Source organism: Pseudomonas sp. TE3552 (assembly GCF_056278945.1).
This window is the reverse complement of record NZ_JBWBQJ010000001.1, coordinates 804,620-862,290: the sequence shown is the minus strand read 5'-3', so window position 1 is coordinate 862,290 and position 57,671 is coordinate 804,620. Positions and strand designations below refer to the sequence as shown.

General features: G+C 54.5%; 43 protein-coding genes and 5 pseudogenes (2 of these 48 running past the window's edge). 26 read left to right on the top strand and 22 right to left on the bottom strand.

Annotated elements, in window-relative coordinates:
• On the bottom strand, positions 1-16 hold the 5' portion of the coding sequence (locus ACZ9BB_RS03750) for a GNAT family N-acetyltransferase (protein ID WP_030132333.1). It extends 266 nt beyond the left edge of the window; only the first 16 of its 282 coding nucleotides appear in the window; it begins with the start codon at positions 14-16; its stop codon lies off the left edge, out of view.
• A gap of 641 nt (positions 17-657) precedes the next feature.
• Here ACZ9BB_RS03750 and oprI point away from each other — a divergent pair.
• The gene (oprI, locus tag ACZ9BB_RS03745) at positions 658-909 is read left to right on the top strand and encodes an outer membrane lipoprotei OprI (protein ID WP_003172710.1); all 252 of its coding nucleotides are present in this window, start codon (positions 658-660) and stop codon (positions 907-909) included.
• 122 nt (positions 910-1,031) lie between these two features.
• Here the strand turns inward: oprI and ACZ9BB_RS03740 are convergent, their stop codons facing one another.
• The 3 genes from ACZ9BB_RS03740 to ACZ9BB_RS03730 form a co-directional block, all read right to left on the bottom strand.
• Complete coding sequence (locus ACZ9BB_RS03740) at positions 1,032-2,003, bottom strand: L,D-transpeptidase family protein (protein ID WP_476212595.1); 972 nt, start codon at positions 2,001-2,003, stop codon at positions 1,032-1,034.
• A 275-nt stretch (positions 2,004-2,278) separates the two neighbouring features.
• Positions 2,279-2,572, bottom strand: a complete 294-nt coding sequence (locus tag ACZ9BB_RS03735) for a hypothetical protein (RefSeq protein WP_007899882.1) — start codon at positions 2,570-2,572, stop codon at positions 2,279-2,281.
• Between the two features lie 56 nt (positions 2,573-2,628).
• Positions 2,629-3,234 (bottom strand): arylesterase, encoded by a 606-nt coding sequence (locus ACZ9BB_RS03730; RefSeq protein WP_476212594.1) that lies wholly within the window; start codon positions 3,232-3,234, stop codon positions 2,629-2,631.
• Between the two features lie 10 nt (positions 3,235-3,244).
• Here ACZ9BB_RS03730 and ACZ9BB_RS03725 point away from each other — a divergent pair, with 10 nt between their 5' ends.
• The 3 genes and pseudogenes from ACZ9BB_RS03725 to ACZ9BB_RS03715 all read left to right on the top strand — a co-directional run.
• A complete protein-coding gene (locus ACZ9BB_RS03725; RefSeq protein WP_223483782.1) occupies positions 3,245-3,928 on the top strand; it encodes an ABC transporter ATP-binding protein in 684 nt (227 codons plus the stop codon).
• Positions 3,928-6,432: an ABC transporter permease gene (locus ACZ9BB_RS03720; RefSeq protein ID WP_476212593.1), complete on the top strand. Its 2,505-nt coding sequence runs from the start codon at positions 3,928-3,930 to the stop codon at positions 6,430-6,432. Before ACZ9BB_RS03725 ends, ACZ9BB_RS03720 begins: the two co-directional genes overlap by 1 nt.
• 45 nt (positions 6,433-6,477) lie before the next feature.
• Positions 6,478-6,648, top strand: a pseudogene (locus ACZ9BB_RS03715) (transcription elongation factor GreB); the annotation flags it as partial.
• 88 nt (positions 6,649-6,736) lie between these two features.
• On the opposite strand, the gene greB (ACZ9BB_RS03710) reads toward ACZ9BB_RS03715, so the two are convergent.
• Positions 6,737-7,210: a transcription elongation factor GreB gene (gene greB / locus ACZ9BB_RS03710; protein WP_476212592.1), complete on the bottom strand. Its 474-nt coding sequence runs from the start codon at positions 7,208-7,210 to the stop codon at positions 6,737-6,739.
• Between the two features lie 73 nt (positions 7,211-7,283).
• Positions 7,284-7,643 (bottom strand): helix-turn-helix domain-containing protein, encoded by a 360-nt coding sequence (locus ACZ9BB_RS03705; RefSeq protein ID WP_476212591.1) that lies wholly within the window; start codon positions 7,641-7,643, stop codon positions 7,284-7,286.
• A gap of 228 nt (positions 7,644-7,871) precedes the next feature.
• On the opposite strand from ACZ9BB_RS03705, the gene ACZ9BB_RS03700 reads away from it, so the two are divergent.
• From ACZ9BB_RS03700 to ACZ9BB_RS03685, 4 genes are read left to right on the top strand one after another with little or no spacing between them, the layout of a single operon-like run.
• A complete protein-coding gene (locus ACZ9BB_RS03700; RefSeq protein WP_476212590.1) occupies positions 7,872-9,671 on the top strand; it encodes an Eco57I restriction-modification methylase domain-containing protein in 1,800 nt (599 codons plus the stop codon).
• On the top strand, positions 9,631-12,291 hold the full coding sequence (locus ACZ9BB_RS03695) for a hypothetical protein (RefSeq protein ID WP_476212589.1): 2,661 nt from the start codon (positions 9,631-9,633) through the stop codon (positions 12,289-12,291). The genes ACZ9BB_RS03700 and ACZ9BB_RS03695 overlap by 41 nt, the downstream gene beginning before the upstream one ends.
• Positions 12,284-16,495 (top strand): helicase-related protein, encoded by a 4,212-nt coding sequence (locus ACZ9BB_RS03690; protein WP_476212588.1) that lies wholly within the window; start codon positions 12,284-12,286, stop codon positions 16,493-16,495. Before ACZ9BB_RS03695 ends, ACZ9BB_RS03690 begins: the two co-directional genes overlap by 8 nt.
• 24 nt (positions 16,496-16,519) lie before the next feature.
• On the top strand, positions 16,520-18,781 hold the full coding sequence (locus tag ACZ9BB_RS03685) for a hypothetical protein (RefSeq protein WP_476212587.1): 2,262 nt from the start codon (positions 16,520-16,522) through the stop codon (positions 18,779-18,781).
• A 683-nt stretch (positions 18,782-19,464) separates the two neighbouring features.
• On the opposite strand, the gene ACZ9BB_RS03680 is transcribed toward ACZ9BB_RS03685, so the two are convergent.
• Positions 19,465-20,838, bottom strand: coding sequence for a transposase (locus tag ACZ9BB_RS03680; protein ID WP_476212586.1), 1,374 nt, complete (start codon positions 20,836-20,838; stop codon positions 19,465-19,467).
• Positions 20,839-21,494: 656 nt separating this feature from the next.
• Here ACZ9BB_RS03680 and ACZ9BB_RS03675 point away from each other — a divergent pair.
• The 5 genes from ACZ9BB_RS03675 to ACZ9BB_RS03655 all read left to right on the top strand — a co-directional run bounded on the left by ACZ9BB_RS03675 (position 21,495) and on the right by ACZ9BB_RS03655 (position 24,549).
• The gene (locus tag ACZ9BB_RS03675; RefSeq protein WP_476212585.1) at positions 21,495-22,283 is read left to right on the top strand and encodes a hypothetical protein; all 789 of its coding nucleotides are present in this window, start codon (positions 21,495-21,497) and stop codon (positions 22,281-22,283) included.
• 50 nt (positions 22,284-22,333) lie between these two features.
• A complete protein-coding gene (locus ACZ9BB_RS03670; protein ID WP_476212584.1) occupies positions 22,334-22,552 on the top strand; it encodes a hypothetical protein in 219 nt (72 codons plus the stop codon).
• Between the two features lie 224 nt (positions 22,553-22,776).
• Positions 22,777-23,103: a hypothetical protein gene (locus tag ACZ9BB_RS03665; protein WP_476212583.1), complete on the top strand. Its 327-nt coding sequence runs from the start codon at positions 22,777-22,779 to the stop codon at positions 23,101-23,103.
• A gap of 502 nt (positions 23,104-23,605) precedes the next feature.
• Positions 23,606-24,229, top strand: a complete 624-nt coding sequence (locus ACZ9BB_RS03660; protein WP_476212582.1) for a hypothetical protein — start codon at positions 23,606-23,608, stop codon at positions 24,227-24,229.
• The gene (locus ACZ9BB_RS03655) at positions 24,226-24,549 is read left to right on the top strand and encodes a hypothetical protein (protein ID WP_476212581.1); all 324 of its coding nucleotides are present in this window, start codon (positions 24,226-24,228) and stop codon (positions 24,547-24,549) included. The genes ACZ9BB_RS03660 and ACZ9BB_RS03655 overlap by 4 nt, the downstream gene beginning before the upstream one ends.
• A 608-nt stretch (positions 24,550-25,157) precedes the next feature.
• Here the strand turns inward: ACZ9BB_RS03655 and ACZ9BB_RS03650 are convergent.
• On the bottom strand, positions 25,158-25,676 hold the full coding sequence (locus ACZ9BB_RS03650) for a hypothetical protein (RefSeq protein WP_476212580.1): 519 nt from the start codon (positions 25,674-25,676) through the stop codon (positions 25,158-25,160).
• A gap of 600 nt (positions 25,677-26,276) precedes the next feature.
• On the opposite strand from ACZ9BB_RS03650, the pseudogene ACZ9BB_RS03645 reads away from it, so the two are divergent.
• Together ACZ9BB_RS03645 and ACZ9BB_RS03640 are read left to right on the top strand one after the other, a co-directional pair.
• A pseudogene (locus ACZ9BB_RS03645) lies at positions 26,277-26,477 on the top strand (hypothetical protein); the annotation flags it as partial.
• 81 nt (positions 26,478-26,558) lie between these two features.
• Positions 26,559-27,095, top strand: coding sequence for a glycoside hydrolase family 19 protein (locus ACZ9BB_RS03640; RefSeq protein ID WP_476218187.1), 537 nt, complete (start codon positions 26,559-26,561; stop codon positions 27,093-27,095).
• A gap of 221 nt (positions 27,096-27,316) precedes the next feature.
• Here ACZ9BB_RS03640 and ACZ9BB_RS03635 read toward each other — a convergent pair whose 3' ends face one another.
• Genes ACZ9BB_RS03635 through ACZ9BB_RS03625 form a run of 3 tightly spaced genes read right to left on the bottom strand, consistent with a single transcriptional unit; the run spans position 27,317 to position 30,701 of the window.
• On the bottom strand, positions 27,317-28,222 hold the full coding sequence (locus ACZ9BB_RS03635; RefSeq protein ID WP_476212579.1) for a plasmid partitioning protein RepB C-terminal domain-containing protein: 906 nt from the start codon (positions 28,220-28,222) through the stop codon (positions 27,317-27,319).
• A 2-nt stretch (positions 28,223-28,224) separates the two neighbouring features.
• Positions 28,225-29,139 (bottom strand): plasmid partitioning protein RepB C-terminal domain-containing protein, encoded by a 915-nt coding sequence (locus ACZ9BB_RS03630; RefSeq protein ID WP_476212578.1) that lies wholly within the window; start codon positions 29,137-29,139, stop codon positions 28,225-28,227.
• Positions 29,136-30,701, bottom strand: a complete 1,566-nt coding sequence (locus tag ACZ9BB_RS03625) for a recombinase family protein (protein ID WP_476212577.1) — start codon at positions 30,699-30,701, stop codon at positions 29,136-29,138. The genes ACZ9BB_RS03630 and ACZ9BB_RS03625 overlap by 4 nt, the downstream gene beginning before the upstream one ends.
• A gap of 115 nt (positions 30,702-30,816) precedes the next feature.
• Here ACZ9BB_RS03625 and ACZ9BB_RS03620 point away from each other — a divergent pair, with 115 nt between their 5' ends.
• From ACZ9BB_RS03620 to ACZ9BB_RS03610, 3 genes and pseudogenes are all read left to right on the top strand, one after another.
• Positions 30,817-31,176, top strand: a complete 360-nt coding sequence (locus tag ACZ9BB_RS03620; RefSeq protein WP_476212576.1) for a hypothetical protein — start codon at positions 30,817-30,819, stop codon at positions 31,174-31,176.
• 86 nt (positions 31,177-31,262) lie between these two features.
• Positions 31,263-31,470, top strand: a pseudogene (locus ACZ9BB_RS03615) (hypothetical protein).
• Positions 31,471-31,816: 346 nt separating this feature from the next.
• Positions 31,817-36,310: an AAA family ATPase gene (locus ACZ9BB_RS03610; RefSeq protein ID WP_476212575.1), complete on the top strand. Its 4,494-nt coding sequence runs from the start codon at positions 31,817-31,819 to the stop codon at positions 36,308-36,310.
• A 153-nt stretch (positions 36,311-36,463) separates the two neighbouring features.
• Here the strand turns inward: ACZ9BB_RS03610 and ACZ9BB_RS03605 are convergent, their stop codons facing one another.
• The 3 genes and pseudogenes from ACZ9BB_RS03605 to ACZ9BB_RS03595 form a co-directional block, all read right to left on the bottom strand.
• Positions 36,464-37,120: a hypothetical protein gene (locus tag ACZ9BB_RS03605; RefSeq protein WP_476212574.1), complete on the bottom strand. Its 657-nt coding sequence runs from the start codon at positions 37,118-37,120 to the stop codon at positions 36,464-36,466.
• A 217-nt stretch (positions 37,121-37,337) separates the two neighbouring features.
• Positions 37,338-37,583: pseudogene (locus ACZ9BB_RS03600) on the bottom strand (IS30 family transposase); the annotation flags it as partial.
• A gap of 1 nt (position 37,584) precedes the next feature.
• Positions 37,585-37,977, bottom strand: coding sequence for an SDR family NAD(P)-dependent oxidoreductase (locus ACZ9BB_RS03595; protein ID WP_476212573.1), 393 nt, complete (start codon positions 37,975-37,977; stop codon positions 37,585-37,587).
• Between the two features lie 461 nt (positions 37,978-38,438).
• Here ACZ9BB_RS03595 and ACZ9BB_RS03590 point away from each other — a divergent pair, with 461 nt between their 5' ends.
• From ACZ9BB_RS03590 to ACZ9BB_RS03575, 4 genes are all read left to right on the top strand, one after another.
• Positions 38,439-40,061, top strand: coding sequence for a hypothetical protein (locus ACZ9BB_RS03590; RefSeq protein ID WP_476212572.1), 1,623 nt, complete (start codon positions 38,439-38,441; stop codon positions 40,059-40,061).
• A gap of 109 nt (positions 40,062-40,170) precedes the next feature.
• Complete coding sequence (locus tag ACZ9BB_RS03585) at positions 40,171-41,217, top strand: hypothetical protein (RefSeq protein WP_476212571.1); 1,047 nt, start codon at positions 40,171-40,173, stop codon at positions 41,215-41,217.
• Positions 41,204-42,886: a hypothetical protein gene (locus ACZ9BB_RS03580; RefSeq protein ID WP_476212570.1), complete on the top strand. Its 1,683-nt coding sequence runs from the start codon at positions 41,204-41,206 to the stop codon at positions 42,884-42,886. The genes ACZ9BB_RS03585 and ACZ9BB_RS03580 overlap by 14 nt, the downstream gene beginning before the upstream one ends.
• Positions 42,887-45,225: 2,339 nt before the next feature.
• On the top strand, positions 45,226-45,495 hold the full coding sequence (locus ACZ9BB_RS03575; RefSeq protein WP_476212569.1) for a helix-turn-helix domain-containing protein: 270 nt from the start codon (positions 45,226-45,228) through the stop codon (positions 45,493-45,495).
• A 115-nt stretch (positions 45,496-45,610) separates the two neighbouring features.
• On the opposite strand, the gene gmtX is transcribed toward ACZ9BB_RS03575, so the two are convergent.
• From gmtX to gmtY, 4 genes are all read right to left on the bottom strand, one after another.
• The gene (gene gmtX / locus ACZ9BB_RS03570) at positions 45,611-46,207 is read right to left on the bottom strand and encodes a gamma-mobile-trio protein GmtX (protein ID WP_476212568.1); all 597 of its coding nucleotides are present in this window, start codon (positions 46,205-46,207) and stop codon (positions 45,611-45,613) included.
• Entirely contained in the window at positions 46,204-49,383 is a 3,180-nt protein-coding gene (gene gmtZ / locus ACZ9BB_RS03565; protein WP_476218185.1) for a gamma-mobile-trio integrase GmtZ, read from the bottom strand. The genes gmtX and gmtZ overlap by 4 nt, the downstream gene beginning before the upstream one ends.
• Before the next feature lie 6 nt (positions 49,384-49,389).
• Complete coding sequence (locus tag ACZ9BB_RS03560) at positions 49,390-49,575, bottom strand: integrase repeat-containing protein (protein ID WP_476218183.1); 186 nt, start codon at positions 49,573-49,575, stop codon at positions 49,390-49,392.
• Between the two features lie 268 nt (positions 49,576-49,843).
• Positions 49,844-51,217 (bottom strand): gamma-mobile-trio recombinase GmtY, encoded by a 1,374-nt coding sequence (gene gmtY / locus ACZ9BB_RS03555; RefSeq protein WP_476212567.1) that lies wholly within the window; start codon positions 51,215-51,217, stop codon positions 49,844-49,846.
• A gap of 133 nt (positions 51,218-51,350) precedes the next feature.
• Here gmtY and greB (ACZ9BB_RS03550) point away from each other — a divergent pair.
• A pseudogene (greB, locus tag ACZ9BB_RS03550) lies at positions 51,351-51,680 on the top strand (transcription elongation factor GreB); the annotation flags it as partial.
• A 16-nt stretch (positions 51,681-51,696) separates the two neighbouring features.
• Here greB (ACZ9BB_RS03550) and ACZ9BB_RS03545 read toward each other — a convergent pair.
• From ACZ9BB_RS03545 to ACZ9BB_RS03535, 3 genes are all read right to left on the bottom strand, one after another.
• On the bottom strand, positions 51,697-52,005 hold the full coding sequence (locus ACZ9BB_RS03545; RefSeq protein ID WP_476212566.1) for a class I SAM-dependent methyltransferase: 309 nt from the start codon (positions 52,003-52,005) through the stop codon (positions 51,697-51,699).
• Between the two features lie 260 nt (positions 52,006-52,265).
• Positions 52,266-52,700, bottom strand: a complete 435-nt coding sequence (locus ACZ9BB_RS03540) for a DoxX family protein (protein ID WP_476212565.1) — start codon at positions 52,698-52,700, stop codon at positions 52,266-52,268.
• 103 nt (positions 52,701-52,803) lie between these two features.
• Entirely contained in the window at positions 52,804-54,225 is a 1,422-nt protein-coding gene (locus ACZ9BB_RS03535; protein ID WP_476212564.1) for an MltF family protein, read from the bottom strand.
• 235 nt (positions 54,226-54,460) lie between these two features.
• On the opposite strand from ACZ9BB_RS03535, the gene ACZ9BB_RS03530 reads away from it, so the two are divergent.
• From ACZ9BB_RS03530 to ACZ9BB_RS03520, 3 genes are all read left to right on the top strand, one after another.
• Positions 54,461-55,270 carry a TatD family hydrolase gene (locus ACZ9BB_RS03530; RefSeq protein WP_476212563.1) on the top strand — a complete coding sequence of 270 codons (810 nt, stop codon included), beginning with the start codon at positions 54,461-54,463 and terminating at the stop codon, positions 55,268-55,270.
• A gap of 119 nt (positions 55,271-55,389) precedes the next feature.
• On the top strand, positions 55,390-56,871 hold the full coding sequence (locus ACZ9BB_RS03525; RefSeq protein WP_476212562.1) for a methyl-accepting chemotaxis protein: 1,482 nt from the start codon (positions 55,390-55,392) through the stop codon (positions 56,869-56,871).
• A 139-nt stretch (positions 56,872-57,010) separates the two neighbouring features.
• On the top strand, positions 57,011-57,379 hold the full coding sequence (locus ACZ9BB_RS03520; protein WP_476212561.1) for a terminase: 369 nt from the start codon (positions 57,011-57,013) through the stop codon (positions 57,377-57,379).
• On the opposite strand, the gene ACZ9BB_RS03515 is transcribed toward ACZ9BB_RS03520, so the two are convergent.
• Positions 57,380-57,671: the end of an acyl-CoA thioesterase gene (locus ACZ9BB_RS03515; RefSeq protein ID WP_476212560.1), read on the bottom strand. The gene runs 506 nt beyond the window's last position; 292 of the gene's 798 nt are visible here — the last part of the coding sequence; its start codon lies off the right edge, out of view — the gene reads right to left on this strand; its stop codon occupies positions 57,380-57,382.

Sequence of the window (57,671 nt, the reverse complement as noted above, 5' to 3'; positions counted from 1 at the left end):
ACAACGCCTCGCTCATCACTACTCCTCGCGGGTCTTTAATTCTGACCCCTACCTTACCGATGTTTTTCCGGCGAAGGAACATCTACGCCACCCCGTGCCTGAATGGACACCGAGAAGAGCCGCACCAATCTCGCGCAACCGGACACGTATCAAATAGTAGGCACCATTGGCAGAAATGCTCAAGGTACACTCGTCATCATGCATGGGGTGGCGGGGTGTTGCTCCGGGTTACGCAGAGACGGCTCGACCGAAAGATCCTCCCGGATCGAAGCCTGAACATTGCCGGACATTGAGACTTAAGACGAGCGCCCTTTGTTTAAGTCACCTCAACATGGATAAAAGATATGAGAGCGGCTGCGCAAAAATCGAACAAAAGTGTGGACGAATCCATCTAGACAGACTTTAGCCAAGACTGAAAAACAGCTGCCGCCACCGGGAACTTTTTCCGGACGGATCGCTCTGTTCGGGCCTCGCAGCTGGATATTTTTTATACAACGCAGTTAAAAGTTGCTCGAAAAAGAATCAACGCCTACAATTTTTTTTGCTTCTTGCTCTACGTCAGTTTACTTACTACAAGTAATGGGTAGTATGTACGCCGGCTATTTCCTCACTCTGAGGAGACAGCTACTTAATAGAAAGTCCTTGAAGGGGAACACGATGAACAACGTTCTGAAATTCTCTGCTCTGGCTCTGGCCGCAGTTCTGGCTACCGGTTGCAGCAGCGTATCGAAAGAAACCGAAGCACGTCTGACTGCTACTGAAGACGCAGCAGCTCGCTCCCAGGCTCGTGCAGACGAAGCTTACCGTAAAGCTGATGAAGCTCTGGCTGCTGCTCAAAAAGCACAACAGACTGCTGACGAAGCTAACGAGCGTGCTCTGCGCATGCTGGAAAAAGCTAGCCGCAAGTAATAATCCCTCGGGATTGTTATCAAGCCGACCCATTTTTTGGGTCGGCTTTTTTATTGCCTGATGTTTGTGCAGGCAATAAAAAACCCGCCGACGCGGCCTGCGTCGGCGGGTTTTTTCAAGCGTTACTGCTGCAGGTCGATCGGCGCACTCGAGACCATCGGTGCCGCCGTACCCGGCACAGCGATTTCCACCGGCAGGCCATCTTCAGCGGCGACGACGTCACGCACTACATCCCAGTTCATGCGCAAGTTATTGGTGATGTCCTCACGCTTGAGCATCGCGTTGATCACTGCGGTGTGCTTGTCGACCACCGAAGGGTTGCCCTTGTCGTCCAGCGGCGTGTGCGCTTCCAGATAAACCTTGCCGCCACTGAGGCCGAACTTGTACGGGTCGTTGAGGATGCGCACCGACGTGCCTACCGGCACCATGCTGGCCATTTCCAGCACGTTGTTGTTGAACATGCGGAAGCAACCGTGGCTGGTGCGCATGCCGATGCCGAACTTCTTGTTCGAACCGTGGATCAGGTAGCCCGGAGTGCCCAGGGTGAATTTGAACGGCCCCAACGGGTTGTCCGGGCCTGCCGGCACCACATTGGGCAGCGGGTCGCCATCGGCGGCGTGCTCGGCCTTGATCGACGCTGGAGGGGTCCAGGTAGGGTTCGGCGTCTTGGCGGTGATGCTGGTATGGGCAATCGGCGACCCCCAGCCTTCACGACCGATACCCAACGGGAAGGTGTACACCACGTTCCGGCCTTTGGGGAAATAGTAAAGGCGGTATTCAGCCAGGTTGATGACGATACCTTCACGGGGGCCCGGCGGCAGGATGAAACGCGTCGGCAAGACGATTTCGGTCCCCGCGCCCGGCAGCCATGGATCGACCCCAGGGTTGGCCGCGACCATTTCCGAGTAGCCCAGATCGTAGGTAGTACCAAGGTCGGCGAAGGTGTCTTCGTACTTGGCCTTGATCACTTGCACCTGGCCGACGATGTCTTCACCAGGTGGTGGCAGGGGCAACTCCAATGCTGCAACAGGACCCGCCACGCAGAGGGCGGCAAGAGACAGGCAGCGGGTGACGGCGGGAAAGCGCGGCAACATCCGGAAAATCCTTCGCATGATCGACAAGGGTATAAAAACCCGATTGTACACCGCCGCCCGTTATTTCGGGGAGATGCAAGACCTGCGGCGAGGGGGATTGCCTATGGTGGAAGCTTTCCTGTGGCGAGGGAGCTTGCTCCCGTTCGGCGGCGTAGCCGTCGCGAAACCGGTAAATGCGTTTTGACTGCAGAACCCGGTGATTGAAATTTGGGCCTGCTTCGCAGTCCGACGGGAGCAAGCTCCCTCGCCACAGGCAAGCCCCCTCGCCACCGGGGCTACAGCTCGAACCGCAACTCAGGCCAGATTGGCGAGGTGCCGCGTTTTTGTGATTCCAGGATGGCTCGGCACAGTGAACACAGGCGCTGGTCCTGGAACACTGTGCGGTCGACGCTCGACCAGCGCGGTTGCGCCGGCAACAGGCTGCCGCACAAGGTTCGGTCCGCCGAGCCGCCCAGCTCCAGCTGACGGGTCACCAGATGCACCCGCACTTCCTGGCAGGCGAACAGATCCAGCTGTTCGTCAGGCTCGATCAGTTGATAGGCAAAAAGGGACCAGGCAGGACGCGGCATCGGGGGCTCCAAATCGGGGGCGCCACCTTAGCCGAAACACCGCCGCTAGAAAAGCGTCAAAGCAGCGGTTTCAGTGTCGGCCAGACATTTTCCAGCAACTTGCCCTGAGCCCCCGCCGCCGGGTGCAGGCCGTCGGATTGCATCAGGTCCGGATGACCGCCCACGCCGTCGAGAAAAAACGGCACCAGCGGGATTTTTTTCTCGTCGGCCACCTTGGTGAAAGCCTCGGTAAATGCCTGGGTGTAACGCACACCGTAATTGGGTGGCAATTGCATGCCCAGCAACAGCACCTTGGCGCCACTGACGCGGGAGCTGTCGATCATCGACGCAAGATTTTGTTGCAATTGTGTTGGCGGCATTCCGCGCAAGCCGTCATTGCCTCCCAACTCGAGGATAACCAGCGCAGGTTTATGCTCTGCAAGCAGCGCCGGCAGGCGTGCCCGGCCTCCGGCACTGGTGTCGCCGCTGATGGACGCATTGACCACCTTATCGTCGAAACCTTCGCGCTTGAGCCGTTGCTCGAGCAAAGACACCCACCCCAAGCGGGTATCCAGGCCGAAACCGGCGCTGATACTATCGCCAACGATCAGGACAGTACCCGCCGCTGCGTTCTGGGCCATGCACATCAAGGCCAGGCCAGCACTCAAAAACCACACACGCATCGGATTCTCCATGGGCGCAAGCATTCTCACCGCGAAGAACCTCAGCAAAGTGGTTCCCAGCGCGGAAGGTGAACTGACTATCCTGCACGAACTCAGCCTGGAACTGAACAAGGGCGACAGCCTGGCCATCGTCGGCGCGTCCGGTTCCGGCAAATCTACCCTCCTGGGCTTGCTTGCCGGCCTTGACCTGCCGAGCAGTGGCGAAGTCACCCTCGCCGGACAAGGCCTGAGCAATCTCGACGAAGACCAGCGCGCGCGCATCCGCGCCGAGCACGTGGGTTTTGTCTTCCAGTCATTCCAACTGCTCGACAGCCTCAACGCACTGGAAAACGTCATGCTGCCGCTGGAACTCGATGGCCGCAAAGACGCCCGAGAGCGTGCCACCGAACTGCTGCAACGGGTCGGGCTGGGCCAACGCCTGACCCACTCACCGCGTCAGCTCTCCGGTGGCGAGCAGCAGCGCGTGGCGATTGCCCGGGCCTTCGCCGCCGAGCCCGACGTGCTGTTCGCCGATGAACCCACCGGCAACCTCGACAGCCACACCGGCGAGCGCATCAGCGATCTGTTGTTCGAACTCAACAAGGAAAGCGGCACGACCCTGGTGCTGGTGACCCACGACGAACGCCTGGCACATCGCTGCCGGCGCCTGATCCGCCTTGAAGCCGGCCTGCTGGTCGCCCCTCTGGAGCCTTGATGGCACGCCTGCCGCTGTTGCGCCTGTTCAGTCTCGCCATCCGCCAACTATTGCGCGATGCCCGCGCCGGTGAGTTGCGCGTGTTGTTCTTTGCCTTACTGGTGGCCGTGGCGGCGAGTACCGCCATCGGCTACTTCGGTGCCCGCCTGAACGGCGCCATGATGCTGCGTGCCACCGAGTTTCTCGGTGCCGACCTGCTGCTCGAAGGCAGTTCGCCGGCGCGGCCCGAACAGATCAGAAGTGGTACCGAGCTGGGTCTTGAGCACGCTCAGGTGGTGGAGTTTTCCAGCGTCATCGCCACCGACAACGGCATTCAGCTGTCCAGCATCAAAGCCGCCGATGACGTCTACCCGCTGCGCGGCGAACTGAAAAGCGCCCCCGCGCCCTTCGCACCGGAAGAACCCGGTGGCGGTCCGAAACCCGGCGAAGCCTGGGTCGAAGCGCGACTGCTGACTGCACTGGACTTGAAGATCGGCGACAGCATCGACGTCGGCATGAAAACCCTGACACTGGCGCGGGTGCTGACCTACGAACCGGATCGTGCCGGCAATTTCTACAGCCTGACGCCACGGGTGCTGATCAACCTCAGTGATCTCGAGGCAACCGGCGTGGTGCAACCCGGCAGCCGGGTCAGTTATCGCGAACTCTGGCGCGGTAACGCTCAGGCGCTGGAAACCTATCGTCAGTTGATCAAACCCGGGCTGGCCGCCAACCAGCGCATCCAGGATGCACGCGATGGCAACCGGCAGATCGGCGGTGCCCTGGGCAAGGCCGAACGTTACTTGAACATGGCCAGTCTGGTGGCGGTTCTGCTGTCCGGCGTGGCGGTAGCGTTGTCGGCGACACGCTTCGCCACCCGCCGATTCGATGCCAGTGCGTTGCTGCGCTGCCTGGGTCTGTCCCGCCGGGAAACCATGGTGCTGTTCAGTCTGCAACTGACGGTACTCGGACTGCTCGCCAGCATTAGCGGCGCCCTGCTCGGCTGGCTCGCGCAGCTCGGACTGTTTGCGCTGCTGCGTGACTTACTGCCGACCGACGTTCCACCGGGCGGCCTGCTGCCGGCCATCGCCGGAATCGGCACCGGGCTGGTCGCGCTGGCCGGCTTCGCCCTGCCACCACTGGCCGCTTTGGGTCGAGTGCCACCGTTACGGGTGTTGCGTCGCGACATGCTGCCAATTCCGTCCAGCACCTGGATGGTGTATGGCGCGGCGTTGGGCGCCCTCGGCCTGATCATGTGGCGCCTGAGCCTGGACCTGGTGCTGACCTTCGCCCTGCTCGGCGGTGGTGTAATTGCGGCGCTGGTGTTGGGCGGCTTGCTATTACTGCTGCTCAAAAGTCTGCGCCGGATGCTCGCGCGCGCCTCATTGCCATGGCGCCTGGGGTTGGGGCAATTGCTGCGTCATCCCCTGGCAGCCGCGGGTCAATCCCTGGCCTTCGGTTTGATTCTGCTGTCGATGGCATTGATTGCGTTGCTGCGCGGCGAATTGCTCGACACCTGGCAGAACCAGTTACCGAAAAACGCTCCGAACTATTTCGCCCTGAACATTCTGCCGGCAGACAAACAGGCCTTTACCGATCGATTGATGGAGTTGTCGGCACAATCGGCGCCGCTGTATCCGGTGGTGCCGGGACGGCTGATCAGCATTAATGGCGAACCGGTGCAGGACATCGTCAGCAAGGATTCGGCCGGTGATCGAGCCATCCAACGCGACCTCAGCCTGACCTGGGCGGCCGACCTGCCGACGGGCAACAAAATCACCGCCGGCAACTGGTGGGATCAGCAACCCGCGGATGAAGTACCCGGTGTTTCGGTGGAAGGTAAAGTCGCCGAAAGCCTCAAGCTCAAGCTCGGCGATCACATGGTATTTAGCGTTGGCGGGGTCAATCGGGAGGCGAAAGTCACCAGCCTGCGGGAGATCAACTGGGACAACTTCCAGCCGAACTTTTTCATGATCTTCCAGCCTGGCACCTTGAAGGATCTGCCGGCGACCTACCTGACCAGTTTCTATCTGGCGGCTGGCCACGACCAGCAGATCGTCGACCTGTCCCGCAGTTTTCCGGCGGTGACCATTCTGCAAGTCGAAGCCTTGTTGGCGCAGCTGCGCAGCATCCTCGCCCAGGTCACCCTGGCGGTGGAATACGTGTTGTTGTTTGTGCTGGCGGCAGGGATGGCGGTGTTGTTCTCCGGCTTGCAGGCGACACTGGATGAACGCATCCGCCAAGGCGCGTTGCTGCGAGCGCTAGGCGCCGAACGGCAGTTGCTGATCAGGGCCCGACGTATCGAGTTCGGCCTGCTTGGCGCGGTCAGCGGGTTGTTGGCCGCACTGGGTTCGGAACTGGTGAGCCTGGTGCTCTACCGTTACGCCTTCGACCTGCCCTGGCACCCGCATCCATGGCTGTTGGTAATGCCGCTGATCGGCGCCTTGCTGATCGGCGGTGCCGGCGTGTTCGGCACGCGCCGCGCCTTGAATGCCAGCCCCCTGACAGTCTTGCGCGAGGGTTGATAAACTCAAGCGCTCTGACCCAAGTCTCAACCACAAGAAGTCGCCATGAGTCGTTATCGCCCTCCCCGCACCGCCGGCACCGCGCTGATCACCCCCGAAGGTGAAGCGCGGATGCGGGCCGAGTTTCATGATCTCTGGCATGTACGGCGGCCTCAGGTAACGCAGTCGGTCAGCGAGGCGGCGGCGCAGGGCGATCGTTCGGAAAACGCCGAGTACGGCCAAGCACCGCACTTTCCATACTATTTTGTCTGAAAGCCTTTAAACCCTGGCACTCAAAAATAGTAGCCATACTCAAAAACACATACTATTTTTCGTAAAAAATATCGTTAATCCACCACAACATTTCTCCGCCCGGGGTCTGAACAACAGCCTCGTCGCCCACCTCCTTCTTCAAAAGTGCACGTGCCATCGGCGAGTCGATCGAAATGTAATCGTTACGGCCGTAGATTTCGTCATACCCCACCACTCTAAATTTCTTGATTTCACCCGCTTCGTTTTCAATTTCGACCCAAGCCCCGAAAAAAACCCTTCCCTCCTGCTCGCTCGAATACTCAACAACCCGCACATCCTCGAGCCTTTTACGAAGGTATCGGACACGGCGATCAATTTCTCGCAGCAGCTTTTTGTTGTACTGGTAGTCAGCATTTTCACTACGGTCACCCAGCGAGGCCGCCCAAGTGACTTTTCGAGTCGTGTCAGGACGTTTCTCTCGCCAAAGGAAGTCGAGCTCTTGCCTCAAAGCCTCGTGCCCTTCTTTTGTGATGATGTTGGTACTCAAGTCGGGTTTCTCACTAACGATTCTCTCCAGCAAGGCTAGATAGGCTCACGAATTGTCGGCGTCACAGCTCGGATCACCAATCTGTGGCTTTTTTCGAGTTAATAGACGCGCCAGTATTTTCATCAGCTGCCATTCGACGGCCTGATGCCCTCTGGCGTTTTTTGCCTTCCATTCGAATGATCTGCAATGGGCTGGGCCGAATGTCCTCCAACAACGAGCTCAATCGCTCTAGCTCATTAATAGCTCTGAGTACGGATATCAAATTCATCAACGTGCCTTTCCCATGATTTAGCAAAAGATGCAGCGTCTGACGACTGATGTCTGCTTCCTTAGCTAAATCTTCCAGGCTGATATTTTTTTTTAGGCGCAGTATCTGTATGTGCTTGCCAACGGATGCAGAGATCACCTGGTCAGTCTGCGCTTTGATACTCATAGCGTCTTCATTCCTAGACAGTAACTGGACAATCACAGCCTTGCGTCTGTAATTCTATACACTATCTCTCCGTTAACAATGTCCAATTCGAAGCAGATTGGCGTCATGGGGTGCCTCGATCAGCGCCACGGTGGGTATCCAACACATCAAAATGTCTTACAGTCCCAAGCTGAAGGGCTAGAGTAATCACCACTATTGGGGACGTATCGCTTCAACGGGATACAACATATGCAGCTGAACCTGACTGAACGAGTTCGCTTTCAGCGTTTTTGCCGGAGCCTGTCCACATGCGTAGCCGAAGGGCACGCGCCGGATGAACTCGCCCGAGCGCTGTTGGCACAGTGGATGAGTCAAGCCACTCCGCAGCTAGCTCCTCCAACCTGCGACCGGGTAATGCTGCAAATGAAGGCCGTCACCCAATTCGTGGAAGAGTGGCTCTTGCCGCGCGACACGCTTACGGGCGCCTTCTGGCTGAGTTCAGCCTATGCGGTGATGGTCGGCAAGGCCCAGCGTAAGCAGCAAGCGATGTACTTTACCTCCCCCCTCCTCGCACTACGCCTAATTGATGCTGCTGCGGAAAGCCTCCTCGAGGGCCCGGTCGTCGACCCAGCCTGCGGTGGGGCTGCCTTTCTTGCTCCAGCTGCTGATCGCATCGCGCGTCGGCTGCAGGAAAGGGGGCGCACCAGCGAAGAGATCCTCGCCTACATCGAAGCAAATTTGCATGGCACCGACATCGACCCTCTACTGTGCGAGCTCTCGACAGGCTTCTTGCGCATGGTGCTCGTCGAGCACATCACAGCCGCCAGACGCGAGCCAAGTTTCGTCGTGACGGTCGATGACGGACTCAGCTCGCCCTGTCTGCCGGTTGGTAGCTATCGCGTGGTGCTCTGCAACCCACCCTACCGCAAGATGACTGCCGCCGAAGCACAGCCCTACCGAGAGGAGCTTGGCCACTTGATGCTCGGCCAGCCCAACCTGTACACACTTTTTATCGGGCGCGCGATGGGACTTCTGCAGGAAGGCGGTTCAGCAGTTTTTCTGACGCCAATGAGTTTTGTCTCCGGCCGCTCGTTCTCTGCACTGCGTCAGGCCCTGAGTTCAACCGGACATGTCCGGCAGGTGGATCTCATTCACGACAAACACGGCATATTCCTCTCGGCAGAACAGGATGCGGCGATCACCGTCTGGCAAAAAGGTGCTGCGGCGGATGCGTCCACGCAGGTAAATCTGCTGGCGACTGACGGTATCTGGCAGCCAACCGGGGAGGTGCGCCTGCCCGTGGGGGATGCGCCATGGCTCCTTCCGCGCAGCGCAATCGACGTCCAGCTCCTGCCCTTGTTCACGGGTCAGACGCCTAAACACGCGCTCGCTACCTACGGCTATGTGCCGAGGACCGGACAGATCGTCATTCATCGCGATAAGCGACAGCGCTACGCGAAGCGTCTCCATATCCGTAAAGGCGCCTGCGTGGTGCCGATGATCTGGCAAAGCGACATCTCCAAAGCAGGTGTGATGACGCTTGCCGAGGGTAGCGGGACGCAGGCGCGCTATATCGAAGTCGGCGCAAAACCCACCGCGCACGTCGTGCGCCGACCCACCGTCGCCGTGCAGCGCGTGACCTCGGACGATCAGACGCACCGGCTGGTGTGCGCCCCCGTCCCTCTGGCCGTCTATGATGAATTCGGGGGGGTGGTCGGAGAAAACCACGTCTGCCTCATCGAGCAAAACTTCGAAGGCGGACGTGTCGATGCCGAAACATTGTGCGCGATTCTGCGTACGCACACCGTTGACCGCCTTTTTCGGATCATGTCGGGCGTTACCAACGTCTCAGTCTACGAACTTCAGCTTCTGCCCCTGCCTGACCCGGATGTGGTTCTGGAACACCTTACCGCGGGCAGTGACATCGAGTCTGCGGTACGCGCCGGCTTCGGCCTCGTGCCTGTCATTGTGAGTTGCAGTAAAGGGCATGATCAGAGGGAAGGAAACCATGGGGAAAACCAGCTGTCCGGAGAAGTCTGTTACGGCTGAGGTCGGCCAAGAAGAGAAGCCAGAAGAAGGGGAAGAACCACTGGCAGGCACGCAGCTACGTTACTTCGCCGACAGGGACGACGAGCACGTAAAGACGCTGGCTCCGGCCATGCGCGAACTCGTCTCGCTCTACTTGGAGACAGCAGCGCGCAAGAGTGCGAACGTCGCGCTCGCGTGGCCTGGGCGCCCGGAAGCCGCCACGTTGATCCATGCGCTCGCCTGTTTCACCCGCTGGGAAGCCGGCTACAAGCGAGGCGTGCGCGCCTTGCATTATCCCAGCAAGCACAACAGCTTCTACCCGCTCAATCACGTTTTCGTGAGCCGCTCGCGGCTCGTGAAGCTCGCAAAGCAGATCGTCGAGTACGGGGGCCACGATCATAACGAGACAGTAAAGGAAAGCTTCCCCGCGAAGGATGCCTTCCTCTTCACGGTCAATAGTGTGAAATACGGCCTGCGCGAAAACTCCATCCGCCCGACCGTGAACGAGCTACTTCCCCACTTCTACCAGGAAGTCGCCGATCAGCCCTGGTCGGACTACTCCCCGCGCTTCTACTCGCGCATCCGCTCGAAACTATCTGGGCGCAAGCACAGCAACGCACTCAAGAACGACGTATTCCCCGAGATGGGTGCGCCCGAGACGGCACCCGATGCGATCTTTTCCTTGGGCTACCAGCTCTCGGAAGACGACATTGTCGATACGCTCCGAAAGCTAAAGCGCAACGGCCCTCCACCCGAGGTGGTGCTGATTGATGCCAGTTGGAAGACAACCAAGCCTATCAGGCACTGGCGTGAGAGTGTTGTGATGCTCATCCGGCTGGTGCGCGAGATATTCCACTCATCCTGCCCCGGTTTCCTGGTGCTGACCGACGAGCCTCGTAATATGACCCGGCTATTGGCTGCACTGCGTCGCGAATTTCCGGATGATCCTCCGGAACGATGGTTCAAACCTCAAGGTTTCGTACATCCTCGTCTCGACTCAGGCCTCGCCCGTGAGGACGATCCGGTCGAGGTACACGTGCCTGAATGCGATCTTCGGGTGCACATAACAGATTTCGAAGCCGAAGAGCTCATCGAGGATTTTTATTACTGCGTCAGACGGCTCGAAGAGGGTGGTACCGACGCCACGCCGGTCAGAAACGCGCTTGCCTTCATCGCCAAGGCTTCGCGGCTACCGGGTAGCCTGCATGCGTTGATGGTAGAGCTACACCGCTCAGGTAAATCGGTTGGAGTGATCACCGCGAACGATTGGTCCCATTTCAAGGCTGACCTGATCCAATTCATCAATGACGGTCAGGCGCAGGGCGAGCAAACCAGGCTGAAGGCACTGCTCAGCAAGACCGATCGGCTGGTCGAAACTTACCGCAAGGCGACGCCACTGGGACACGCACTAGAAAGCGAACTTCTCAATGCGACCAGCAACGGACGCAAGTCAGTCGTCGCGGTAAACGGTGCACTCCACCAAGCCGCACTTGAGCGCTTCCTCGCGCGGCCGCGGTCTGAAGCGGAAAAAACCCTGGCGGATGTGCGGGTGCTTACAACCGATATTCCCCTCGAAACCCGGGAGATTGAGGCAGATCGCCTCGTGCAGACAGATGCCAGCGCGGAGGTCATCCGAAGCCTGGTCTGCGGCAAGCTGCCTTGCAAGGAGGTTGTGCTCTTGCTCACAGCCCCGGTGGCCCGTCAACTCAGGTTCACGCTTGCTCCACTGATGACCATGCCTGCATTCGAGGTGTTTCATGAACGCGTGGGTGAGATTCTCAGGGCAATTGAGGAGCAGTTTGCAGTGGCCGGTCGTTCACTACTGGAAGACATGGATCTCTGGCAGCCGCGCTTCAGAATATCTTCGTTCGAGGAGAACGATCCTGAACTCAAGGACCAACATTCGGTACTGGTGGAACTCGAAGACGGTCATTTGCTGCTGCGCGGTGCCAATGCACTTGTCTACGCCTACGACCCAGAAAGGGCCGCCGACGGGTATTCAGGCTTTCATGCCATGCCGATCTCCGAACTGACGGTCGGCCATCGAATCTTCGTGATGTCGGCCGATCTGCGCGCGCTCATCGAAGAAACACTGCAGGAAAAAGGCATAAGCCTCGGACATCTCACTGACTACGAGGCGAGCCTGCGCAACTACCACAAAACCGTCATCGAGAGGTTTAACCGTTATTTCGACCCGACGCACGGGCGCACCTCGCAGAAGCGACTGCTGCTCGAAAAGATTCAAAGCATCGACAGCGAAGTGGCCACCGAAGCCGCTAACCTGAGCTATTGGGTCAAACTGGATTACTCACCGGACACTCCGTTCGAGGATCTTGCACCTCAGGCCCCGCGCGATTACCGAGTGTTTCGTGTATTCAGCAAGGCGCTCGAATTCAGCGAGCCGGAGACCCAGATGAACTGGGACTTTCTGATAAGGCCGCTTCGCACCGCCCGACGCATGGGTGGGCGCTGGCTGAGCGACATCTACTCACGAATCCTGTTCGAGCCCGATTCCGTCATTGCCCATACCGACCTTACCCGCGACACGGTGGATGCACTAAGGCGCAGGGCGATGGAGAACGTGCTCACCGTCTGCGACGTGCACCTGCCTGCTACGACTTCCGAGGATAATCATGGCTGAACTACGCGCAAACCCGAAAGAAATCGCGACTTCCATCAAGGAAGGTGTAGCCGAGGCTATCCTGAACATTGTGCACGCCCGAATCCGCGGCGGCGAGGAGTTCGGCTGCATCATCTATGGCACTAAGCCGAGCGCGCTGCTCTCTTCGGGTTTTCTGCTGCCACGTCGGGGCATAGATGACGGCGACGAGGTCACCAGCCCGATCTGGATCTCCGGCCACGGCCTTGACCTGCTGGTAGGCAAAAAAGACAAGGGCACCGTTCGGATCAAACCCCAGGCAAGCCTCTACTTGCGCGTGCTGCCAACCGAAGAGGATTTGAAGACCAGACCGGATTGCAAGCTGCGCCTTCAAATGCGCACCGAGACGGCCAGGCGACTGCGTTCACTGCTGCGGGAAGCAGAGAAAGCAGCATGGGAGCCCTTGGCCCTGCAATACAAGAGTCGGCGAGAGTGCTCGACCTGGAAACAGATGCAGGACGAGGTACGAACAAAGGTCTACAAAGACCTCGGCCTTCCGCCTGGTTTGAGCCTTGAAACAGGCTGGGCCGAGGAACCGGCCCCAGAGGATGTGGAGCCACAGCTAGAGGCTCAGGGTGTAGGCACGCAAGGCGGCGAGGACGGCGCCCCGCTGGTGGCGGAGCCGGATGAAGTACAGATCCCCAAACTTTGCGACGAACACTTCGAGCGCATCAAGATCCCGCATAAGTGGCAGCGTCTGGATCTCGACTTGCCCGAATTTGTACTAGAACTCGACACGAGCCTGGATGCGGCAGCGCGCGGCGCAAAGCTTGCCGAGCACGAGGCCCAAATGCACGAAGCGATTCAGCTGCGCCTGGCAGCCTGGATCGAAGACGCCGATCCAGATAGTGGCGGCAAGGGCCGGGCGTTTCCGCGCGACGGAGGCATCTCGCCCAGCCAATACGAGGGATGGGCCGCTTATCTGAAGCATGTACAGGAAAGCCCGGGGCGGGCGGCGGTACCGTCCATCGAACTGCGTTGGGACATCAGCCTCGCACCCAACTGGGCCGAGCCCGGTACGTCTAGCCTACACATCGCGCTGGAGAATCACTCGAACGTCCCGGGCCAGCATCGGGACGAGACCGAGGAGTCGGTCTTCCAAGTCGCACTCGACGTGCGTCTCCCAGAAGCGCTGCTTCGCCGGATGAAACTCGAACGGGTCGAGGCAAGCTATCGCTACAACCAATACCTTACCTATCCGGCCATTGGCTACAACGGCGGTGTCATCGAAGTGCCGTCAGACGGCGGAGAAAGCGGCAGCGGCGCGGTGCGACTCACTACTACCTGGATGCCCCTTTACAGGCAGCCCCGCATCGTGCCGGTTTCATACCCGGGCGTCGAGCGCAACATGCGCGCACTGGCCAACCGTGTGGACATCGACGGACTCGAAGCTATCTACGATGCCTACAAGGATTGGCTCGCAGAGTTACCTTCCCAAGTCAAGCTGGATCGCGGCATCGAGGATGCCCCACAAGCGATCAGGCGCGAGGAGGAAGCTTTCAACGATCACCTCCGCCTGTGGGGGCTTGAAGCCGAGGCAATTCACTCGGGCGTAAAGCTGCTACGCGAATCACGCAAATATTGGAATGCACGTGGACCTCAGGCCGATACCCGTGCAATCCCCTTCGAGGCCTGGCTCGCGATGAATGAGTCGATGGCGAACCTCATGAAGAAGCGCACCGGCGACAACTCGGCGGAGTGGCGGCTCTTTCAGCTCGCCTTCATCCTCGCGAGTCTGTGCTCGAGCGCCTCGCGCATGCCCGAGTTCAAGAACTTCTACGACCCAGCGCGCGACGATGCGGTCACGCTGCTCTACTTCTCGACTGGAGGTGGTAAGTCGGAAGCCTTCTTTGGGTTCCTGCTCTTCACGCTCTTCCTCGACCGGATGCGTGGCAAAACGCTAGGCGTCACAGCCATGATCCGCTACCCGTTGCGCCTGCTCACGATCCAGCAGTCCCAGCGCGCCGCTGCGGTGCTTGCCCAAGCCGAACTCGTGCGCTGCAAGCATGGTTATGCGGGCGAGCGCTTCTCCATAGGCTTCTGGGTCGGTAGTGGCGGCTCGCCTAACCGGCACAACTCAAAAGGCGTCTCCGATATCCCCATGGTCGATAATGTCGCCAAGTGTGAGGAGGCGCTTCGCGTGGACGATGCGAACTACGATGCGGCCTGCAAGGCATGGATCAAGCTACCGCGCTGCCCGTTCTGCGAAAGCACGACCGGCCTGCGGCGTTTCAGCGCACAGGGTGGCACTCTCGCCCACGTGTGCACAAATCCAAAGTGCCACTGCAACATAGGAGGCACACAGCCACTCCCCTTCTACATCTGCGATGACGATATCTACGATATCGCGCCCTCGGTGCTGCTGGGCACGGTCGATAAGCTCGCCCTGATCGGACACTCGACCTTCACGATTCAGCGCATCATGGGCATGCTTGGCGCCGCACCGTGGTTCGACCCCGCGACGCGACGACTTCAAGTACCGCGCGATGACCATCGCGCGCAAGGCCCCGATCGATACGGATGCGAAAAGGTCTTCCCAGCCTATGAGAACGGCAAGAAGCTCTTCCACGATCCCTTCCCGTCGATACTCATCCAAGACGAGGCGCACTTGCTCGATGAGTCGCTGGGTACCTTCGCAGGATTGTTTGAGTCGACGCTCGATACGATGCTCGGAACACTCGGGCGCTGGATGCGAGAAATCGTTGCAGTCGCTCCCGACGGCAAACGGCGGCGGGCGAAAGTGGTCACCGCGACCGCGACGGTATCGGAACCCGAGCGCCAGCTTGAACACCTCTACCAGCGCCATGTGCCGGCCCTACAATTTCCCTACCCAGGGCCCGACCTTCATCGTTCCTTCTATGCCGTGCCGGACGAGCCTGATAGCAACGAAGCCGAGCGTCTTGCACTGCCCGCGGACATGGTGGAACTTCGGTCGAAGCTTGCCCGCATCTACTGCGGCTTCATGACGAACGGACGTCCGCACACGACTACTACGGTCTCAGTGCTGGCGGCCTTCCACCTCACCATTACTGAGCTCTTCGATGCACTCACCGGAGACGATGCAGCAGCGCAAACGGCCGCGCGTGGACAATTGATCGCCTATCTTGCTGATTCGCCCATTCGGGCAACACTTGAAGCCAATCTTGCCGCAGCCAACGCTTCACAACTTGCCACCTTGGTGGACCTGCATCGAATCAGCCTCACCTATGTCACCAACAAGAAGGGTGGTGATCAGGTGATGTCGGCTGAAACCGAAGAGGTGCGCAAAGCACACCTCGCGCGCGGTAAGGTGCTCGACATGCTGGTCACTCGACTCATCACTGGCTCGGTCGAACAAGGCGAGATCCAGGCAACTGTAGCTGAAGCACAAAATCGCGTCGCCCCGGACGAACCACTTCCGTCGATTGCAAAAGCATTGCGCTCAGTGATCGCCACCTCAGCGATTTCGCACGGCGTCGACGTCGAGGAGTTCAACTCGATGTTCTTCGCTGGCATGCCTTCAGACATCGCCGAGTACATCCAGGCCTCGTCGCGTGTGGGACGCACGCACGTGGGTTTCTGTGTGCTAATCCCCACGCCGCAGCGACGCCGCGACCGCTACATCATCGAAGTCTTCGACACTTTCCACCGATTCCTGGAACGCATGGTCCAGCCCGCGGCCATAGACCGCTGGGCCACCCAAGCGATCCAGCGCGTGATCCCGAGTCTTTTTCAATCCTACATCTGCGGCGTACTAGCACTGCAAGAAATGCTGCACGCCGATGACACGGGCAAGCTCACCAAGGCAAGCAATAGTCGGATTCCGCACTTCTTGCCAGAGTATCGGAACGACGAGGTGGGCTTCATCAATCGAGCCGTCGAGTTCATCTGCGCCGCTATCGGACTCAACGAGGACTTCGCACCGGCTGGCGAAGACTTCTACCGGGAGGCAATCCACAAACGCGTGCGAGAGCTTCTCGAAGACATGGCGCGCCAGGAAAACGAGAGCGCCGCGCTGCGGGACTACTTCAACCAGTTCACTAACAGCCTACAACAACCCATGACCTCGCTTCGCGACGTGGATCAGGCGGGTCAGATCCGTCTTGCAAAAAAGGGTGAACGGGGCGGCACCCTCGACCGCACTCAGGTCCGCAATATCATGGCTTTCATTCGCAGGGGATATGCCGAATCCGGGGACAACGAATAAGCGATAACCAGAGGACACTGCACCATGCCAACGAACAACGACAGAGACACTGCGCCTTCCGCGCCAACAATGTCCCGCTCCCGCGGTCAAATCGCGGGTGCTTATGCACCCGGCGCGTTCTTCACTTTCGAAGGCGGGCTAGGCGCCTGCATCTCGATTCCAGATCGCGAATCGGAACACCTGAAACCGAACATTTCTCACTCCACGCAGAATCAGATCCTGCTGCGCCTCAATGAGGCAGTCAGCACATGGTTCCAGCGCGCGTCCATCTGTCGAACAGGCGATGATGCAACGAATTACCCGATCTCGGCCGACCTGTGTGTGGATAAAACGCTGCTCAACGACCAGCACAACGGTGTACGCCCAATTGACCGCGGGCGTTTCATCTTCGTCGACCCGGTCAAGATGGGGTATGCCCCGGCACCGCTCACCTTTGTGTGCAACGCATGCGGGCGCTATTGCGGCTTCAAGAATGTCGCAGAGTTCGAGCGTAAAAAATCGCAGTTGAACTGCAACTGCCTGGCTCAACCCCACCGCAAATGCCAGTGGCGCCAGCTCGACGTGATTTTCGTGCACTGGTCCGGTAGCTGGGAGCCCGTGGCCCCCGGCAAGTACAATTGGGACAGCCAGAAAAAGGATCTCATGGAGCCCATTCGGCGCTGCGCGAACTGCCATTCGGAAGAGTTCTTACTCGATACAAACTCGCCTAGCATCGGCAACTGGTTCTTCAAGTGCGCCAACCCGAAATGTGGACATGTAGACCCGAATGACTGGTACAAAAACGATCCGGAGACTGTCCGCGCACTGGGTGATCATTTTGGTGCTCGTGTCACCGAAGGTCGTATGGAGCCGATTTCCTACCGAGCATCGGCGACACACTACACACTCTCGGAGCAGTTCGTTGACTTCGGCGCGCAATGCAGCGAGTTGCTGGAGATCATGGATCCCAGCCAGCGCACCGAATTCGAATCCTTCATTGCCGAGCGCTTTGGCTTTGGCAAGATGCGTCCGTCACTCGACGAAATGGAAAAGCAGCTTAAGGAACGTGGCTACGGCGAGAGGTGGACCAAATATCTTGAGAGCAAAACGAACTACGAAAATTTTAAGATGATGATGGACGGCATGGCCAAGATCCCGAACGGGATGCCCGACATGCTTGACGAAATTGCCAAGAATCTACGCGCGCAGGTCGACAGTTGGTTCGACGGTGACCACCCGATCCTGCACCCACAGACCGCTCTGCCACCGGAGTTGAGCGCGCTATTGGCCGTCCGCGATCGCTTCACCACCCGGTATGACCCGTTCAGGCTGGCCGTCGAGCATGAGGCGCTGCGGCGCACAAGGCTGACCGCGCCACGCAGCGATGGTAACCGGCTACCCTTCGTGCGCTTTACCGAACTCGACTACGATCTCGCCCCGAAGGAGCCAGGCAAGCAGGCTGCGCAGCAGGAAAGCACTCGGGCGCTGCTCAGCCGCATGGGCGTTGCCACGATGGGACTTATTCGGGAGTTCGACCTGTGCCGCTTCTCGTACGGCTTCACTCGCATGAAGGCTCAGCCGGTCATCGAGAAGCGAAACCGGATGATGCCGGTCAAACTCAACCTCTTTCCGACTCTTCACTCGGAAGACGGGATAAAGCATCCGATCTACGTGATCAAGCAGGCGAACGAGGCCATCTATGTCCAGCTCGATCAGACGCAGGTCTATCGCTGGCTGCAAGCGCTCAAGACGAGTGATACCTTCGATTGGCAACCGACCGATGGTCCTCTAGGAGCAAGGCTTATAGAACGCGCAATTCCCTTCGGTCCTTTCCTGAGCGGTGTGCCAAGAAGAGGGGTTTCGTTGAGCTACCTCTATGCCTACACTCTGCTGCACTCGTTTTCTCATCACATGATGAAGGTAATTGCAGAACACTCTGGTCTCGACTTGGGTTCACTCAGCGAATACCTCTTCCCTGCGGATCTCGCCTTCGTTGTCTATCGAAATGGCACGACGATGGACCTCGGAAACCTCTCGGCGCTGTGGCGAAACGAGAACACAGACTTCTTGCACCACCTGCTGCACCAGAAGACGCTCACCTGCAACTCGGGCTCGCTGTGCGATGCGAACGCGAAAAATCCCGGCGCCTGCCCGGACTGCATCCTGATGCCAGAAACCTCGTGCATCGCGATGAACCAGCTACTGAGCCGCTCGGTACTGCGCGGTGGCGCGGCGCCTCGCGAGGACGGAGACCACGAGGGACAGCGAATTCCGGGCTTCTTTGAGCTAATCAATGCCGATGACTGACCTGTGCTCGTGGCAGATTTCTAAGAAATAGATTGAAGAGCGGTAGCAGAACATCAGGCTCGCTCCCAGTGAATGGAGCGCGGGCGAATGTTTGGGCTAAAAATGGTGTCCACTTAATAGGTGGACACCATCGCCCTAAGCGATGGCGTCAGGAAGCCACGGGTGTAACCGTCTTCAAGCTGATTCCAATGGAGCGGCTAATGCGGGGACGAACAGCTCATGCAGGCGGTCTACGAACGTCAGTACTCCAAAGGCTCCAAGGGCTTGGAGCGCTTCGCCGGGTTCTTCTCGGTAACCGACAGAGCGAGGTTGTCATGCTGGCTAAGCTGACGGTGCCTGCTGGCACCTCTGGGTGGCGAGCATACCCATAGATACGGCGTGCCACCTAATGCGCAGTTGCGGTGATTAATCCACCCACTGCGCGTACCCGCCGATTTTGCACCCAAGCAGACGAAGGCATGGTTGGCCACGAACACAACCGATTTGGGTCGATTGCAGTCCGTCACGACAGACAACTATCGGCCGATTCTGTTGAAAAAGTCGGATTTTCAGATCGCCTGAACTCAGGCACGGCCACCACCGGAGAACCGACTCACCACATTGAGTGGTTTTTCGGACCTTCGTTGGCCTTTGCTGCTCTGTTAGTGGGGTAGTTTGAGGTTTTTTGCTTGGTGCAGGCGCACCTATCCCGTGACTGGTGGCCCTTGAGATGAAAATTTGGCCAGCCGTCGCAGGTTCTGCACCGCAGCGGCCAGCGTGAATTCATCCGTCGCGCCACTCAGGCCACGTAGCCGCAGGCGATCCAATTTCAGGATGCGCTTGAGGTGGGCAAACAACATTTCGACCTTTTTACGTTCGTGGCGAGAGCGCTGATATGCCGGCGTTGCTGCAATGCGCCGAGCCACATCGCGAGCGGCTTCATGGACGCTGCGAGCGATCTTGCGGAACGCAGTGTTCGGGCAGCACTTGGCTTTCATCGGACACGTAGCGCAGTCGGTCTGCCGGGATCGGAAGATAATGGTGTTGGCCTTGGTTACGTGTGAACGCTCGTTCTTGAAGGCTCGCCATTCACTGCGCAATGCCTTGCCGGCCGGGCAGCGGTATTCCTCAATCTCTTCATTCCAGTGGAAATCGTTGCTCGAAAAACTGTCGTTCTTGCGCTCGGTTTTGTCCCACACCGGCACGTGAGGTTCGATGTCTTTTTCCTCCACCATCCAGGCCAACATCGGCGCTGTACCGTACGCGGTATCGCCGATGAGGCGTTCCGGCTTGATGTCGAACTGCGCTTCAACGCGATCGATCATCGTCTTGGTGCTCTCGACTTCGGCCGTTCGATGAGCGGGTGTAGGCTCCACATCCACGATGACGCCGTGTTCGGTATCGATCAGATAATTCGTTGAGTAAGCGTAGAACGCGGGGCCGCCTGGAGCAGCGGTCCAGCGAGCCTGAGGATCAGTCAGTGATAAACGCTTCGGTAGCGTTTCGGCCAAAGCCTCTTCATCGAGGGCTTCAAGGTACTCACGCACGGCGCGGGTGCTCAGGGCCGGATCGCTCCAGTTGACCTGTTCATCACCCGGTACGCCGCGCTGCCGACTCGCATCCGCTTTGATGATGCTGGCGTCCACAGCAAATCCTTCGCCTTTGACCAGGCCAGCATCCATGCAACGACGCAGCACCTCGTTGAACAACCAGCGAAACAGATCGCTGTCCCGAAAACGGCCGTGTCGATTTTTGGAAAAGGTCGAGTGATTGGGGACTTCATCCTCAAGGCTCAACCGGCAGAACCAGCGATACGCCAGGTTCAAATGGGCCTCTTCGCACAACCGCCGTTCGGAGCGAATGCCGTAGCAATAGCCCACGATCAGCATGCGGATCATCAGTTCAGGATCAATCGACGGACGCCCGATCGGGCTATAAAAATCGGCGAGGTAATGGCGCAGGTCGTTCAGATCGAGACACTGATCAATGCTGCGCAGAAGGTGAGTGGCTGGGATGTGATCTTCAAGGTTGAACGAGTAAAACAGCCGCTCCTGCCCACTCGATAACTGTCCCATCATGCTGTGTGATCCCCCGCCGGCCAATGAAGAGATTTTGCCGGAGGCCAGCCAGGGGAGCTACTTTTTCAACAGAATCGGCCAATAGCAGTCATTGCGTATATGCTGAATGGGGTGCAGTGGGCGCCTGAAGTGATGCGGGTTCGAATCTCTCCTTCACCGCCACATTCAGTAAACGCAATCCCCTGATTTTCCTAGAGAAAGTCGGGGGTTTGTGGTTTTTGGCGTCTGAAAAAGGACCATATGGGACGAATCTGGGACAGATGCTTTATTTTGGTGCGTGAATCAAGCCCAGTGACTGAATGCGTTTTTGATCGCAACCAGCGGCCTACGACTTGATAAAGGGAGTGCGAGCGTTTTGCTCAAGCTAGCCAGAGCTTCCAATGCACCGCTGAGTTCCAATCCGCTTTTGCGGTTTTTCCTAAGAGAGCTGCATTGAACTAACTTTAACGGATATGAAAACCCTTTAGGGTGCCAATTGAAATGTTTTGCCTCTTGCACACATTAAGCCAGCAGAAATTGACTGGCAGGTGTGGTTGGGTGCAGGTCATGTAAAAATCATAAAAATCTCCGAGCATGCTATCCAATAATCGTACTAGGATATAATCTTAGCCCGAGCTACAGCTGCATCAGTAAAAAACCTCAACAAGGATATGTAGATGCTCCCTCGAATAATGATTAGGTTAACTCAGTTGCCGCTTCAGGTGACTATTTGCACTGCAATTAGCGCGTTGACTGGCGCGGCCATATATTTCAACGAGTGGTCGCACGTAGACTTGTTATCTCTGGATCGCTCCACTTTTATTACAGCACTAAGTGCAATAGCAACTTTAATCGCATTGTTTTGCTCACTTTCGATTGCATGGATACTTTTCATTTCACAACAGGTGAAAGGAGAACGTCTGGCAGCGTATGACCTTATGAAATCGAAATTATCGGAAGTTCGACAATGGCTGCTCAATCAGCCTGAGTCAGCTGGCCGCGATACCTGCTTAGCTCTTGCGTTTGAACTCGATATGTTGGAGCTTTCAGATCTTCCTTCGATTGGGCTTGAAAAAGAACAAGAGCATGTCGACTATTGTGAGGCGCTAACAGAAGGATTGGAATCAAGCGATATCGAAGAAAGAAATTTTTTCCTTATTTCAATGACTCATTTCGCCTACATTGAAAGCCTGCTGAATCGTATCGGAATTATTTCAATTCGACAGATGTTGGCGCGGCTTTTTATCGATACTCTTGCAAAGGGGGTAACGCTGGTAGGCCTCTCTGTATTAATTTTAATCGCCTCGCTATTGTGGTTCAGCCCGCTCTTAAAAAACATATTTGTTGTAGCTTCAAGTTTCATAGCGGTCGGCTCTTCACTTTTGCTGCTGGAAGTTTGGGTTGATCTTCGCAGGCACTACGATGATGAACTAGACTTCATTGCGTCACCTGAAACAGATGATTAACTTCAATTGGACATAACAAACATCGCTTTTGGCCCCCAAGGACAACTAACATGCCAGATAACTCAGAGTGCAAGATCGCCACGGCAGATGCTCTTACGTTGCTTCTGCACAACCAGCATGCCCTGAGAGCGGCGATAGAAGAGATCACCGTATGGCTTTCAGCAAATGACGTAGAGACTGTTGCAGATAACGCAGTCGTGGCCATGGAAACCCTGGATAGAAATTCTAAAGCGATCACAGATGCGATTCTGCGAATACGGCAGTCCTAGGGGCGCGCGCCCGATTCTGCAAACAGGGAATGATTGGCCACCGATTGTTGGCGTCCACGACAGATAGATAGAACGCCGCTTATGTCAAAAAGGCCCCCACACCTAAGCCAGGTGCAGGGGCCTTTTTTCTGACCCCGGAAACCAATCACCCCTAGAGTGGCCTACCGACTCCCGGTGCTCTGGTTTTACGAGTGTTGGTCATTTACTCGAACAAGGAATGCGCCGTGACTGTCGACAATATCGATCCCAACTTCGAAGCCAATTTCCTCAAGCAACGCGTGGCTGATCTGCACCGCACCCACCCAGGCGAGGCGGCACTCATTGCAGACATATTGCAGGCGCTGGACTACCAGAAAACCGCTATCCGTAACGAGTTACAGGTTCGTGGCCTGGTCATTGCACTGGGCTACACGCTGTCTCGGAAAGGGGCCACAGGTTTACCAAACGCTGAAAACGCCTGTTGCGGCCGTGTTCTGCAACCTGGTGCGTTTAACCTCTGGGACCACGCTGGGACAAACTCTACGCGCACCACGAGGCTGCAGCCCTTGTAAACCGGGAGGGGTAGGCTCCGAAAGTCACTCACGGGTAGTTTCGAATCTCTCCTTCATCGTCACATTCTGAAAACGCAAACCCCTGGTTTTCCCAGAGAAAGTTGGGGTTCGTGGCTTTTGGCGTCTGGAAAGTGGCCATATGGGACAGATGGGGCTTTTCCCCCCAGCGAAAAGAGCGCCACGGCGTCGGCCGCTGTGCCTACAATCGACATGCAGGAGTCGGTTAAGAAAGGCGGGATCGGCCAGAAGTGCACGTCCACATGCGCTACTCCATGTCAAAGCAGTCGCTTTATCTTCAGCGGCGTCCGTTTACTGACCAACCCGCTGGGTCTAGAGAATCAGGAGCAATGCACCTAAGCCGCAAAGGTCAACTCAATTGAAAATAAGGCCTCAGGCGTTTTGGTGAGATTTCGAAGGCGGTATCTATACTGGTGCCAAGAGCCTTGCGGAGCTATAATCAATGATGCCCAGTCAGGAAAATAGCAACTAACGGAAGTCATCAATGAAAGGAAAGCTGTCAAGTCGTTGGATGTACTTACTTATTTTATCACTCCTGGTGGTAGGAGCTTTTTTGTCTGGTAACGGTTATCCAACTCTTCTAGAAAATGCCGTCAATACTTTCGGGTTTTTAGGGTTCTGGATAACGCTGTATGGCCTTATTGTAGCAATTTTTGAAATCGCCCGTACCGGGTCGGTCGCAAATCAAATGGCTCTTGCCGCTGAGGCCTCGCATAATAGTCTTAAGCGTCAAATTGAATATCATGATATTCATGGCTGCGTTGAAATGATAAATTTGGCATTAAGCGATTTAGACAAAAAGAAAGCTGTTTCGGTGGTTTCTATAACTCGCATTAAGCAAGGCTATATCTCGACTTTTTCGAAGATCGGGAAGTCTGGAAGCTATGATACCAACTTAAAAGTTCTTAATAGTTATGAGCATGTAACTCAGTCCCGAGCTAATAAGGCGAAGGCCAATCCAAACTATGCTACAAGTCAGTATCCAGCCGCAAAGGTGGGCAGTGCTGATCACCCCTACAAATTGACTATCGACACACTCAAAAAAATTCAAGATGAAATCTTGACGCATTTAGCTTCAAGACACGAATATATAGGTGACGCAAAATGATTCCTGTTCAGTTCGAAAGCTTTATGGGTTTTGTATTAAACCAAACCAGAAGCGGTAAGTTGAAATGGCTCGCTGGGGAGGGTGGATCCTATATTGCAACTCATAAGGATGTAAGTTTATATATTTCTTCTGATTATGATCCTGATCGGGACATAAGCACATTTTGGTTTCGATTAAATGGAATTAATGGCTCTACCCCGTTTTCTGTATCTGATAACGAGTCCGACTATAGGGATATGAAAGTTATCTTTGAGGAAGTTATCGCCAATGCAAATGATGTTGGGAGTGATATGGCGAGCTTTATGGCCGGATTTGACTAAGTTTTTTTTCGAAAAAATGTTGACGTTAACGAAGGTGCTGCGTCAACTATGTAGTCTTGTGTTTAAAGTGGTGCGGGGGATTACTTTAACTTCTTTGCATTGAGGAAAAGCTACACAGCATAAACCCCGTAGCCTGCGAGCGTCGCCTCCAAGTTTAGACACTCCTTGGATTTTGGACAGCAACGCAAGACGTTTGCCACTGGAGCTAAGCTTTTTATGAAAAATGATTTAGCATTACAGCCGTTGCCTGCCAAGAGCCACGACATTGCCCGTTAGATCTCCCTTACCCATCTACAACTGCGGTGAACGTCTGTTAATTGCATACCTCTACAGGCCCAAGCGCCCGCTTTTGGCCGATTTTGTTGAAAAAGTCGGCCATGGTTTCCACGGTAGAAAAGTACGCGCTTGAGATTGAAATCTTTACATTGAACGGAGGATTCCGGTCCCAGGTTTCGCGTAGCGGCGCGCAAAAAAGGCGTTTTCAGCGGTCAGTATGCGGGCAGTCTGGAAGAACCGACTTTTTCAATAGAATCGGTCGACTGCAGCCCTTCGCGACAGCCAAAAGTGGTCATTCGTTGACTACGAAACCAGGCCCTTGATTTCGGTTGCTATTGGAGTCGTCCGTAGCGTTCTAGAACTTTCATAAGAACATTGTTTGCCTGAGTAAAATTATCCAGTTGACCACGGAGTTGGTATACCCACTTTTCCCCGTGAAAGAGGTTATTTCGCAACCTCCAAACGATCATCAATAGGCAAAGAACCCTGTCACGTGGGCAATCGTTCGCTCCCTCAATCACGCTCTGAACGATACTAAGGTGGTCGGCTGGACGAAGATTAAGGGAAGGGAAATGATCGGTCAGGGCACCGTTGGCGAAGTAGCGGTTCCGAAAATAGGCAAGTTCCTCTTCGTAAAGACTACCGTCAAGCGTGCCTTCTGCTGCCCAAACATCGACTTTCTCTCGAATGCGGTCCGCACGCGCGGACTTCCCCATGATTTGTGCTTCGAAGAGGCTCCAAAGAAAAGCGAAGTCAAAAATGGCATGGCGGTCGCGATCAGGTAGATCGCGAAACCCTGGCGCGCGCGCATTCAGCCATAACTCGCTCGCACTTTGTCCTCTATCGTCCATGGTTCAATCCTCCGTCAGGATCTATCGATGTTTCGAATGACCTTCTGAAGCTTATCATCGAAGCGCACTAGTCCTTCACCATCACGAGGCTGTAAGAGGGCTAATCTACCCCGTACGGCATTGAGTCGCCCTTGGTTTTCCAGACGTCGTGACAGGCTGCTATGGGTCGATGGCTGTCCTTGGTGACAGGCAGAAAACGGCCGAGGCTGTGTAAAAACGCATTTCAGCGCGACAGGTACTCAAAACCAGACTGAAAATAACGCGTCTACGCAAAATCCACATCTGCAGACGTGCCAATAAATTTCAAATTTAACGTAGGCGCGCACACTTCAATTTCGGCGAAGCGTTTTTACACACTCTGGGCCAAAAGCAGTCATTCGCTGACGTTGCTATGCGCCGTGCATAGGTCATTCGCAGCCTTGAGCACCAGCGCCAGTCCTCATTCACAAACGGAATATGCGCCGCTGCTCCTTAGCGTTCCTGATCCCGTTTCCCCCTCCCAAGTAGTCTGAAACTCCCACCCCGCTTGGGAGAATCGGCCGATGCGCAATACCCGACGGATGCCCATAGTTGCGGACAATCGTCAACGGTCAGGCGTCGATGACCGCAATTGTTCGGGAGAAAATCGTGGCTATTGGAATCACCGGCGAGGACGTTGTGCTGGACGAAACACCCGGCTTGCAGAACGCCACAGCCACTCCAACCCCAACGGGAGACGCTGACGACAACGACATTCTGGTGGCCTCCCTGCCTTCGACCTTCTCTACCCGCTTAACCGCACTGGGGGCAGACACCGCAACGCGTATCAACAGAGATTTTTTCTTCGACCATATCCTTGAATCCCTATTCAAGGGTTCACTCCGTCAGAGCCAACTCGATGGGATGACCGCGATCCTTGACAAATGGGAAGCGGAATCATCGAAAGACGATGATAGATGGCTGGCCTATATGCTTGGTACTGCGCACCACGAGACAGGCCGAACCATGCAGTCGGTGCGTGAGACATTCGCTGCAACGGACGACGACGCAATCAAGCGACTTGAAAAGGCTTGGGCTGCCGGCAAACTGCCATGGGTCAAAACGCCCTACTGGCGCCGCGATGCCGACGGCAAGTCATGGCTTGGTCGAGGGTTCGTTCAGCTGACGCACAAGACCAACTACAAAAAACTTGGCACGGCCATTAATGTCGATCTCATCACCGACCCAGACCGAGCGATGGATCTTGATACGGCGGTGAAAGTGCTGTTCGTTGGGATGCGAAGCGGACTCTTCACTTCCGCCAAACTATCTGACTTCTTTAACGTGTCCAAGGAGAACTGGGTGCAGGCACGCAAAATCATCAACGGCCTGGAAAGTGCCGATCTCGTGGCCAGTTACGCCAAAACCTACTACGCCGCAATTTGCTATACGGTCGGCTGATCCGGTCGGTGCAGCCAGTCGGCACAGTTTGCAAACGGCAGGATTGGAGTTTTGAGTAGTAAAATTAATCTGTGCCCTTTTCACTTCAATCGGTGTGGAAGCCGGGATTACGGGTGAAATCACTGACTTGATTTCACCCGTATCTCGGGTGTGTTCCGCGGACGCTTACGCTCCAGATCCATTTGGAGTCTCTGGAAATATCTAAAACCTCACTAGATTGGTTACTCTCGTTCAGGTTTTCTAGCGTCGGAGCTGACCGCTTCCATGATCGCCGTTAATTCATTCAGAAGCTCGCCATGGCAACGGTTTAAGTAGCCCGATATGGTTTCATTGCGCAGCAGACGGGCGAGATAACCCTTGGCAACAACCAAAAACAGCATCGTCTCCCCCAGCGTGTCCTCCACGACTTTGTAATCGTGAAACAGCTTTTCCATCTCGCGTTCCATCCTCGCCAGTTCTTCGATGCTGACCTCGGTGGCGAGTTTGGTTTTTTTTTCGATCAACATGTCCGGGCGTGAAGCGGCAAGTACCATGTCGGCATAGGTCTGGGTGAAGCAATTGGCGGACACCATCAGCTCCACGGTTTCAATTTGGCGTATGGGTTTCATTTTTCTTAATGTGCGGAATACACCTTGGCTGACCATTTTGACTTTGAGCATTTCTACCACTTCGGGCGCAATGCCATCGAGCAAGCGTTGCCGTTCATGGATGCGCTCAATGTTGATGCCCAATACCTTGGCGATCAGGGCGGGGGAAATACCTTTACGCACAGCGGTGAGAATCATCTTGTGCTCTTGCACGGGGGTTAGGCGGTTGATCTGTCGGTTGTAGGTGAAGCCTTCATCATCGGTCGACAGCAGGCACAGTGCCTCAGTGGCGCCCAGTGCTTTAAGGGCGTGCAGGCGAAGATGGCCATCGAGCAACACGAAGGCTGCCGCCCCCTCCACATTGGTCTGCTGCCGATGCACCGCGAGTGGCTCAATGACGCCCAACTCCCGAATCGAGGTCAGGATCGTTAAGTATTTTTTTGTCTGTTCTATATCTTTGTCCACAGATCGGGTCGGGAGAATTCGGTCAAGGGGGACCGGGATGATCTGCCGCTCAAAGCCTTGTTTCACCTGGCCCATGATCACCCCTCCCCTTGGATACGGTCAGCCAGCGACTTAGGCATGTCCGCGATGTTTTCGCTGCGCAGCAGCGTGCAGAAATAGTCGTCGGACAGCAGTCGGCGCATGGCGGTGACGATGATCAATACACGCTGTTCATTGATATCGGCTTTTTTGAGCATGACTCGCTGGCGCCTGACTTCGGTCTGGTAGGTACTCAGAAGTTTTTGCGGCGTCGTCGGTTGCTCGGCGGCTGATCGCTGTTGACCGTAGTGTTTTCCTAAAAATCGACGCCTATCGATCAGACGTCTGACCTTAATCAACTGCTCGCCTTTCAAGACACCGGTTTCATAGGCTTCCACCATCGCGACCTGTACTTCGGTATCACTCGACCTGGCCACCATCGTCGCGAGTGTGATGGGTAACCAGCCCTTTTCGACTGCGGCGATGAGCCGCTCCTCTCCTTGACGTAAGAGCAGGAGAATGGCGTTGATGTAGGTGGGGTCCAGGCTGGTCTTCATGCTGATCTGTTTTGTGCTGTAGCCGCGGTCAGACAGGATTTGGATGGAGTAGAGCAAGTCCTTGTTCGTGTGCTTACGGCGGGCCAGGTTTTCGACCAGGCTGATGAGAAACCGGTCGGCTTCACTGGCACTGACAACGACACAGGGTATTTCTCGCTCGCCCAACGCACAAAAGGCTTCGTATCGGCCTTGCCCGCAGACCAGTTCGAAAAATCCAGTATTGTCTTGGTCGCTGCTGGGGGTGACGGTAATAGGTCGCTTCAGGCCCAAGCTCGAAATGTTCTCGACCAGCTTGGCAAACACATGTTTGTTGCGTGCACGGGGATTGAGGACGCGGATACGATCCAGGCTGACCATTTGGACGGTCGTCGCTTCCCCGACATGGTGCGGGCTTCGAGGGTGTTGCGGCATATTCATGCGGCTCTTCCCACGATAGTGCGACGAGAAAGTTGCGCGAGTGCTTCGAGGCTGTCGTAGCGATAGATTTCCAGGCTGGAGGCGTTGGACTCACTCAGACGAATGTTTGGCTGTTGAATATCGAGCGTTGGGAGGATGTAGTAATCGCGGGCGATCTCTTCCCCCGGCTCCATTCGGACGGCAACGGTGATATCTGGTGAGAGGCCAAGATCGAAGCGTATTTTCCAACGATTTGCTCCCGAGCCACTGCGCTGGCAGCGGCATAGGACGAGAGAAATCAGCAGTTCTTCGTTCACTTGGAGCAGGTCGCTTATGGGGTCGATGGCGACTCGTCCTCCGACTTGCTGTATGTGCTCTACCGTTCGAGCTAGCAGCAGGGGATGCATCAGTCGAAGTTGATGGTTGGCGGCGACGTAGTCGTAGTCCCGCGAAGGGGTGTAGCCAATAAGCGAGTACGTACGCAGAAGACTGCCAAATCGATATTGATACGCCGTGCTGGAGGGGCAGTCGTCAGACTCATTGATGATCAGGCCGGATAAATACCCGGCTTTCTCGTACAGTTTTTTAAGCCTCTCCAGCATTTCGGCATCGGGCATTCGGTAACTGCGTGACTGGATGATTTCTTGGGCGGCGGCGAATAGTACGTGGTCGACTAAAGCAGGAAAGACACCGTCCGCGCGTATCCATTGGTCTGGATCATTTCGCACGTGTTCTTGCTTAAGTTTGAAGGAGGACCGGTTCCAGACGTTGTTGCCGATGTACTTCTCGTTGGTCAGGACCTGATGGACGCCCCCTTTGGTCCACGGCCTGGCTAAGTCATTCTGGAGTCCTCGACTATTCAGTTGTTGAGCGATCTCCGTCTCTGAGTAACCGGCTTCAACAAATCTTTGGTAGATCCAATGAACGGTTGCAATCTCCTCCGGTGGTCCGGGAACAAGTCTTACGCGGTCGGTTTGGATGCTTTTGTGTTCGCCAATCGCCAGTTCCGCTTTGGGGTTGCCAACCGCGTCCACCAACTGACGCCTGAGTCCGTAGCCCGCCATCCCCCCTTGCCGATAGCCCAACTGGATAAGGCGGGATTGTCCCGCAAAGACTTTGACGGATAGCTCCCGACTGTACTCGCCAGCCATCATTCGCTTGAGGCTTTTGACGATGTTAGAAACGGGTGAACCGTCATTGGAAAACTGTTCCGCGCAGTAGTGGACCGAGACACCTGCTTGTCGACAACGGACCTCGAAGCTGGCCGCTAAATCCGGATCTTGAAAGCGCCCCCAGCGGCTGACGTCGTAAACGAGAATGGTCGAAAAACCGAGTACTCCGCTCTCAACATCACTGAACAATTGAATCAACGCATCACGTCCTTCCAAGCGAAGACCACTTTTTCCGGCGTCGGTATAAATTCTAACGATTTCGAGGGTATGCGCCGCTGCGTAAAGCTTGATTGTGTCTAGCTGGTTCTCAGTTGAGTACTGCTGATGTTCCGTGGACATCCGGACATAGGCCGCTGCCAAACCTGGGTCATGCCGTGAGTTTTCTGAGTGAGCATTTTTACGACTGCGCATACGCAATAGCCCCTGCGTGCATCCACACTGGACGTGCGCCGTTGGGGCGTACCCGTTCTGCTGCTATTCAAGCAAGCGGTGTGTCTTTCAACCATAGAGGATCAAAGGGGGAAAAATGTTTCCTAAAAAGGGCAAAACTTTTCCAGACCGACAAGAGTATGCGTCGGGTTTGGCGGTAGCATTACAAAGTGAGTTGGGTTTAACGCACCAAGCCGTGAAGACTTTGATGAGATGGACAAACGCAAACGAGCGGACTGCCAAAAACTGGTTAAAAGGAACTTGTGGTCCTCGTGGGGAACATCTAGCCCGTCTTCTTCAGCACTCCGACGCCGCATTGGCAACTTTTCTTGAGATGGCCAAGCGAAACAGCGCAGTAATGCGCACCACGCTTCCTTCATTGAGAAGTGATCTGATGCGGGCGGTGAATGCAATTGACTGTTGTTTGTCCGCTGTGAACGAACTGGAGCCGGATTGACGTCGTTTTGATTTGGTTCTTATGGTCATCGGTGCGACTAATCTTCCAAAAATGTCATTACATCTGCACTCCAAGGATGAATCGCGATGCAAAACTCTGATCTGTTCCCTTCACTGCTTTTCAGTTCAATGAAAACCAACTCGCTCTGGAAGCGGCGATTCTGGAACTCACAAATTGGATTGAGCCGCGAGGATCAGGCGATGGCGCTGACAATGTGCGTGGCGCCTTGACTGTTGTCGACCGCAATGAGGAGTTATCAAGATGACACTTGCTGTGATGATGACGCCGGAGTGATTGCAATCGACCGCCACCGGCGGTTTTGGGTCGATTTTAGCCCTTCGCGACAGGCAGAATTCGGCCAATAGCGGTCACTCTATCTGTCTAAGAGTAGTGGGTGATTCAAGTTGACTGCCGTTTGATACTAATGCGTTGGCGTATTTCGCTTCGATTTTCAGACGCAAAAGAGCTACCTTTCATGTGAGGCCGCATTCGGTGAGCGTCAGACTCTATTGGTCCCGTGATCATCTCGCGGGCGAAGGTCTTCCATGTCTATTGCACTCTTAGGTAATCAATGAGTCTTGCCGGTATTCGATCAAATCGAGGGGATAGCTATCAGACACTGATCGCTATGCGATGGGCTATGACAATTCTTTCTGACGCCGAATACCAGTGGTTGGAAATTGATTCCACTCGTTGGTTGGTGGATGACGTTGTTGTCGGGAAGGCAGATGGATCTATCATTTGCTGCCAGTGTAAAAAGAATCAACCTGATTTCAGACCGTGGACAATCGCCGACCTCTCGAGCGAATTCGAAAAAGCCTCTCTGCTATTGGCGAGGGAGGCGAACGCAGAGGTGCATTTCTATTCCCGAGGTACGTTCGGTCTAGCTGCGAAGCTGCGAGAGCATTGTGTAACGCAGCCCGATCAGGAGAGCTACCGCGACAGTCTTACTGTCGAGCATACGACCACCGATAACTCTCTGAGCAATACCTTCAACGCCGCCGTATCTCTCACGACCTATGAATTTCTGCGTCGCACTACGTTCCATAACACAGAAGATTTCAGTGATCTTGAAGCGTCGTTGTTGGAGCGGTTGAGTCTTCTATCAACCAATGCGCAGACTGCCTATGTCGCACTTTGGCACCATCTCGATCAGTTGGGGTCGCGGATGGCCTCGCACGGGTCAAAGGCAGCATCTGTTCAGCACCGATTGACGAGGGCGGATCTTGTCGCTGTTCTGACGCAATCCGGATCGATGCTTGCGCCGCATATGGACGAGTCCGAAACTCGTGCTTCGCTCAACGGGGTGTCCGCAGTTGGACGGAGCTGGCGGCGAGACATAGGTGGAAAGAGGCTACAGAATCGTGTCGTTGAGGATTTGCTTTCTGCTATTTACAGCAGGAAGCGTTCAATCCTGCTCACCGGGATGCCAGGATCAGGAAAGACATGCACTCTTCTAGCTGTGCAAGAAGCTTTGGAGCTCCGAGCCAAGTGTGACAGTGCACTGGTTCCGATGTTCATCCAGTCTCGAGAGTTTGCCGATCTTGCGACTGCGAGGGATCGAGAAGCTCAGGGCTTATGCGAAGACTGGGTGGAGAGGGCAGCGCGGCTTGCCGAGAAGGCTCACGTTGTCATTGTTGTTGATTCTCTCGATGTGCTTTCAATTTCCCGGGAGCATGCAGCTCTCACGTATTTCTTGGCGCAGATTGACAGGCTTTTGTTGATCGAGAACGTGACCGTGCTAACGGCCTGTCGTGATTTTGACCGACGCTATGATCGCCGTCTCGCTACGCGGGTGTGGGAGTGTGAGCTGGCTTGCCAGCCTTTGGATTTGGACTGTGAAGTTTTGCCGCTGCTTCAGTCACTTGAAATTGACACTGCAGGAATCGATGGCCCGACGCGTGTACTCATCCGAAATCATCGAGATTTGGCAATATTCATTGAGCTTGCGCAGTTGGAGGGCGGATTTAGTGTTGTGACTAGCCAGGGGTTAGCACAGCGATACCTAGAGACTCTGGTTCGCGCGGATACGCGGTTAGGCGATGCCGCCGTTCAAGCAATCGAATCGGTCGCCGACGAGATGCTCAGAACTCGAAGCCTTACGATTCCCGCTCAGCGATTCAGCGGCTCTCAAAGTGTCCTGCGAGTACTCCTGAGCCACAATGTACTGCATCAAGCTCTGGATGGACGGGTGGGTTTCGGCCATCAAACGTTGCTAGACGTGCTAGTGATTAGCTCTGCCATTCGAAGGGGGATGACGTTGAATGGCTTCATCCAGAGCTTGTCACCTGCACCATTCGTAAGGCCAAGTATTCGTAGCTTTGTAGCACAACTGGCTATCGGTGATCGCCGAGTGTTCAGAGCTCAATTGCGCGCTGTTCTTATGGGGGGAAACCCGTTCCATGTGCGTCGTCTGGTTGCAGAGTCATTAGCGGATCGATTGCCTCATGATGATGATTGGCCGTTACTGCGTGATTTACGAAGAGACTGTAGCGATGTGTTTCAGGTTATCTATCTACAAGGTAAGACGCTTGAGTGGGGTCAGTTCTGGTTCAAATATTTGGTCCCTGTGCTGAGGGAGGAGCGAGATCAAGAAGCGCTGATGATGCTAATGCATCGGTGCTCTTTGTGGGCCAATCAGGCTCCATCTTTGGTTTTTCCATTTTGGACTGAACTACTAGAAGCGGACTGGATGGATCGAGGGCTTGTCGCAAGTAGGTTGGGATACTTGCTGTCTGAAGTAGCGCCAGATCATGCAATCCTTGTCGGAAAGCTGGTGGAGTCGTTGCTTCGTTTGCCTCTGCAAGAGCATAGTTGGCTTGGGCAATCCATCGTACGTTGCATTGACGCAGGTGTTTTCTCAGATGAAGCGCTGTGGATGTTCGTGACAGGACGCGTTACTGATGATGACATACTTGATCTTCATAAGATTGGCGAAAAGCTGACGTTGCAGGATTATGAGTTCGGTGGTCAATGCAAGAATTACCTGGCTGAGCGTTTGAAAGTTTCCCCAGAACTATTGAACCTCGCAGTCCAGTCTATAGAGGATTGGAGCCAGCTAAGAATAACTGAAATTGGAGAATGGGCCGCTGGTAGCTCGGGATTTTTGCGGAGTACTTCGTACAGTGCAATTCGAGAAAAGGGCGACGATCAACATGTTGATGCAGATGACTTGCTTCTAAGCGCAATAGAAGCTGCTGTGGTAAACCATGCGTCACTTGATTCGAAATGGTGGCGGGATAATCGAGAGCGGCTCTGTTTCAATCATGAAGGGGCATTGCGCTATTTTGGAATACTTTCGTGCAAAGGAGCTCCGAGTTGTAATGCCGATCTTTCAGTTCGATTGCTCTGTGAAAAAACGCTGGACGATTCTGAATTTGGCTACGAGCTAGGCTGTCTCGCCAAGGTTGCATTTGTTTATTTTGATTCCAACCAACAGAATACTGTAATGGCGGCAGTATTGGCCATTACCGAGTGTGATGATCAGGATGAGCGCGAGATTTTAAGACGGCAAAGTGTTCAGGCACGATTCGTCGCATGTATTCCATGCCATATGCGCCCACCTAATGCTCAGCTACTGCTCGAGGAAGTAGAAGTTCGAGAGGGCATTTTTATTGAGGCGCCACCAATTCAGGGTTGGAGCGGCATAGTTTCGGCACCTTTCCCATTTAGCGTCTTTCTTGAAACGAGTAATCATGGTGTGCTGCGGCTATTGAGGCACTACACCGGATATGAACGTAGGTTTGAAGAAGATTTGACCGGTGGAGAGTTTGAAGTCGCCTCGATGCTTCGAGAGGCGGCCTCTCGTGACCCTGATCGATTTTTTGGCATTATGTCGAAAAACTGGCCCGACATTTCGTCGGTTTTTCGCGATGCGATCATGAGCGGGGCTGCCAACTGCCTGGCTTATCTTCATGGGAATTTAAAAACTGAAAATTCCTGGGCTCCTATTCTCTCTGTCGATGTGGCTGCTTTGGCGGCAGCGGTCATCAATGAGCTTTCCAATCATTCTGAATACTGGGGGCAGAATCGCGCTGCATCAAGTGCTTTGAACGCATGTGCTCATGTAATTGCTGATATCGACCAGGTTCATCGGCATGTTGAATTGAGTGCGGATTTTTTGGAAATGCAAGAAGGAGCGGCTATCAGTGGCGATGGAGTTGGCCACCTTGAGGTTGGGATCAACATGACCCGTGGGCATATTGCTGAGGCGCTGGTGATTCTGGTAACCAACTTGACGGAGAGGCGCGTGCCGTTGCCCGACGCATTGTTGCGACTATTGCGCAATTTTGCTGATGAGGAAAATCCGGCAGTGAGTGCCGTGATTATTCGACGTTTGCCTTACCTACAGAGCCTTGACTCTGACGTAGGCTGGGATCTGTTCGATCGCTGCATGAAGGGGCGATCATCCGGGCTGTGGGGAACTGCAGAACCGTGCCTCTATTACGCTTACTACACAGATTTTGAGCGTGTATCCAAATGGCTGGGCCGGCTTCGGTTGGAAGGGAACGGTAAGGATCTCGAGACCTGGGGAAGAATATCCGCTCTGGCTGCCTTACCGGATCCTACTCGCACCTCTGAGCTACTGATTGATCTGACCGCCATTGATGAAGTGGCCGCATGGCATGGAGCTTCAGCCGTCTGGACGAACATCCAGAACTTCAATAGACATAGAAGTCAATGTATTGCCGGTCTTGAATATGGCCTCTCTGTAGGCGGGCATGCAGGCGCTGTAGTGCAGCGAATGAGCCAGCTATTTCATCGCGGGGTGACGGGCGTATCTTCTGATCTCGTACGTTGTTACTTCGCTGCTCGTGAGGCAAGCAGCAATAGTACAAATGCGCACATCTATGGTTTGGATGAATGGTTAAATGCTACAGCGCAAAGGGATCCCGCGGAAGCTCTTACGGTCGTCGAGCTGTACCTTGATTACATGCGAGAAAAGTCTACAAATATGTACGACCATGGTGGGAATTTCACTCAACTATTGACTTGTCTTTTTGCAGAAGCAGAAGAATGGGAAGAGATCGACGGCGGCGTGATGCTACAGCGTGTCGTTTCGGTGCAGGACGAGTTGTTGTCCCTTGGTGTATCTGGCATCAGTGATTGGCTGACGGCTGCAGAAAGGCCGTAGGACTAAAGGGGGCTGATTTGTTGTTCTGAAATAAATCATTCCCCTTTTTTCATCTGTTAATTCCATGTATTGAATATAGCGATTGTTTATTACGCTCACTAGACAGTAATGTGCAATAAGTCAGCGCTATTTTTCCTGGCTGTTGGCGAATACTCATTTGCGCAAGCCTACGAGATTGCGAAATTCGGATACATTTGCGATGTTACCTTTCAATGCTTGGCCGAGCGGCATGAGTAGCCTGTCCAAATCACCTAGTGTGATACCATCTTTCGCTAGCGCAGTGATGCGTTCAATGTAAAGATCGTATCCAGCCTTTGTTTTCGATCCACTGATGATAGCCTTCCATGTGCCGTCTCTCTTGAATAATAGGCCGTAGCAGATGTTCACCTGATCTGAAGTTAGCTTGGCATCTATTGCCAAAAGCGCACGGAGTGCGTGTTGATCGTAGATTGGGTTTTCGGGGTTCTGAAGATGTTTAGCAAATGCGTAAAAGACAGAGTCAGTACTCTTTGGCAAAGTTGAAGGGCTGCTGTAGTAAGCCACAAAAGACTTGTATATGTTCCATTTGCCCATCTTCCATAGCAAGGCCTCCGCCAGCGACTCGGGTGTCGAAAGTTTCGGGATAGCCCAGGGATAGTCAGAAGGTAGTGCTGGGAACAATTCGGCGTCGTACTTGTAACGATGCTCTGCAAGTTTGTTTGTAGCCGAACGAACCGCATTGGTATCAAATTTGTCTTCTTGGATGCAATTTTGCAAAGTGGCAACAATGGTTCCGAGTATTGACTTAAAGTCGTGAGCCAAACGAGCCATGTCTGCAAATCCTTTCGGTAGCTATACAGGTTTATTTCAAGAGTAACCTCTGGAAACACCTGTCACAATCTTCTAGATCACTGCTGTAGCGTTTAGCAGCTTTTACTCTCCAACTATCGGCCGGTGCCCGGTGGCTCTGTGTCATTCAATATCGTTCGCAGGTGACTGCTTTTGGCCGATTCGTGCCTGTCGCCACCGTCAGCTTTGGGTTGTGGATTCAACCGGTCGACGCAACAGATTGGCTAAATCGTTCAGCGGGCGTTTCGTAGTTTAGTGTTTTTCGAGGGCGGCTATTTAGCTGCCTTGCCACTTCATTGAGTGTGGCTTGCGAGTGATCCGCCAGGTCGGTTCCTTTCGGGAAGTACTGCCTTAACAACCCGTTGGTGTTCTCATTCGTTCCCCGCTGCCAGGGACGATGAGGATCGCAGAAGTAGACCGTGATGTCGGTAGCCACCGTAAAACGCTTACAACCCTGAGCAGGCGTGGCCACCATCGACAATGATTTCCGCCCCGGTCATGCCTCGGCCCGCCCCAGAGGCCAGCAACAACAGGGCACCATCGAGGTCGCTCGCGGAACAGAATCTGCGGCTGGGAATGCGCGCCCGCAGGCGCTCACCGGCCTCGCTGCCAAGAAACGCCTCATTGATTTCCGTGGCGATGTAACCAGGCGCAATCGAATTCACGCGGATGCCGTATTGGGCCAGCTCCAACACAAGGGAGCGGGTCAGCTGACTCAGCCCGGCCTTGGCCGCCGAGTAAGGCCCAACACCTCCGCCTACCCGGCTGGCCAGGATCGACGTGATGTTGATCCCGTATCTTTGTTGTTCGCGGGCAATTTGGTTTGTCACAAGGGACATCAAGAGTAAAAAGCCTACCGCGTCGCACCAGGCTTCTGTTGGGCGCCGCGTTCTCACCTTTGGTCAGCAGTATTGGTCAAGCAAACCATCGCTCCAGCCCGTCGTACCCCATCCCAACGTATTGCCCAAGATTGGATCGACAAGTGGATTGCGCCCGGCGTCGGTCAGGGCGTAAGGGAGCAATACCCTCTTGGCTCAAGATCAGATCCATCGCATCGCTCGGTTCATCCCACATCGTTCCTGGTGTGAAGGTTCAGCGAGCCCACCAGCTCCTGTCGAAGGCGGCAACCCACTCCATTGCATGCAGCCTTGGGTATCGGCCGGTCCTCTACCCACGGACCAGTGTTCCTCATGTGTTCACGACCGATTTTCTGATCACGCAGGTGGAAAGTCCTTACCTTGCCAGATTGTGTGTTGGTACTAGTCTTGGCTACACGCGCGTTCACACTCAGGGTGGAGTTATGCCAACGAAGACAATGACGACCAATGGCCAGGATCCGCAGGAGCTGGAAAACTACTACTTGGACTCCGCGAGTGGGTCGTTCAGTGACAAGACGCGGAGCAAACTTGCCGACGTCGCTCGCATCCTGGACGCCGCGGTGACTGAAAGCCCCGACAATGGACTAGTTCTCCACTTCCACGGCGGGCTCAACTCGCGCGATTACGCCCTCAGCGACATCGTCCCTCGGCTCACGACACGCTACTTGGCGGACGCGAAGGCTTACCCACTGTTTTTTGTTTGGGAGTCTGGTCTCAAGGAGGCGCTTCTCAATAACAAACTGGAACTGCTTAAGGATCCCACGTTCCGTGAACTGGTTAAGAAGGTGACCGAGTGGACCCTAAAAAGGACCACGGTGACTGGCGACCTTGTGGTTAGAGGTTCCGGCGGCACTTTCGTCAGTGGCACAGAAGAAGAGTTCCGAGGGCAGTTCGACGCCTTCTTCAACGAAAACCCGCAGCAACCCTCCCCTCCAGTGCCTGACGAGGGCTCTACAGCCGGGGGGGGTCCCACTGTAGTGAGGACCTCATTTCCCGGAAACCTTGAGCTCGAGCTTGTGACGGCAATTACGACGCAACTTGAGGCCCGGACCGATCCAGACTTCAACCTTGCAATTGGCAAGGCCTACAACGCCCTTGTCACGCCCGCTGAGGTTTCGACGAAGGGAGCGGCGACGGGAACCCCCGAGCGCGCCGACGGAGTGTTGCTGAGCGAGGCGGCGATTAACGAGATGTTCCCGCCAGAGCCGGGAAGCACAACGAGGGGATTGTTCACCTGGATTGGTGTAGCGAAGTTCGTGGCCAAGCTTGTCTTGGCGGTCGTGGCTCGCTATCGAAACCACCGTGACCACGGCCTGTACTGCACGGTTATCGAGGAGCTGTTGCGAAGTGCGTTCCTCGACCTGGTGGGAAGTAATGTCTGGAACCAAATGAAGAATGACACGGCGGACAGCTTTAAGCCTGGTGCGTTCTGTGGCACCGCGGTCGTTGGGAAGCTGAAGGCACTTCAGGATGACAACAAAGGCTTCAAGAAACTGACGCTCGTTGGCCACAGCACAGGGGCCATTTACATCTGTAACTTCCTCGATGCTGCTAAGAAGGCGGCGCTAACCTTTGACAAGGTCCAGGTAATCTTCTTGGCGCCCGCGGTAACCTGCTCTCGATTTTCGGCCGCAATTAAGGAGCACCGTAACGGCTTCTTGACCAATTTCCGGATGTTTGCGATGCGCAATGAGCGCGAAAGCCAGGACAAACTCGTCCCTATCCTCTACACCCGCAGTCTCCTGTACTTAGTCTCCGGGCTGCTGGAGGGCCAGGTCACTGCCGGTAAATGGGAAGGCATTGTGGATATGCCCCTAGTGGGAATGGAACGGTTCTTTCTCGCTCCGCTCAAAGGCAAGTTCGTCGATGGCGAAGCCGAAGCTATTCAGACCGTGCTTACCTTCTTGCAGGGTGCACCCAACCGTACGGTGTGGTCACCTTCGCTGGACGTTGGTGCCGGGCTGAACAGCAACTCTGCATCCCACGGTGATTTCGACAACGATGAGACTACATTGAAGTCGGTCACTCATCTGATTACCACATAGGAGTACGGATGTGGCCGAAAATGATTGTGCCGTTTTAGTTGGGATAGCACGGTACTTTGAGTCATCGACCTATCCGCCACTTGAAGGCCCCGTGCATGATGTGGCGAGTATGTACGAGTGGTTGCTCAGCACATCTGGCGGCGATGTGCCTGAAGCCAACATACACAGGGTAGTGACTGAAGCGAAACTGCTTGCTAATCCAAATCCGCAACCAGACGACTTCAAACCAGACGAATGGAAGCCGAGCCTCGCATCCATTACCGAGGAGGTTTTCAGCGTAATTTTTGACAGGCATAGGCGGTTCATCCGGCGACCGAACGGTCGCCTTTATCTCTATTTCTCGGGACATGGATTCACAAATGCGAAGGTCGGGAGCGGCGCCGCCCTGTTTACCGCGGAGGCGGGGGGAGATGACCACGCCAACCTTGGAGGGACACTTTGTACTGAGGCACTCGCCAACATGCGTGTCTTCGGGCAGATTGTCCTCATCATGGACTGCTGTCGTGACGAGTTGAGCGTGTCCCCGTACGGCCGACTAAACCTTACTGATGCGGAGGCGGACGGCGCGCAGCGCGTGCCTAGGTTGGAGATATACGCTGGGCCAAAGGGTGTTAGAGCCCAGGAAGGCGCGTTGTACCCTGGGGGCCCAATCGCGGGCTACTTGACGAATGCCGTGCTCAGAGCGCTTCGAGAGGCGCCTCCCAATGTGGTCGGCCAAATCTCCGCCAATCGGCTGAATGAGTACATTACCTATAATTGGAGCAGCTTGGTTCCTGCTGGTAGCGAGCCTCCAAAGCCCCGTATCCATCCACCTTTTACTGACCAGGCGGTCATGTACTTCCCATCCGGCCGACAGGAGCTCGTCGACCAAGAGTTCAGCGTCCCTGTTGATCGAAGTCCGGATTTCAAGCTGTGGATACAGTCTGTGGCGCCGAATTGGGAGTTACCGAGAAATCTGGGTATGTTTACCGACAAAATCGTCACATGGGTAGGCTCGGATCCTCCAATCGATATCGAACTATCGCAGCCAAACGATGCGGGACGGCAGACCTTCACCCTGCGCCTTTTGGCCATTCCACATGAATGGCAGATGAATGTGCCAGGTCGAACAACCCCATCGATATTCACCCCAGGAGGTGACCGTGTCGACCTCTGACTCATCATTCGAGCCGATATCAGTTCACTTGACCATTACTACAGAGGATGGAGCGTCTGAACTCCTGCTTTTGAATGGGGCATACAACCAGGTGGGTCAGGGCATCGGCTCACTCAGCGCCGATGTAGCTCCGGGTGCGTACCATGTCCGCCAGCGAATCGGAGATACGGAATTCATTGAGCAAATTGACATTCGGCCAGAGGACGGCCCCACGACGCTAACCCTCAAACCCCTCGACTTCCCGTCTCCTGCGCCCATCATCGGCACCTCGACATTTCCCAAGGCGAACGCCGAGGATTGGAAGAAACCGGCGGCGCTAGTGGGCAGACCTGGTATCCGTATTGCCATCCGGACTCCCGGAGAAATGTCGTCCCCGCCCTCAATCGCCATATTGGAACATTTGCGGGCGGAGACGAAGCGCCTACGCATCGAAACCATGGACGGTGACCTTGTCTGTGACTTCAAGCACAGCTCAGGGCCTGGAAACCTAAAAGATTCCGCGCTGTTCATTCAGGACGTAGCCGTTCAACCTGGCCATTACGTGCTGGTGCAGTCCATCTATGGCAGACGGCAGCTCTGTCTGTCGCTGATTGTTCACCCCGACTGGTCCCCGCGTATCTACCTTCTCTGCCTGCGAAACCAAGAGGGCAAGGATCGCGATTCCTACCTACCAGTCAGCCTTGACGACGCATCCATCATTTACTGGCCCAGCTGCATCCCCGAAAGTCCCACTCAGTCGGACCTGATTCGCCTGGAGGCCGCGCGCCAAGCTCTGGCTAGCGATCGAAGCGTTGGCGGTTTTACCGGAGGGGCGGCGGAGGACGCAGTTGTTCGCGAGCCCATGCTGTCGTTGCTTGACGCATACCTTCTACTGAAGGACATGCGCTTGTCCGAGGTTCCACAGGTTTTGACCGTCATCAATGCTGCTGCCGGCGCGCTTAGTGAGGAGTTTCCGGATGTCATTGCTTTGCGATACGGTTTCTGGACGGCTCTGCGGTCTATCGAGCGAAGCCAGGGACCATCTAACCTGGAGCCCCCAAGAACCCCAGGTCCGCTAAACGGCCCTCCCTTGTTGGCGCACAGTTGGCGGCACCTACTGAATTGTGCCCAAACTAGTGCCGAACTATCAGCCATCATGCCCTCAGAATTCATTCCTGAGGACTCGCGTACTTGGTTCGTATGGTCTGAGAAGAATGGGGCTCGAGGAAAACGAACCGCGCATCGTGGGTTACCGAGTGCAGTCGAAGACGTTAAGGCGCCAGAGGAGGACGATATGGCGTTACGTATCGCGCAAGCCGCCCTGGTTGCACTCATGGAGACAGGTGCTGTTCAAGGCTGGGTGGGTCAACTTGTCAAGGTTGCGCGGCGCCACTCAGGGGAGCCAGGTTTCGAGACGCTGGACCCCATACTAATCCAGCTTATTGATGGTCTCTCGACTATTCAGAATCCGCTCCTTCAGACCGCCTACGGGAGGGAAGAACTCGCCCGGCGTTTGCTCTTGAGCTTGAACCTACCGACCGATAGGCTCAAGGACCTCCTGAAGATGCTCAATACGGCCCTTACAAAAGAGGGCCTGATGCGCGGGAAGGCATCTCAGTTGATTCGGGTGTTCAGTACTTACTTGCTGCAGAAGTTAGGAAAAGGTGGCGGCGCACCGCCCATTGACTAACGCCCAAAATCACCTCGACCCAGTGGGACGATCAGCAACATTGCTAAGGCGTAGCCTAGCATTCGGCGTACGGAAGGTCAGAGTCAATGCGACATTGCCCACCTGACGGGGGACGAGATGAAATCGGATCGGCCACTCTGCCAAGCACAGTTGATGGACGGTAGGCCATGCCAAAATTCTGCTCAATCAGCGCCGACATGACCGAGTTTAGCGCTGGAGCGTGTTCGTGCCTGGGAACCGGGAGTTTACCATAAATGCCGTTATTCGCAGTCACGTTCGCTTACCTGCCTTGACTCGGCTTCGCAGTCGGACAGTATCGGCTGCGGGATCGAATCAGTGAGACATAAATCCTGGGGAAATGCCTGCCGGCTACCCCCCCGATAGAGTTCGACAGTGCTGTCTGCGTCAGCGATGTTTCGATCCGACATCCGCTGTGTCAGGGGCAGGGCCCCACCGCCCGCTCCCATTTTCGTGGCTATGGTTGGCATTGAGTCAGCACTTAGTCACCCTGTAATTTGAAACGCTCGCCCTTCAGCACCAGGAAGTTGGCCGCAAATTCGGCCTTCAAGGAGGCAGCATGTCACCAAAGAAAATCGAGGTTTACCGCGGTTCGGAAAGACACGCGCGGGCACCAGAAAGTGCGGACGGAATCCATCTCCAAATCGAACCCCCAGCAATGAGCGGGTCCGCAACAGACACGTATCTTGATTGCCTCGAAGTCTTGAACCGTGTTTTTTCGGCGCTCTTCACCAGGCTTCGCCTAGCTCAGAGCAGCCTACATCAGGCAGCAGCCTTTCAGGCACGCTGAGCCCTCTCACCTTGTTCAGAGAGGCAATCATGCTCGCTGATGCGAGGCAATTGATCCTACAAGACGGTGACTGGGTAGCTTCGGCGGCTTTGTCCCAACTCACCGGACTCGAGCCAGCAGCGCTCGCAGCGAGTCTTCTGACTTAATCATGACCGCCCGGCAACCCCGCACTTGGGGTGGCAGCCCAGCCTGCGATAACGGTAGCAAGCCCTGGTTACCAACAGACGCTAGATCGCGGAAACAGCCGAGCAACATCGCACGGCTGAGACTGGTCAAAACGATATCTACCACCGGCCATGGACTGAGGATTGCCGCCTATTGAGCCGGCATGAAGCTCTTCGGTCGGCCCAAAGTGCGCGAGCTGAACGAATGGATCGCGATGATCTACGCTGGCTTTGCCATCCTTTCCTCGTGCTCCTTCAATCCTCACTAACTCGGCAATCGTCCATTGACCTACGTGGATTACGATTTCAATGGCTTAGTGAGTCGCGCTGAAAGGTTTGGCTATCGCACTGAATGTTCTGTCACATCGGATTTGGTCGGCCTAATTTTTTTTCCCTCAACTTGTGGCTTACACGAGCCGCCAGCCAGACGCCCAGTCGGCTCAAAACTTCTGCCAAATACCAAAGCAGCATCGAGGAATCTGTGGGCATCTTTTTTTGATCTCTTCGCCAGCGTGCGCCTGGCTTCGGCTTCGAACTGAGCCTGCAATGACCATCTGTGGTTTATGACCTTACGTCGTCCTTTCATCATGACCTCTGACAGGAGCTTCAAACACGCCACTCCGGTTCTCAATGCAACCTCAAAAAACGGAAGATAGGTAGCCGATCAACGACATGGATGGTCGGCGACCAAAGGGAATGCGACACTCAAAATATTGCTATAGCATATAGTTTTTTTCCCTTTAGCCAATGGGCTCCTCCTGGGGCACGACATCGGAGCGCTTAGTGATAATCCTTTTTGACCCCAAGCAAAAAGAGACAAGAACGTGGACTCATTGCGAAATAGAGGGACTTTGTTTCATTGCTACGATCACATCGGTTAGAACCGGCCAACGGAATCGCGCTGCGATGGTTGAGTGTGCGTATGAGCTACGGCACTACCTTCTAACAGCCAAGGATGTTGTGGTCAGGCACGTCCACATGATGTGTCCACCTTCCATAAGTGGACGCAGCGCCTGGGCTTTAGAAGAGCTTGAAAGCATTGTGGCGTTCACTGGGGTGGACAACGACCAAAGCGCTGTTCTCTATCGGACATCGATTGCCAGCTACAAGCTCGGAGACCTGGATCTTCGAAGGAAAAAGCATTCTCGAGTTTTGTACTCCACACGCCACCTAAAGCAGCATTTCCCGGGAGCTTCCGACACACAGCATGAGTACAAGTCCCCTCAGATGCTCTCTCCTTTATGGGTACGCTGAACAGCGATCCGCACAGAAAAAACTATTTAATCGGAGAAAAATGCAAATATCGCTATAGCGTATAGCTCTTTATCCCGCGGCAAGGCTTTATCGTGCCTTTTGCGGGCCAGCAAATGGATCTCAAAGAATCGTTCGGATTTACCGTCAAATCTATACGTCGCGCCAAAGGGCTTCCCCAAATTGCTGTTGGCATGAATCAGGGATACATCAGCGAACTCGAAAATGGCCAGAAAACTCCGACGCTGCCCAAAATGGCTGCTATCGCAAAAAATCTAGGGATTCATCCCCTGACGCTTCTTGCGGCGGTCTATAGCAACATGGGGCCGGAGGACTCAAATCAGCTTTTAGCCAGGATTAATAGCGAGCTCGAGAGCCTCAAGTAGAGGACTTAGAGAAACCGCACTGTGCTTACCCATGCCCGAGAGCAGGTCACGCCTCTCACATTGACCTCAAAGCTTTCCCTTTGGGAAGCTTTGCTTGCCGCGCGTGTCGCCGATATCAGAGGTGATTTAGGATTTTCGTGAGCGCATCCAGCGTCCCAGGCTTGAATACAATCTTTCCTTGCTCATCGACAATCGCCCCTTTACCTCCTCGCTTGAGATGCCATGTTGTCAAGAACTCTTCCGACATCAGATGTTCAATCGCTCGTCGCTCCACGGGGGTCAGAGTACATTCCATCTGACTGCCACCTCTATCATCAATGCGAATTTCCAGCCCTGGTGGTATGAGCTCTCTACAGATCCGTTCTGCTTCCGCTAGCTTGGAAAGTGTGATGTTTACCATGAGCCGCAATCTCGGGTTCTCTATCTCGTCAACCCACGCATCAGGGGTCTTTGCTTTGGGGACGCGCTTGCGCGCCCCGCTGCTTTCCTCGAAACACTTGATCAATATTCTGTAGTTTTCACCAGTTTTGTTACGGATGCTTTGCACCTTCGGAACGCCGCGTCCTACTCCCATGCGCGCGATGGTGGCGAAAGTAAAATCAGAGACTTTCCGCTCAATCTGCTCTCGACATACGTTAAACACAGCATCTAGCGTCATAGATTGCCTAGGCGCTTTCTCCTTTAAGTGAGCTAACATCTGTTCGGGAGTCATCCCCATATCTCCTTAAAATCCAGTAACTGTGGAGTCTTCGAAGTCATCAATTCAGAAAATTCTTCCTTCGAAATTCTCTCATCGTCACTTAAGTCATCCAAAAGAATGTGGCCGCATATTAACTGATTGACACGTTCCCAAGTCTTCAATCGATGCAGCAAAAACTTCGTCACCTGGTTCCCCACGATGAGCTGTTCACTCTCACTAAGACTAAGCATAACCGGTCGCATTTTGTTGAACTGCACCATACGGTCAATCATCTGTGAGCGACGAGGGGTAGCTAAATCAGCAGAGGCAGACTGAAATATACTTGCATTTACACATACTTCATTCAATTGCTGAAATAAAGTTGTCTCCTCAATCTCGGCCTTTATTTCATTTTGGAAATGAACAACAAGCTGAACTTGACCATTATCTTTACCTGCACTATCTGCAATTAGTGCCTTACATTCATTAATCTGCTTGGTAAGCATCTGTAAATCACAAAAAAACATATCCATTTTTTTGGCAACGCTTTCCTTTTCTGACTGAAGCTTTCTCATCTCTCGCTCAATGCGGTTTCGCTCTCCGCTATCGAAAACACCACCAGCTTTTTCCAAATCATACTCAATCTCATCCTCCACCTTAATTTTGTCGAGGCATTCGCCAATTTCGCGCTCAAACGTCAAATAATGTTCCGATAAAAACTTAATACTTAGGGAGATTTCATTCCATAGTGAAAGCATTCCTCCGAGAAACATAGGCCCAGTAATAAAATGTCGACACCGGACACAATTTTGCATGCCCAAATATCCCGCAGGCACCGCAACCCATATTTTTGTGCCGGCTATGTTTGGACCACCATCCTCGCACCGTGCAGCGGCATAGGGACATAAGCCATAATCACGAACTAACGTACTACCCACGTTTCCTGCTTTCAGCACCTGTAATGCTTGCCCACTATTGGCGACCAATTCGTGCACAAGTTCATCAAGCCGATTTTGCTCAAGCATTTCTTGAGCTGTATAAGCTTGATCTCGTAACGCTAATTTCTCTCCCTCATCCATTCGCCGACGCAAGTACGCAGCACCGACCTTTACGTAATATATGCTCATAACGACGGACGCATGCCCAGCAAGCTTCATAATAACTTCAATCGGAAGGCCAAATTCCATTACATAGGCAGTAATGAGACTGACACGCATGCTATGCGGGGTATACTTGGACTCGTAACGGTATAATGCGCTAGGACTACCTCCTTTAAATGTTGCTAAGCTTAGACTCTTGGGCTGGGTAAAATATAAAGCCGCAGCCAGACGTTCACTAAGCCGTGCACAGTAGTTGGGAGGTTCTTCCTCCTTGAACGCTCTAAATAGAAAACAATTAGCACCCTTTCGTTTAAGCTGTACCTCATTCAAATTTGTACGTGTGCATTCAACCCAAGGCATAATTCGATTGATGGGATTGTATTTCTCCTGCCACTTTCGCAGTTTAACCATCCAAAAAATAAGCTTTTCTGGAACCCACGCCACATCGTAACCCTCTCCCATGAAGGTAGTTTTATTCGAGGTGAAATGCATTCCCCAAGCCTCATCGTCACAGCGCTGAATAAACGCCTCCTGATTATTACGCTGGGATAGTGAGTTCTTATTTTTAATCCATATAAATTTTTCATCTCTAACGTCTACAACGTAATCATCTGACTCACCAGAATCATTATAAGCAATTTGACGGCCTCGGGCAGGAATTGAGACAAGTGTATAGGCATGCATCCAAAAACCAGGGTACCATAGCAGATACTTATCGCCGTGCATTTTAAAAACACAATCAGGATCAAAACGATCAATTAAAGATTCATCAACTTCAAAGTAATCAGAGTCAAACTGATGCAACGCTGTCAAGTCCGAAAAACTAGAAGCGTTTTCTGGAGTGATCCACTTCTTCATCGTATCGACATATTGAAATGCTAACGCAGCCTTTGTCGTTTCGCTCGGTGCAGGAGACTCCTCACCCTTATACTCCATCGTTGTAAATGGGTTGTTTGCTCCATCTACCCGCACCAACTCTCCAGTATCTTCATCTTCAATAGTTAGTTCACTCCTCAAAACCTCGTTCAAAAATGCATTAACTGTCAACAATAGACTACGACCACCCCCCCTTCTTACTTGATTATTTACCAATACTTTGAAAGGTTTGACATCTATACCTTTTCTTGTAAGAAAGTCACGAGGTGTGTTACCTAAATCATAAGGCTCGATGAACAAACGAACGAACTGACAAATGAGAAATTCTTTTGCAGGCTGACCTCTCTGCTGTTTTAAAAAACTTTGAATACTCGGAATCCAGCCAACCCCACATCCCTGAATAAACTCCAGTGTGTATGGCTCCGGTTTATCCAAAAAAATATGCCAATTCTTCCATTGTGAATATACCTCCTCGGGAGAGCTGGGCATTCGAGGATCCTGAAGCTTAGCCATCAACTCTCGGTACTCTTTAATCGTAGTACAACCGTGCGAGTTTACGAGCTCTTGAAGATCCTCATACCTGTAGGGACGTGGTATACTACATAGGTCATACCAATCAACCCAGTCTTCAGAAAACATTCGCTCCGGGTGCGCAGGCAGGAAAGTATAATCTTTACGGATACTTTTATATGCAGCGCTACTTTTGATCCCCAGAATTTTGACCGCGCATCGGACGTCCTCCAAACAATTATATTTATCTGGTAACAAAAAAGCGCCCCACCCTGGAAAATCCTTATATGTCGACCCAGGACTTCTTGGTAGCTGCTTATCAACCGAGCAACCACTTCTGTATTCAGGCCCAGTGGTAAATCGATATTGTGCAGCTGCAGCTTTGGCTTCCTGCCAAGTCAAATATTTCCTCCCATATGGAAAGCTCGAACTACTTCCTGTTGCACTTGGCCAACCACGCCAATCTTTCTTATAAACGACGGATGGAGTCGATGGAAGCTTAGGATCTTCTTTGTAACGAGCTATGTATTGAGGACCAGTAGTGATGCCGAGACCTCGTATTACCGACAAAAACTCCTCATACGTATCATATTTCCCTTTGCCTATTCTTGGACTATTGTCGACCTTCAAAAAAAATGACCAACCTCGCCATTCATCTGCATAATGTCTAGTGGGAATGCTAGGCAATAAGGGATCCACGTGATAGCCTGATAAGTACTCAATGCTTTTTTAAAATCCAATTCGAATGGCTGCCTCAGATGCCTCTTTCATGGTGGCGTATCGTTGCGACTTAGTCAGACCACTAAAAATAGCAGTCCCATCATAATCTTCACCATATTGGGCACGAAGGCTACTCGGAAGCATCGGGTCTTCTTTATAACGAGCCTTATACTCTTCAACAGTTCTGATACCCATCTGATTAACGGAATCACAAGCCTCTGAGAATGTACAATAGTACTTGCTCACACCAATATAATGATCCCACCCTAAATATTCCTCGCCGTATACCTTAGCTGGCGCCCTAGGTAAGCCAGGATACTCTTTGCATCTAGATTTATAGTTGCGAAATGATGTAACTCCCATTTTCGATACAATTTTTGAGGCCTCGGCATAGCTCAGATATGTTATTATCCACACCACCTCCTCCAATCAGGATCAAGAGTTAGTATTTGCTACACCCAATTCACCCTAATGAATATCGACTATTTTTTTCAGCATGCTCTAAACAAGCTCTAATCTCCTCATTGGTCTGCTCCATATAAACCAGACATGAGTCCGGGTGCTGGTGATGCATTGCCTTTTGAATTTCGATTTGTTTCATTCCATATGCATGCAATCTAAACCCGTAAGCATGCCTATGACCATGTTCCGTGGTTCCCATGTACTTCTCATGCTCTAAACCTATTCGATTAACAGCATTTTTATGCTGCCGTGAAAAATTCTTTAGTGTTTCAGGCTCCCCTTTGCTATTTGTAAAAGCATAGGGATGATCTGAGTCAGCTGGAGCAGCTACTCTTTGATACTTTAAGTAACTTTCAAATGTATATAGAAATTCTTTCGCCTTCGCAACAGGTGAAAAGACAACTTGAAAATACTTCTCAGCGGAGTCATTCAATAACGGTGCTTTCCATCCGGCGTGCAATGCCCTAGACTTTGGATATTCAAGCCTCGGCACTAACCTATATTTACGAAGCAAAAATTCTCGCCGAGTCTTGTATCGTTTATCAGGAGATGCTCCAAATACAGGATGATGTATTCTAACCACTGCTTCATCGTGCTTACGATCGACGATGATATCCTCCATATAAAGCTGGAATGCCTCACTTTTTCTAATACCTCCGTAATGCATTAGTAATGTAAGCGCCCTCCCCTTATAATCGATTAAGTCATGCTTCGTGGCATTTATATCTGCAGCTCGGCGCACCCAACCATTGACTAATAAATTATGAATCTCATGTTCAGGAAATCTTTTCGTAGCCCGCCCGCTTGACCTCGGCGCGCTACTTGTTCGAACACTCCTTACTTGCTCATTTTTTTCCGCGGCCTCTTTTGGATCGCTCAAGTGTGATAAGAAGACTCGATCTTCTTTATTGTAATAAGCACACCAATTCATCCTCTCCTCTGCGGTACTCGCTTTGCGGAATGGATTTGCGCGCTTGGTGTTGTATTCCGGACGATCAGCTAACCAGTCAGTGTATTTACTGAGATGGAATAAAAGCGTTCGGAAGTCCTCTGGCTTTCTCGATAACCAGTACAAACCACTTGGATCTACCAGCGACCTTGTATTGATCGTCCCGAGTTCGATGGCTTGGGCGAAGGCAGATAAAAGCTCTCGTGTGTCCTGAAACCGATATTCGTTTGCGTTGATATATTGGATTAGTAGCTTGACCGCGAACGCACTGCGCTCTTTCCAAGACATGCTCTTGGCTTGCTCGCTTACCAGATACCTTAGGTGCGAAATCAAAACACCGCCTTGCGTCAACACACCCGGCAACAGTACCTCACGCCCTGTTTCGTCGTTTCGGTAGAGAACCTTCAGGTTGGTTACGTAGGCCATTGTCTCGGAAGCCTCACAGTATGTAGTATTTATTATGCAGATCTAACATTGAGGCTAGTGCTGATTTCCAAAATATCCAGCCCTCTTTTGGTGGTTTATCAAGGAAATAGTATGATTTGGGCAGGAGTGCTAATACACCTACGGCAAAAAGATGCTGCGCGAGATCGACAGCCGTGTGCGCTTCCTCACCAAACGGCTGGAAGCCCTCAAGGTAGTCAGCGAAAAGCCCAGCGACCCGAACAAGGTTTACTTTGGCGCGTGGGTCACGATCGAAGACGAGGACGGCAAAGAGTCACGCTATCGCATCGTCGGCCCGGATGAGCTGGACTTGAAACAAGGCCTGATCAGCATCGACTCACCGCTGGCCCGCGCCTTGATCGGTAAGGCACTGGATGCCGAAGTGCGAGTGCAGACGCCAACCGGTGAACAGTGCGTGTATATCGTGGCAATCGAGTATCTCTGAGCCAGCGCTCTGAGCCTCAACGGCGGGTAATCAACCCTTGGCGCGCAACGCGGGTCAGTTGCCTGATCACTTCAGGCGCGTCCTCGGCGCTTGGCGCCTGAATCACCGCCAGATCGAAGCTGTCGTTGGCGAACCTGGCCAGTGATTCGCCGTCCTCGACAAACTGAATCAGAAAAGCTGCAGGCCCGCCGGTACGACGTGGCCAGCCATCGAGGTAACGCAAAAGCGTCGGCTGATGTTTACCGCCAAGCAGGATTTTTGGATTGCGCTGGGTGAGATGTGCCGTGATCGGCGCGGGGCGTACAACGGGGCTTAATGCATTCATCGTGTCGTGTCTCTGCCTCAAAAGTCTGCATGGCAGGTGAGAGGCAACACCGAACCAGCGCTTTAGCGGTATTTCGAAGCCTGTTCCAGACTTCTATCGGCAACTGGATGAGTTACCTGGCGCCCCGCAAGTAGCTGTTTAAATCGGCGCATGAGCAGCATCCTAGAGAAGCTGACCGGACAGTGTCAAGAATCACGCATCACAAAAAAGGCCTGCACAGTGCGTTGCACAATGCAGGCCTTTTCGTTGAACCAGAGCGGTCAGTCGGTGATGGCGCGGTCTACCGAGAGCTTGCCTGCACCTTCGATCAGTACCGCAAGGCTGCCGCCGAGCAAGGCCAGGGCGAATTCATAACCGTTGTTGGCCATGAACAGACCGTTGCTGATATGCACCGAGAAAATCGCGACCAGCGACAGGAAGGTCAGCCCCAACGCCGCCGGGCGTGCCAGCAGGCCGATGATCAGCGCCAGACCGCCGAAGAATTCAGTACCACCGGCCAGAATCGCCATCAGGTGACCGGGTGCCAATCCAATGCTTTCCATGTACTGCGCGGTGCCGGCAATGCCGTAGCCGCCGAATGCCCCGAAGAGTTTCTGTGAGCCGTGGGCCGCGAAGATGATGCCGACGAAAATTCGCAGAATCGTCAGACCGTAGCCTGCGCGGGTAGACAGTACCTTGTTGATCAGTGTGCTCATGCTGTGTCATCCATTGTGAGAGTGTGTTGGTTGGTCGCCATATTAATCGGTTTATCTCATGTTAAAAGCGCAAAAAACGCACCATAACAATCAGATTAGTCGATCATTTCCGTAAGGCAACTTTCTGCCCCTGGGGCTCCAACGACTCCCGCTCCCGATCGAACGCCAGGTAATACTTGTTCACGCTATTAACATAGCTGACAGCCCCCATTCCCACCTGCTCCATGGCAATGCGCTCGACCTGGAAAAACCACTGATTAGGATTCAAGCCCCGCCGCCTAGCCTCGGCGCGCATACCCTGGACCCGTTCCGGCCCCATGTTGTAGGCCGCGAGCACGAACGCCATGCGCTCGCGCTCGTTGAGTTTGGGGCTGGCAAAGAATTTGCGGCGGATCATCGCCAGGTACTTGGCGCCGGCCTGCACATTGGCATCGAGATTCTGAATGTCACTGACGCCAACCCGTTGGGCGGCGGATGGTGTTATTTGCATCAGGCCGGTGGGCCCGCTGCCGCTTCTGGCGTTGGGTTGCAACGCCGACTCCTTGAAGGCCAGCGCCGCCAGGTTCAGCCAGTCCATGTCTTGGGCTTGCGCGTGTTTTTGCAGCACCGGCCGAAGTTTTTCCAGACGCTGCCGATCGGCCTTGGCCAAGGGATAGTGCACTTGGTACAGGCGCCGATAGATCCGCAGGAACGCTGCGTCCTGATCCGACGGTTTCTTGTAGGTGGTCAGGAAGCGATCGATGCTTGCGCGCAGCATTGAGGCGTCGCGGCGCACGAACCAGAACTCCTCGCCCGGCTCGCTGATGAGAACCTGTCGATCGAAGCGCAACTTGGTCAGGATCTTGCCCCAGCGCTCGGCAATCGGTTGCTCGACGATCGTCAGATGAAAGATCCCGCCCTGGACCATTTCCAGCACATCTTCGACCGCCAGGCTTGGATCAACCCATTCAATCTTCACCGGTGGCAGCTTGTGCAGCGCAAGTTTCTGATTGATCTGACTGACCGCATCCCCGGCCGCACTCCCGGTGGGCAGCGCCAGGGTTTTGCCCGAGAGTTGTTCGAGACGGGTGTAACGTCTTTCACCTTTGATCCCCACCAACAGCAACGGCACGTTGCTGGCAATCGGTTCACTGGTGCTGACCGCGTGACCCGATTGCGGATCGAGCAATTCCCCGGGCGCAACCAGATCACCCTCCCCGCGCTGCAACGCGCCGAGCAGTTGATCCTTGGCTTTGGGGATGATCTTGAGGGTAATTTCCTGGCCATCACGGGCCTGGCCATTGAGGTATTGCTCGAACGCGCGCAGGCGATGGTATTCGACGCCGATGGCCTGGCCCTGGACTTCGCCGGAGCTGTTGCGGCTCTGGTTGACCAGCACCCGCAGTACACGGCTACTGCGAATCTCCGCCAAGTCGCGAACCTTGGCTGCCGGCACGGCCTGCAACGGCCCGGCCAGACGCGCAACCGCCGGCATCGGCAGCAGCAACGAACAACACAGCAGTAACAAAACCGAGGGACGTATCATCCACTCTCCGGAAAGAATACTGGCCGACTCATGGAAAATTTCATGACATCGAGCGACAGAAACAGAGCGCCTGAAGCGCTGATAAAGTGCGAGAGAGTGGCACAATGATGGCAAGCCTACCAACCCAACCTGTCTCGCGGCCTCAACAGACAGCTTTAACTCGTTGTAGTTCTTGGTTTTTTTTATATGCCTACAGCTCTGATATGCTTTCCGGCCTTTGGTCCGAGGTAGCACCATGCAACTCATCGATATCGGCGTCAACCTGACCAACCCCAGTTTCGCCGACAAACACCAGGCTGTACTCGACCGAGCCTATGCTGCCGGGGTCTGCCAATTGGTGCTCACCGGGACCAGCATCGAGGGCAGCGAACAGGCGCTGGAACTGTGCCAACAACTGGACGAAAGCACTCAACGGCTGTTCGCCACGGCCGGCATTCACCCGCACTCGGCCAGCGACTGGAACGCCGACAGCGCTCAGCGGCTGCGCAGTTTGCTCAAGGAGCCGAATGTGGTGGCCGTGGGTGAATGCGGGCTCGATTTCAATCGAGATTTTTCGCCCCGCCCACAACAGGAAAAGGTTCTTGAAGAACATCTGGCGCTGGCGGTCGAGTTGCAGTTGCCGGTGTTCCTGCATGAGCGCGACGCCAGTCAACGGCTGCTGGAGATCCTGCGTGATTACCGCGATCAATTGCCCGCGGCCGTGGTGCACTGCTTCACTGGTGAAAAGAAGGCGCTGTTCAGCTATCTCGACCTGGATTTGCACATCGGCATCACTGGCTGGATCTGCGACGAGCGCCGGGGCACGCACCTGCATCCGTTGGTCAAAGAGATTAAACGCGGGCGCTTGATGCTGGAGAGCGATGCGCCGTATCTACTGCCGCGCAGTTTGCGACCAAAGCCGAAGAATGGGCGCAACGAGCCGGCGTATCTGACCGAAGTGTTGCGTGAGGTGGCGTTGCATCGCGGGGAAACCCAGGAAGACCTGGCCGCCCACAGCACCGCCTGCGCACGGGCGTTCTTCGGCCTGCCCTCGATCATTCAATAAACCTGCATCCCCTGTGGGAGTGGTGTTGCCCATTGATCCATATCAAGAGTCGGCCCCCTGAGTAGCGGCACACTAATGGCACCTTGCCAAAACTGTTTCCGCTATCAGAGAAGACCTCCATGGGTGCCTGGCTTAGCAATATCTCGCTGAAATACAAATTCTGGGCGGTCAACGCCGTCGCCTTTGTCACTACCCTGTTGCTGGTGCTGTACGCCGTGCAGCTCGAGCAACAGGTCCGCAGCCAAGACTCCCGGGCTTCGGTCCAGGCCCAGGCGCGCTTGCTCAATGCCTGGCCTGCCGGGCAGTCGCTGCCCAAGGCCGACAACCTGCTGACCTTCAGTCGCGGGCAGGCGCCGTTGTTGAACCAGCAACCGCTGCTGGAGCTGACCGATGCCAACGGCTGGGTCGAGATCAACGCCATGCCACTGTTCGGTGAAAACCCGTTGATGGGCGCCGAGGTGTTGACTCGCCCCGACGGCCAACAGATCGCGGTGGTTGCCTATGGCCCAAGCCTGAGCCAAGTGTTCGGCGAACGCTTCACCCACTACGCGGTAGCGGTGTTCATCCTGATGCTGGCGATGCTCGGCGCCTCGCAACTGTTGATCCGCTTCCTGCTCAGCCAGCTCAACACCTTGAAAGACGTGATGCTCCATGTCGAGAAAACCGGTGATCTATCGGCCCGCGTGCCGCTGGCCTGCGAGGATGAAGTCGGGCAAATGGCCAACGCTTTCAACGCCATGCAGGCCGGTTACCAACGGGTGGTCAACACCGTCGCCAACACCGCGCGGCAACTGGATGTCGGTGCCGCGCGGCTGGCCTCGAGCATGAACGAAGTGCGCCACGGCATGCTCGGTCAGCAAAGCGAAACCGATCAGGCCGCCACGGCAATCAACGAAATGACCGCCACGGTCCATCACATCGCCCAACACGCCGGCGCCACCCGCGACCTCTCGCAAACCGCCGACACCCTGGCCGGTAGCGGCCAGGAAGTGGTCACTCGGGTACAGAAGTCGATTGGCGGGTTGTCCACCGGCGTGCAGCAAACGGCCGAGATGATTCAGCGTCTGGCCGAAGACAGCCAGAAGATCAACGGCGTGGTCAGCGTGATCCACAGCATCGCCGAACAAACCAACCTGCTGGCCCTGAACGCGGCCATCGAAGCGGCCCGGGCGGGTGAAATGGGCCGAGGTTTTGCGGTGGTCGCCGATGAAGTGCGCAACCTGGCCAAACGCGTCCAGACGTCTACCGACGAGATCACCACCATGGTTTCCGCGCTGCAGGCCGGCACTCGGGACGCGGTGGATTTCATGCAGGAAAGTTCGTACAAGGCCGACGACTGCATGCAACAAGCCCAGGAGGCCAGTGTGGCCCTGGCCGAAATCACCAGCGCGGTGGCGCAAATGCGCGAAAGCAATACGCAGATCGCGGTGGCGGCCGAGCAGCAGAGCCATGTGGCAGAAGAAATGAATCGGGCGGTAGTGAGTATTCGCGACGTCACCGAAAACACTGTGCAGCAGACCGTGAATTCGGCGATCACCAGTAATGAGCTGGCGATGCTGGCAGGGGAATTGAGCAAGGCCATTGGGCAGCTCAAGCTTTGAGGGCCCTATCGCCAGCAGCCCGGTCAACATCAATATTGCCCATGACCCCTATCACTTCGATAGCCAGCCTTGATTCGCCGACGACTTTCGCCGGGCCTATTCTTTGTTCAAGCGCCTCATCGAACCAAGGATAAGCATCATGGGCAAACGTCACCCCAACCTTCCCGCCTGGCAATGGCGCGGGTACCCGCACAATCACCAGCACCCGACCAATCTGGTGTTGCACCTGATTGCCGTGCCGCTGTTTATCGTGGCGTTTTTGCTGATGGTCTCGGGGGTGTTCAGCCTGGATCTGGCGAGCATCGCGATCGGTGTCATCGGCCTGCTCGCCGCCCTGGGCCTGCAGCGTCACGGTCACCGCCTGGAGGCGCAAGCCGCCGAGCCGTTCAGTGATCGCAAAGACGCGGTGTCGCGTTTGCTGGTCGAGCAATTCGTGACCTTTCCACGTTTTCTCCTCAGCGGTCGCTGGTGGCGTGCCTGGCGTGAGCGCCACCGTCGCCATCGCTGATCAGGCGAAAATCGTAACGGTCTGCCGGCTCATGGCGATCAACTGACCGTCTTCGCTCCACAGTTTGGCGGCGGCGTGTCCGTAGCCGTCGGCGGCATGCTCGATGTCCACCAGGTACTTGCACCAGTCCAGCGTGCTCAACGCGAGCAACGGCTGGACGAATTCGATGGTCCAGGTGAGTGTGCTACCTGCCGCCGGCTTCTTCAGATGCGACAACAAGGACGGCGGCCAGGCGTCGACCAGCGCCAGAATATGCGCCTCGCTGACCGCCCCGTCTTCTCCGTCCCCACGC

Coding starts and splice junctions, on each gene's coding strand:
- oprI (WP_003172710.1), top strand. CDS start 658: ATGAACAACGTTCTGAAATTCTCTGCTCTGGCTCTGGCCGCAGTTCTG.
- ACZ9BB_RS03740 (WP_476212595.1), bottom strand. CDS start 2,003: ATGTTGCCGCGCTTTCCCGCCGTCACCCGCTGCCTGTCTCTTGCCGCC.
- ACZ9BB_RS03735 (WP_007899882.1), bottom strand. CDS start 2,572: ATGCCGCGTCCTGCCTGGTCCCTTTTTGCCTATCAACTGATCGAGCCT.
- ACZ9BB_RS03730 (WP_476212594.1), bottom strand. CDS start 3,234: ATGCGTGTGTGGTTTTTGAGTGCTGGCCTGGCCTTGATGTGCATGGCC.
- ACZ9BB_RS03725 (WP_223483782.1), top strand. CDS start 3,245: ATGGGCGCAAGCATTCTCACCGCGAAGAACCTCAGCAAAGTGGTTCCC.
- ACZ9BB_RS03720 (WP_476212593.1), top strand. CDS start 3,928: ATGGCACGCCTGCCGCTGTTGCGCCTGTTCAGTCTCGCCATCCGCCAA.
- ACZ9BB_RS03705 (WP_476212591.1), bottom strand. CDS start 7,643: ATGAGTATCAAAGCGCAGACTGACCAGGTGATCTCTGCATCCGTTGGC.
- ACZ9BB_RS03700 (WP_476212590.1), top strand. CDS start 7,872: ATGCAGCTGAACCTGACTGAACGAGTTCGCTTTCAGCGTTTTTGCCGG.
- ACZ9BB_RS03695 (WP_476212589.1), top strand. CDS start 9,631: ATGGGGAAAACCAGCTGTCCGGAGAAGTCTGTTACGGCTGAGGTCGGC.
- ACZ9BB_RS03690 (WP_476212588.1), top strand. CDS start 12,284: ATGGCTGAACTACGCGCAAACCCGAAAGAAATCGCGACTTCCATCAAG.
- ACZ9BB_RS03685 (WP_476212587.1), top strand. CDS start 16,520: ATGCCAACGAACAACGACAGAGACACTGCGCCTTCCGCGCCAACAATG.
- ACZ9BB_RS03680 (WP_476212586.1), bottom strand. CDS start 20,838: ATGATGGGACAGTTATCGAGTGGGCAGGAGCGGCTGTTTTACTCGTTC.
- ACZ9BB_RS03675 (WP_476212585.1), top strand. CDS start 21,495: ATGCTCCCTCGAATAATGATTAGGTTAACTCAGTTGCCGCTTCAGGTG.
- ACZ9BB_RS03670 (WP_476212584.1), top strand. CDS start 22,334: ATGCCAGATAACTCAGAGTGCAAGATCGCCACGGCAGATGCTCTTACG.
- ACZ9BB_RS03660 (WP_476212582.1), top strand. CDS start 23,606: ATGAAAGGAAAGCTGTCAAGTCGTTGGATGTACTTACTTATTTTATCA.
- ACZ9BB_RS03655 (WP_476212581.1), top strand. CDS start 24,226: ATGATTCCTGTTCAGTTCGAAAGCTTTATGGGTTTTGTATTAAACCAA.
- ACZ9BB_RS03650 (WP_476212580.1), bottom strand. CDS start 25,676: ATGGACGATAGAGGACAAAGTGCGAGCGAGTTATGGCTGAATGCGCGC.
- ACZ9BB_RS03640 (WP_476218187.1), top strand. CDS start 26,559: ATGACCGCGATCCTTGACAAATGGGAAGCGGAATCATCGAAAGACGAT.
- ACZ9BB_RS03635 (WP_476212579.1), bottom strand. CDS start 28,222: ATGGGCCAGGTGAAACAAGGCTTTGAGCGGCAGATCATCCCGGTCCCC.
- ACZ9BB_RS03630 (WP_476212578.1), bottom strand. CDS start 29,139: ATGAATATGCCGCAACACCCTCGAAGCCCGCACCATGTCGGGGAAGCG.
- ACZ9BB_RS03625 (WP_476212577.1), bottom strand. CDS start 30,701: ATGCGCAGTCGTAAAAATGCTCACTCAGAAAACTCACGGCATGACCCA.
- ACZ9BB_RS03620 (WP_476212576.1), top strand. CDS start 30,817: ATGTTTCCTAAAAAGGGCAAAACTTTTCCAGACCGACAAGAGTATGCG.
- ACZ9BB_RS03610 (WP_476212575.1), top strand. CDS start 31,817: ATGACAATTCTTTCTGACGCCGAATACCAGTGGTTGGAAATTGATTCC.
- ACZ9BB_RS03605 (WP_476212574.1), bottom strand. CDS start 37,120: ATGGCTCGTTTGGCTCACGACTTTAAGTCAATACTCGGAACCATTGTT.
- ACZ9BB_RS03595 (WP_476212573.1), bottom strand. CDS start 37,977: ATGTCCCTTGTGACAAACCAAATTGCCCGCGAACAACAAAGATACGGG.
- ACZ9BB_RS03590 (WP_476212572.1), top strand. CDS start 38,439: ATGCCAACGAAGACAATGACGACCAATGGCCAGGATCCGCAGGAGCTG.
- ACZ9BB_RS03585 (WP_476212571.1), top strand. CDS start 40,171: ATGTACGAGTGGTTGCTCAGCACATCTGGCGGCGATGTGCCTGAAGCC.
- ACZ9BB_RS03575 (WP_476212569.1), top strand. CDS start 45,226: ATGGATCTCAAAGAATCGTTCGGATTTACCGTCAAATCTATACGTCGC.
- gmtX (WP_476212568.1), bottom strand. CDS start 46,207: ATGACTCCCGAACAGATGTTAGCTCACTTAAAGGAGAAAGCGCCTAGG.
- ACZ9BB_RS03560 (WP_476218183.1), bottom strand. CDS start 49,575: ATGGGTATCAGAACTGTTGAAGAGTATAAGGCTCGTTATAAAGAAGAC.
- gmtY (WP_476212567.1), bottom strand. CDS start 51,217: ATGGCCTACGTAACCAACCTGAAGGTTCTCTACCGAAACGACGAAACA.
- ACZ9BB_RS03545 (WP_476212566.1), bottom strand. CDS start 52,005: ATGAATGCATTAAGCCCCGTTGTACGCCCCGCGCCGATCACGGCACAT.
- ACZ9BB_RS03540 (WP_476212565.1), bottom strand. CDS start 52,700: ATGAGCACACTGATCAACAAGGTACTGTCTACCCGCGCAGGCTACGGT.
- ACZ9BB_RS03535 (WP_476212564.1), bottom strand. CDS start 54,225: ATGATACGTCCCTCGGTTTTGTTACTGCTGTGTTGTTCGTTGCTGCTG.
- ACZ9BB_RS03530 (WP_476212563.1), top strand. CDS start 54,461: ATGCAACTCATCGATATCGGCGTCAACCTGACCAACCCCAGTTTCGCC.
- ACZ9BB_RS03525 (WP_476212562.1), top strand. CDS start 55,390: ATGGGTGCCTGGCTTAGCAATATCTCGCTGAAATACAAATTCTGGGCG.
- ACZ9BB_RS03520 (WP_476212561.1), top strand. CDS start 57,011: ATGGGCAAACGTCACCCCAACCTTCCCGCCTGGCAATGGCGCGGGTAC.